The organism is Pseudomonas sp. L5B5, from assembly GCF_020520285.1.
Taxonomy (GTDB): domain Bacteria; phylum Pseudomonadota; class Gammaproteobacteria; order Pseudomonadales; family Pseudomonadaceae; genus Aquipseudomonas.
In genome coordinates this window covers 2,880,608-2,936,444 of record NZ_CP084742.1, presented here as the reverse complement: position 1 = coordinate 2,936,444, position 55,837 = coordinate 2,880,608, and the positions used below count along the sequence as shown (strand labels likewise).

The 55,837-nt window shown below is 64.2% G+C and carries 52 protein-coding genes (1 of these 52 only partly in view); 30 read left to right on the top strand and 22 right to left on the bottom strand.

The window, feature by feature from the left end; all coding sequences use genetic code 11:
• Positions 1-252: 252 nt before the first annotated feature.
• A complete protein-coding gene (locus LGQ10_RS13520) occupies positions 253-1,359 on the top strand; it encodes an NADH:flavin oxidoreductase/NADH oxidase (RefSeq protein ID WP_226525837.1) in 1,107 nt (368 codons plus the stop codon).
• A 224-nt stretch (positions 1,360-1,583) separates the two neighbouring features.
• Here the strand turns inward: LGQ10_RS13520 and LGQ10_RS13515 are convergent, their stop codons facing one another.
• On the bottom strand, positions 1,584-3,209 hold the full coding sequence (locus LGQ10_RS13515) for a glucan biosynthesis protein D (protein ID WP_226525836.1): 1,626 nt from the start codon (positions 3,207-3,209) through the stop codon (positions 1,584-1,586).
• A gap of 200 nt (positions 3,210-3,409) precedes the next feature.
• Here LGQ10_RS13515 and LGQ10_RS13510 point away from each other — a divergent pair, with 200 nt between their 5' ends.
• On the top strand, positions 3,410-3,943 hold the full coding sequence (locus tag LGQ10_RS13510; RefSeq protein ID WP_226525835.1) for a GNAT family N-acetyltransferase: 534 nt from the start codon (positions 3,410-3,412) through the stop codon (positions 3,941-3,943).
• Here the strand turns inward: LGQ10_RS13510 and LGQ10_RS13505 are convergent.
• The 4 genes from LGQ10_RS13505 to LGQ10_RS13490 form a co-directional block, all read right to left on the bottom strand.
• Positions 3,940-5,139, bottom strand: coding sequence for a DUF418 domain-containing protein (locus LGQ10_RS13505; RefSeq protein WP_226525834.1), 1,200 nt, complete (start codon positions 5,137-5,139; stop codon positions 3,940-3,942). The genes LGQ10_RS13510 and LGQ10_RS13505 overlap by 4 nt on opposite strands.
• 2 nt (positions 5,140-5,141) lie before the next feature.
• Positions 5,142-5,738 carry a TetR/AcrR family transcriptional regulator gene (locus tag LGQ10_RS13500; protein ID WP_226525833.1) on the bottom strand — a complete coding sequence of 199 codons (597 nt, stop codon included), beginning with the start codon at positions 5,736-5,738 and terminating at the stop codon, positions 5,142-5,144.
• A gap of 139 nt (positions 5,739-5,877) precedes the next feature.
• Entirely contained in the window at positions 5,878-6,897 is a 1,020-nt protein-coding gene (locus tag LGQ10_RS13495; RefSeq protein WP_226525832.1) for a hypothetical protein, read from the bottom strand.
• Positions 6,887-7,339, bottom strand: coding sequence for a hypothetical protein (locus LGQ10_RS13490; RefSeq protein ID WP_058433203.1), 453 nt, complete (start codon positions 7,337-7,339; stop codon positions 6,887-6,889). Before LGQ10_RS13490 ends, LGQ10_RS13495 begins: the two co-directional genes overlap by 11 nt.
• 343 nt (positions 7,340-7,682) lie before the next feature.
• Between LGQ10_RS13490 and LGQ10_RS13485 the strand changes: the two genes are divergently transcribed.
• The 8 genes from LGQ10_RS13485 (at position 7,683) to LGQ10_RS13450 (ending at position 17,088) form a co-directional block, all read left to right on the top strand.
• Positions 7,683-8,408, top strand: a complete 726-nt coding sequence (locus LGQ10_RS13485) for a tellurite resistance TerB family protein (protein WP_226525831.1) — start codon at positions 7,683-7,685, stop codon at positions 8,406-8,408.
• Between the two features lie 204 nt (positions 8,409-8,612).
• Positions 8,613-10,235, top strand: coding sequence for a methyl-accepting chemotaxis protein (locus LGQ10_RS13480; RefSeq protein ID WP_058433201.1), 1,623 nt, complete (start codon positions 8,613-8,615; stop codon positions 10,233-10,235).
• Positions 10,235-10,771: a chemotaxis protein CheW gene (locus LGQ10_RS13475; protein ID WP_226525830.1), complete on the top strand. Its 537-nt coding sequence runs from the start codon at positions 10,235-10,237 to the stop codon at positions 10,769-10,771. Before LGQ10_RS13480 ends, LGQ10_RS13475 begins: the two co-directional genes overlap by 1 nt.
• Positions 10,768-12,036: a CheR family methyltransferase gene (locus tag LGQ10_RS13470; RefSeq protein ID WP_058433199.1), complete on the top strand. Its 1,269-nt coding sequence runs from the start codon at positions 10,768-10,770 to the stop codon at positions 12,034-12,036. Before LGQ10_RS13475 ends, LGQ10_RS13470 begins: the two co-directional genes overlap by 4 nt.
• The gene (locus LGQ10_RS13465; RefSeq protein ID WP_058433198.1) at positions 12,033-12,719 is read left to right on the top strand and encodes a chemotaxis protein CheW; all 687 of its coding nucleotides are present in this window, start codon (positions 12,033-12,035) and stop codon (positions 12,717-12,719) included. Before LGQ10_RS13470 ends, LGQ10_RS13465 begins: the two co-directional genes overlap by 4 nt.
• Entirely contained in the window at positions 12,716-15,031 is a 2,316-nt protein-coding gene (locus LGQ10_RS13460; RefSeq protein WP_226525829.1) for a hybrid sensor histidine kinase/response regulator, read from the top strand. Before LGQ10_RS13465 ends, LGQ10_RS13460 begins: the two co-directional genes overlap by 4 nt.
• A complete protein-coding gene (locus LGQ10_RS13455) occupies positions 15,028-16,038 on the top strand; it encodes a chemotaxis response regulator protein-glutamate methylesterase (protein WP_058433196.1) in 1,011 nt (336 codons plus the stop codon). Before LGQ10_RS13460 ends, LGQ10_RS13455 begins: the two co-directional genes overlap by 4 nt.
• Before the next feature lie 48 nt (positions 16,039-16,086).
• On the top strand, positions 16,087-17,088 hold the full coding sequence (locus LGQ10_RS13450) for a response regulator (protein ID WP_226525828.1): 1,002 nt from the start codon (positions 16,087-16,089) through the stop codon (positions 17,086-17,088).
• A gap of 5 nt (positions 17,089-17,093) precedes the next feature.
• Here the strand turns inward: LGQ10_RS13450 and LGQ10_RS13445 are convergent, their stop codons facing one another.
• Positions 17,094-17,597, bottom strand: a complete 504-nt coding sequence (locus LGQ10_RS13445; protein WP_226525827.1) for a hypothetical protein — start codon at positions 17,595-17,597, stop codon at positions 17,094-17,096.
• Positions 17,598-17,783: 186 nt separating this feature from the next.
• Here LGQ10_RS13445 and prfB point away from each other — a divergent pair.
• The 7 genes from prfB to LGQ10_RS13410 all read left to right on the top strand — a co-directional run bounded on the left by prfB (position 17,784) and on the right by LGQ10_RS13410 (position 24,596).
• Positions 17,784-18,879, top strand: a protein-coding gene (prfB, locus tag LGQ10_RS13440) for a peptide chain release factor 2 (protein ID WP_226525826.1) whose coding sequence is annotated in 2 segments (ribosomal slippage) — positions 17,784-17,855 and positions 17,857-18,879 — 1,095 coding nt in all. Because the reading frame shifts where the segments join, the coding sequence is not laid out codon by codon here.
• 92 nt (positions 18,880-18,971) lie between these two features.
• Complete coding sequence (lysS, locus tag LGQ10_RS13435) at positions 18,972-20,474, top strand: lysine--tRNA ligase (RefSeq protein WP_058436257.1); 1,503 nt, start codon at positions 18,972-18,974, stop codon at positions 20,472-20,474.
• A 105-nt stretch (positions 20,475-20,579) separates the two neighbouring features.
• Positions 20,580-21,296 carry a TetR/AcrR family transcriptional regulator gene (locus tag LGQ10_RS13430; RefSeq protein ID WP_226525825.1) on the top strand — a complete coding sequence of 239 codons (717 nt, stop codon included), beginning with the start codon at positions 20,580-20,582 and terminating at the stop codon, positions 21,294-21,296.
• Between the two features lie 52 nt (positions 21,297-21,348).
• A complete protein-coding gene (locus tag LGQ10_RS13425) occupies positions 21,349-21,894 on the top strand; it encodes a hypothetical protein (RefSeq protein ID WP_226525824.1) in 546 nt (181 codons plus the stop codon).
• A 33-nt stretch (positions 21,895-21,927) separates the two neighbouring features.
• Entirely contained in the window at positions 21,928-23,205 is a 1,278-nt protein-coding gene (locus LGQ10_RS13420; RefSeq protein WP_413247596.1) for a flavohemoglobin expression-modulating QEGLA motif protein, read from the top strand.
• 138 nt (positions 23,206-23,343) lie between these two features.
• Positions 23,344-24,273, top strand: coding sequence for an alpha/beta hydrolase (locus LGQ10_RS13415; RefSeq protein ID WP_226525823.1), 930 nt, complete (start codon positions 23,344-23,346; stop codon positions 24,271-24,273).
• A complete protein-coding gene (locus LGQ10_RS13410; RefSeq protein WP_058433544.1) occupies positions 24,270-24,596 on the top strand; it encodes a hypothetical protein in 327 nt (108 codons plus the stop codon). The genes LGQ10_RS13415 and LGQ10_RS13410 overlap by 4 nt, the downstream gene beginning before the upstream one ends.
• Before the next feature lie 106 nt (positions 24,597-24,702).
• Here the strand turns inward: LGQ10_RS13410 and LGQ10_RS13405 are convergent, their stop codons facing one another.
• From LGQ10_RS13405 to LGQ10_RS13395, 3 genes are all read right to left on the bottom strand, one after another.
• On the bottom strand, positions 24,703-25,485 hold the full coding sequence (locus tag LGQ10_RS13405) for an OmpA family protein (RefSeq protein ID WP_226525822.1): 783 nt from the start codon (positions 25,483-25,485) through the stop codon (positions 24,703-24,705).
• 49 nt (positions 25,486-25,534) lie between these two features.
• A complete protein-coding gene (locus LGQ10_RS13400; protein WP_058433424.1) occupies positions 25,535-25,948 on the bottom strand; it encodes a DUF4398 domain-containing protein in 414 nt (137 codons plus the stop codon).
• Positions 25,949-26,224: 276 nt separating this feature from the next.
• Entirely contained in the window at positions 26,225-26,569 is a 345-nt protein-coding gene (locus LGQ10_RS13395; RefSeq protein ID WP_226525821.1) for a pilin assembly protein, read from the bottom strand.
• Between the two features lie 205 nt (positions 26,570-26,774).
• On the opposite strand from LGQ10_RS13395, the gene ppc reads away from it, so the two are divergent.
• From ppc to LGQ10_RS13360, 7 genes are all read left to right on the top strand, one after another.
• Positions 26,775-29,405: a phosphoenolpyruvate carboxylase gene (gene ppc, locus LGQ10_RS13390; RefSeq protein ID WP_226525820.1), complete on the top strand. Its 2,631-nt coding sequence runs from the start codon at positions 26,775-26,777 to the stop codon at positions 29,403-29,405.
• Between the two features lie 289 nt (positions 29,406-29,694).
• Complete coding sequence (adk, locus tag LGQ10_RS13385) at positions 29,695-30,342, top strand: adenylate kinase (protein ID WP_058436778.1); 648 nt, start codon at positions 29,695-29,697, stop codon at positions 30,340-30,342.
• An 89-nt stretch (positions 30,343-30,431) separates the two neighbouring features.
• Positions 30,432-31,106: a tRNA (adenosine(37)-N6)-threonylcarbamoyltransferase complex dimerization subunit type 1 TsaB gene (gene tsaB, locus LGQ10_RS13380; RefSeq protein WP_226525819.1), complete on the top strand. Its 675-nt coding sequence runs from the start codon at positions 30,432-30,434 to the stop codon at positions 31,104-31,106.
• Between the two features lie 189 nt (positions 31,107-31,295).
• A complete protein-coding gene (locus LGQ10_RS13375) occupies positions 31,296-31,598 on the top strand; it encodes a hypothetical protein (RefSeq protein ID WP_058436550.1) in 303 nt (100 codons plus the stop codon).
• Positions 31,595-32,455 (top strand): DUF72 domain-containing protein, encoded by an 861-nt coding sequence (locus LGQ10_RS13370; protein WP_226526137.1) that lies wholly within the window; start codon positions 31,595-31,597, stop codon positions 32,453-32,455. The genes LGQ10_RS13375 and LGQ10_RS13370 overlap by 4 nt, the downstream gene beginning before the upstream one ends.
• Before the next feature lie 32 nt (positions 32,456-32,487).
• The gene (locus LGQ10_RS13365) at positions 32,488-33,318 is read left to right on the top strand and encodes an isocitrate lyase/PEP mutase family protein (protein WP_226525818.1); all 831 of its coding nucleotides are present in this window, start codon (positions 32,488-32,490) and stop codon (positions 33,316-33,318) included.
• Positions 33,319-33,384: 66 nt separating this feature from the next.
• The gene (locus LGQ10_RS13360; RefSeq protein WP_413247622.1) at positions 33,385-34,029 is read left to right on the top strand and encodes an extensin family protein; all 645 of its coding nucleotides are present in this window, start codon (positions 33,385-33,387) and stop codon (positions 34,027-34,029) included.
• Between the two features lie 9 nt (positions 34,030-34,038).
• On the opposite strand, the gene LGQ10_RS13355 is transcribed toward LGQ10_RS13360, so the two are convergent.
• Positions 34,039-34,656, bottom strand: coding sequence for an energy transducer TonB (locus LGQ10_RS13355; RefSeq protein ID WP_226525816.1), 618 nt, complete (start codon positions 34,654-34,656; stop codon positions 34,039-34,041).
• Between the two features lie 94 nt (positions 34,657-34,750).
• On the opposite strand from LGQ10_RS13355, the gene LGQ10_RS13350 reads away from it, so the two are divergent.
• On the top strand, positions 34,751-35,533 hold the full coding sequence (locus tag LGQ10_RS13350; RefSeq protein ID WP_058436554.1) for a class I SAM-dependent methyltransferase: 783 nt from the start codon (positions 34,751-34,753) through the stop codon (positions 35,531-35,533).
• Positions 35,534-35,555: 22 nt separating this feature from the next.
• Here the strand turns inward: LGQ10_RS13350 and LGQ10_RS13345 are convergent, their stop codons facing one another.
• Positions 35,556-36,200: a TetR/AcrR family transcriptional regulator gene (locus LGQ10_RS13345; RefSeq protein WP_226525815.1), complete on the bottom strand. Its 645-nt coding sequence runs from the start codon at positions 36,198-36,200 to the stop codon at positions 35,556-35,558.
• A 94-nt stretch (positions 36,201-36,294) separates the two neighbouring features.
• Here LGQ10_RS13345 and LGQ10_RS13340 point away from each other — a divergent pair, with 94 nt between their 5' ends.
• Positions 36,295-37,383 (top strand): efflux RND transporter periplasmic adaptor subunit, encoded by a 1,089-nt coding sequence (locus LGQ10_RS13340; RefSeq protein ID WP_058435294.1) that lies wholly within the window; start codon positions 36,295-36,297, stop codon positions 37,381-37,383.
• 6 nt (positions 37,384-37,389) lie between these two features.
• Positions 37,390-40,446: an efflux RND transporter permease subunit gene (locus LGQ10_RS13335; RefSeq protein WP_226525814.1), complete on the top strand. Its 3,057-nt coding sequence runs from the start codon at positions 37,390-37,392 to the stop codon at positions 40,444-40,446.
• A 56-nt stretch (positions 40,447-40,502) separates the two neighbouring features.
• On the opposite strand, the gene LGQ10_RS13330 is transcribed toward LGQ10_RS13335, so the two are convergent.
• The 3 genes from LGQ10_RS13330 to plsB are packed head-to-tail and all read right to left on the bottom strand — an operon-like array spanning position 40,503 to position 44,171.
• On the bottom strand, positions 40,503-41,192 hold the full coding sequence (locus LGQ10_RS13330; protein ID WP_058435293.1) for a DUF4197 domain-containing protein: 690 nt from the start codon (positions 41,190-41,192) through the stop codon (positions 40,503-40,505).
• A 24-nt stretch (positions 41,193-41,216) separates the two neighbouring features.
• Positions 41,217-41,615 carry a YbaY family lipoprotein gene (locus LGQ10_RS13325; RefSeq protein WP_058435292.1) on the bottom strand — a complete coding sequence of 133 codons (399 nt, stop codon included), beginning with the start codon at positions 41,613-41,615 and terminating at the stop codon, positions 41,217-41,219.
• A 51-nt stretch (positions 41,616-41,666) separates the two neighbouring features.
• Positions 41,667-44,171: a glycerol-3-phosphate 1-O-acyltransferase PlsB gene (gene plsB / locus LGQ10_RS13320; RefSeq protein ID WP_226525813.1), complete on the bottom strand. Its 2,505-nt coding sequence runs from the start codon at positions 44,169-44,171 to the stop codon at positions 41,667-41,669.
• A 387-nt stretch (positions 44,172-44,558) separates the two neighbouring features.
• Here plsB and LGQ10_RS13315 point away from each other — a divergent pair, with 387 nt between their 5' ends.
• A complete protein-coding gene (locus LGQ10_RS13315) occupies positions 44,559-44,768 on the top strand; it encodes a cold-shock protein (protein WP_022642562.1) in 210 nt (69 codons plus the stop codon).
• A gap of 110 nt (positions 44,769-44,878) precedes the next feature.
• On the opposite strand, the gene LGQ10_RS13310 is transcribed toward LGQ10_RS13315, so the two are convergent.
• From LGQ10_RS13310 to LGQ10_RS13295, 4 genes are all read right to left on the bottom strand, one after another.
• Entirely contained in the window at positions 44,879-45,256 is a 378-nt protein-coding gene (locus LGQ10_RS13310; RefSeq protein WP_058436339.1) for a hypothetical protein, read from the bottom strand.
• Between the two features lie 85 nt (positions 45,257-45,341).
• Positions 45,342-46,151 (bottom strand): putative RNA methyltransferase, encoded by an 810-nt coding sequence (locus tag LGQ10_RS13305; protein WP_058436338.1) that lies wholly within the window; start codon positions 46,149-46,151, stop codon positions 45,342-45,344.
• Complete coding sequence (gene dapE, locus LGQ10_RS13300; RefSeq protein WP_226525812.1) at positions 46,151-47,302, bottom strand: succinyl-diaminopimelate desuccinylase; 1,152 nt, start codon at positions 47,300-47,302, stop codon at positions 46,151-46,153. The genes LGQ10_RS13305 and dapE overlap by 1 nt, the downstream gene beginning before the upstream one ends.
• Positions 47,303-47,514: 212 nt before the next feature.
• Complete coding sequence (locus tag LGQ10_RS13295) at positions 47,515-50,106, bottom strand: glycosyltransferase (RefSeq protein ID WP_226525811.1); 2,592 nt, start codon at positions 50,104-50,106, stop codon at positions 47,515-47,517.
• Between the two features lie 211 nt (positions 50,107-50,317).
• Between LGQ10_RS13295 and tcdA the strand changes: the two genes are divergently transcribed.
• On the top strand, positions 50,318-51,133 hold the full coding sequence (tcdA, locus tag LGQ10_RS13290; RefSeq protein ID WP_058436559.1) for a tRNA cyclic N6-threonylcarbamoyladenosine(37) synthase TcdA: 816 nt from the start codon (positions 50,318-50,320) through the stop codon (positions 51,131-51,133).
• A 138-nt stretch (positions 51,134-51,271) separates the two neighbouring features.
• On the opposite strand, the gene LGQ10_RS13285 is transcribed toward tcdA, so the two are convergent.
• From LGQ10_RS13285 to LGQ10_RS13270, 4 genes are all read right to left on the bottom strand, one after another.
• A complete protein-coding gene (locus LGQ10_RS13285; protein ID WP_226525810.1) occupies positions 51,272-51,682 on the bottom strand; it encodes a SufE family protein in 411 nt (136 codons plus the stop codon).
• The gene (locus tag LGQ10_RS13280) at positions 51,679-52,884 is read right to left on the bottom strand and encodes an aminotransferase class V-fold PLP-dependent enzyme (RefSeq protein WP_226525809.1); all 1,206 of its coding nucleotides are present in this window, start codon (positions 52,882-52,884) and stop codon (positions 51,679-51,681) included. Before LGQ10_RS13280 ends, LGQ10_RS13285 begins: the two co-directional genes overlap by 4 nt.
• A gap of 81 nt (positions 52,885-52,965) precedes the next feature.
• On the bottom strand, positions 52,966-54,000 hold the full coding sequence (gene dapD, locus LGQ10_RS13275) for a 2,3,4,5-tetrahydropyridine-2,6-dicarboxylate N-succinyltransferase (RefSeq protein WP_226525808.1): 1,035 nt from the start codon (positions 53,998-54,000) through the stop codon (positions 52,966-52,968).
• A gap of 33 nt (positions 54,001-54,033) precedes the next feature.
• Positions 54,034-54,396, bottom strand: a complete 363-nt coding sequence (locus LGQ10_RS13270; RefSeq protein WP_058433452.1) for an ArsC family reductase — start codon at positions 54,394-54,396, stop codon at positions 54,034-54,036.
• 235 nt (positions 54,397-54,631) lie between these two features.
• On the opposite strand from LGQ10_RS13270, the gene LGQ10_RS13265 reads away from it, so the two are divergent.
• Positions 54,632-55,837, top strand: partial view of a Na+/H+ antiporter gene (locus tag LGQ10_RS13265; RefSeq protein ID WP_226525807.1) — the 5' portion only. 441 nt of this gene lie beyond the right edge of the window; only the first 1,206 of its 1,647 coding nucleotides appear in the window; its start codon is at positions 54,632-54,634; its stop codon lies off the right edge, out of view.

Sequence of the window (55,837 nt, the reverse complement as noted above, 5' to 3'; positions counted from 1 at the left end):
GATAGCCCGCTGCACGGTCATGCATAGCCTGCAGCAGCGGCGACATGGAGTACTGCGTGGGGTTTTTGCTCGGCTAGCGATCAGGAACCCTGCTTCGGCCAATGTTGTCGACTAGTCTGTTAGGACTGTCTGATTGGCCTTGTGACCTTTTGTCCTTTTCTCTTCCCGCGGGGGCGGGCGCTTCATTTCGCAGTCACTCGTCGACCGTTCAAACAGATCCCTGGAGCCTGACCATTGACCGAGAGGTGCCCCATGAGTCTGCTGCTTGAACCCTATACCCTTCGTCAACTGACCCTGATCAACCGCATCGCCGTGTCGCCCATGTGCCAGTACTCGTCGGTGGACGGGCTGGCCAATGACTGGCACCTGGTCCACCTGGGTAGCCGGGCCGTGGGCGGCGCCGGGTTGATCTTCACCGAGGCCACGGCCGTCACGGCCGATGGCCGGATCACCGCCCAGGACCTGGGGCTGTGGAACGATGACCAGATCGAACCCTTGCGCCGCATCACCCGTTTCATCAATGCCCAGGGGGCGGTTGCCGGCATCCAGTTGGCTCACGCCGGGCGCAAGGCCAGTACCCACCGGCCCTGGCTCGGCAAATCCGGTAGCGTCAAGCCCGAGGAGGGCGGTTGGGTCCCCGTAGGCCCATCGCGAATTGCCTTCGATCCGCAGCACACCCCACCCACCCAACTGGACGAGCAGCAGATCGGGGAAGTGATCCAGGCCTTCGTCGCTGCCGCCAAGCGTGCCCTGGAGGCCGGTTTCAAGGTGGTGGAAGTGCATGCGGCCCATGGTTACCTGCTGCACCAGTTCCTTTCACCACTGAGCAACCAGCGCCAGGACCACTACGGTGGTTCGTTCGAGAATCGTATCCGCCTGGTGCTGCAGGTGACCGAGGCGGTGCGGCAGGTTTGGCCCGAGGAGCTGCCTCTGTTCGTGCGGGTCTCGGCCACCGACTGGGTGGAGGACGGCTGGAATCCGGACGAGACCGTGGAGCTGGCCAGGCGCCTCAAGGATCAGGGCGTGGACCTGATCGACGTGTCGTCCGGCGGCACTGCGGCCAACGCCGAGATCCCCACCGGGCCCGGCTATCAGACGCGCTTCGCCGAACGGGTGCGCAAGGAGTCGGGGATCGCCACCGGCACGGTGGGCATGATTACCGAGCCGGCCCAGGCCGAGCACATCCTGCGCACCTGCCAGGCGGACATCATCCTGCTGGCCCGGGAGTTGCTGCGCGATCCCTACTGGCCGCTGCATGCCGATGACGACCTGGGCGGGCGCAAGGCCACCTGGCCAGCGCAGTACCAGCGAGCAACCCACAGGGATCAGCCGATCCACGAGTCTGACCTGCGCGATTAGCGACTGGGGATAAAAAACGCCGCTTTATCTCAAGATAAAGCGGCGTTTTTTTGCATCTTAAGTGGCGAGGGAGCTTGCTCCCGCTCGGTCGCGCAGCGGCCGTAAAACCTGAGTGCGGGGCTTGCGCCTGGAATCTGGTGGTGGCGGCCATTGGGGGCGACTAGTCGCCCCAGCGGGAGCAAGCTCCCTCGCCACGATCAGCGACTGGCTCTCGCAGCGTTGAGTCAAGGGTACTTGCGTTGCTCCGGGGCCGGCGGGAAGTACTGGTACAGCCAGGTCTCGCTCAGGGTGCGGTCGTTGGAGCGGATGAACAACCGCAGCTCTACCGGGTCTACGCTGTCGTTGGTGGGGTACCAGTCGAAGAGAATGCGATAGCCCTTGATCTCGTCCAGCACCAGCACGCTGAAATCCTTGACCTGGCCGTTGGACGCAGTGACCACCGGCTCGATGCCGGTGCCCGCTGGCAGGCGGTCGAGGCCCCCACCGGTGAAGTCCACCGCAAAGCGCCGCGCCCAGACGGGCGGGTAGTGCTCGCCCGGGGCCCAGCCCTCGACGAAACCGCCCATGCCCGAACGGGTGGCATGGACCCGGGCCAGGGGCGTACCCACCGGTGGCAGGGCGCTCCAGTAGAGCTTGTAGCCGTAGTTCAGCGAGTCGCCGGCGGCCACCGGTTTCTTCGGTGTCCAGAAGGCCACGATGTTGTCCATGGTTTCGCCGGTGGTGGGGATCTCCAGCAGGTCGACGCTGCCTTCGCCCCAGGCGGTGGTGGGCTCGACCCACAGGCTCGGGCGACGGCTGTACCAGTCCACGGTGTCCTGGTAGCTGGCGAACTCGTGGTCGGTCTGTACCAGGCCAAAGCCTTTCGGATCCTTGTCGGCGAAGGCGTTGAATTGCAGGGTGGCCGGGTTGTTCAGCGGGCGGCAGATCCACTCGCCGTTGCCGCGCCACATGGCCAGGCGGTCGGAGTCGTGGATCTGCGGGTGGATGGTGTCGCACATGCGTCGCTCGTGGGTGCCGCAACTGAACATGCTGGTCATCGGCGCAATGCCCAGTTGCTCGATGGCGGTCCGGGCGTTGATGTGGGCATCGACTTCCATCACCACGCGCTCGGCCTGGCAGTCGATGTCGAAGCGGTAGGCGCCGGTGGCGCTCGGCGAGTCCAGCAGTGCATAGACCACGAAACGGGTGTTGTCCTTGCCTGGCGTCTCGAACCAGAACTGGGTGAAGTCGGGGAATTCCTCGCGATGCTTGGCGTAGGTATCGATGGCCAGGCCCCGGGCCGAAAGGCCGTACTGGCCGGTGGCGTCCACCGCGCGGAAGTAGCTGGCGCCAAGGAAGGACACCACGTCGTGCTTGTCCAGCTCCGGCGCCTTGAACAGCTTGAAGCCGGCGAAACCCAGGTCACCCTTGAGCTGCGAGGTATCGACGCGGGTGTTCTGGTAGTTGAACAGCGGCGGGCGGAAATGCACCTCCCGCGACAGGCGGGTCTTGGGGTCGACGCTGTGCATGCGCACCGGCTGGCGAAAGCCCATGCCGACATGGAAGAACTGCACATCCAGCTGGCCGTTGAGCTCATTCCACAGCGAGTGCCTGGCGTCGTACTGGATGGCGTTGAAGTCCTGCGGGGTCATCTGCGCCAAGGTCGGCGGCAGCACCTGCTTGGTGTCCACGTACTGCTTGGCGGCCAGTTGCCTGGCCTGGGCCTTGAGGCGCTCGAAGTCGAATGCCTGTGCCTCGCCATCGGCGGCGCCAGTGCCGGCCCAGGCCCGGGTGGCCAGCAGGCCGCTGGCCGACAGGCCGGTATAGGCCGCCAGGGCCATGGACGCTTTGAGGAGATTCCTACGATGCATGGTTAAGCCTTGTACAGGGAAAGATCCGCAGCCGTTCCTGGCTGCTCGGGGGATCGCGTGGATGAGGTCCGGCCATGCCGTTGGCCGAACCCGTCTGACCTTCAACAGATGCCGCGTAGAATAATCGGTTCGCCTGGGGCAGAAAAATGATTAGCTTGTGTCCATAGGTAACCATCCGCCCCGCCTCGGGAACTCGTTCCATGTTGCACCTGCGACCGCTTGCCGAAGACGACATCGCCTTGCTCAAGACCATCGACCGCGCCGAGCTCATCGAAGAGTTCTATCGACTGCAGGATGGGGGGCTGGTGTGTTATCGCGAACATGAAGCGGTGACCGGCTGGCCGGCGGGAGAGGCCGAGCATGACGAGGTGATCTTGCAGCAGTGTTACCAGCGTGGCGGCTGGTTGCAGGGGATCTTCGACGATGCCCGGCTGGTGGCGGCGGCTGTGGTGGACTGCCTGCCGATTGCCAGCGCCGGACTGGACCTGCGCCAGCTCAAGTTCTTGCATGTGAGCCAGGGTTGGCGTGGCCTGGGCCTGGGTCGGCAGCTGTTCGCCCTGGCCCGGGAGCAAGCCCTGGCCATGGGCGCCCAGGGGTTGTACGTCTCGGCCACGCCATCGCGGCATACGGTGGATTTCTACCAGGGGCTGGGCTGCGAGCTGCTGGTCGTTCCCGACCCGGAGCTGTTGCGCCTGGAGCCCGAGGACATCCACCTCTGCCTGCGCCTGGCCTAGGCCTCCTGCGGTTTGCGCCAGTTCGGCCAGGCGCCGAGGGTCAGCGCTCGCAGCAACCATTCGCAGGGGCCGTACTGGTGATGGCGCAGCCACAGGGCACTGAGGTGCACCTGCATCAGGTAGATGGCGATCACCACCAGCGGCAACGCCAGCGGCGGCACATGGTTGATCAGCCCCAGCCCGTAACCGGTGAACAGCAGGCAAAGGATCACCGATTGCAGCAGGTAGTTGCTCAGGGACATCCGCCCCAATGGCGCCAGGTGTCGGCACAGGCGCTGGCCCAGCGGCGAGTCGAAGGTCTTGAGCAACAGCATGGCGTAGCTGGCTGACAGCAATGGCGCGGTCAGTTGGCTGATGCCGTAGCCGACCACCTCCAGCCCTCCGCCAGGGGCGTAGGTGGCCCAGTAGCCGTAGAGCAGGGCGCCTCCCAGGCCGATGGGCAGGGTGAAGGCCAGCAGCGATGGCAGTCGGCGCTCGAAACGGTAGGGCGCCACCAGCAGCCCCTTGCGCCCGGCCGCGTAGCCCAGCAGGAACATCGCCAGGGTGCTCAGGCCCTGCAGCAGCCACAGGGCCGAGGCGGTTTCCAGCAAGTGCGAGGCGTTGTAGGTCAGGGTCTGCAGGGCGCTGCCACCCAGGGCCATGTCCTTGAGTACCGATCCGCCATCGGGCTGGCCGACGGGGAAGCCGGCGTCCAGCAGCTCAGCGCCGTAGAGCAGGAACAGCAGGGCGCTGCCGATGACCAGCAGCACCGCCAGCACCGTCGCCCCCCGTGGCGACAACCCACGCAGCGCCAGCAGGATCAGCCCCAGCAAGGCGTACAGCGAAAGGATCTCGCCATAGAACAGCAGTGCGCCATGTACCAGGCCGATGGCCAGCAACCCCAGCTGCCGACGCAGCATGCGTGGCACGAAACGCTCGCCGGAGCGCTCGGCGGAGGCCATCTGCAAGGTGAAGCTGTAGCCGAACAGGAAGGAGAACAGCAGGTAGAACTTGGCCTCGAAGAAAATCGATACCAGCCAGCGGACCAGGTGGTCGAGGGCGCTGGAGTAGGTCGGGTTGCTGACCGGCGAGGCGTAGTAGGGGTCGGCGAAGGACCAGATGTTCACCGCCAGGATGCCCAGCAGGGCGAACCCACGCAGCGCATCCACATGTTGCAGGCGGGCCGGTTGCCGGGCGCCAGGTCGGGTTGGTTGCATGTTCAGTTTCCTTGCAGCAGGTGCAGTGCCAGTTGCTGCAGCATGGGCGCCTGGGTTTGGGGGGTGAACTGCGGATCGACGGCGATGCGGGTGAACAGACCGTCAATGAGCGCGGCCAGCCAGGTGGCGGCCTGGTCAGCGCACAGTTCGGCACGGGTCAGGCCCAGGTCGCTGGCCTGGCGGACCAGGGCCGCGAGGCCGCTGCGCAGCAACTGGTCGTTGTGGCGCGCCAGCCGGGCGACCTCGGCGTCCCTGTGGCTGAGTGCGGCAATCTCCAGGGCCAGGCCGGTGTAGTTCGGGTCCTCTGCCAGTTGGCAGACGTGCTGGAGAAACCCCTGCAAGGCCAGAAGCGGTGCCTGCTGTTGCAGCAGCTGGTCCATGGCTTGCTGGATTTCCAGGCCTTCGCGGGCGATCAGTGCCAGTAGCACGGCTTGTTTGCTGGGGAAGTAGTGGAACAGATTACCGGCGCTCATATCGGCCAGCAGGCAGATGTCTGCGGTGCGGGTGGCGACAAAGCCGCTCTGGGCAAAGCAGCGGGCGGCGGCATCCAGTAGCGCGTTACACCGGGCTTCTCGTTGGGCAGGGTTGGCAGGGCGCATGCGTTGGGCCTTTCGAATTAATTGATCGGTCACTCAATTAACTCAGGGCCGCGTCGCCCCGGCAATGCAATTCTTGTGAAAAAGAGTCAACAAGGCGGGGCGACGCGCGACGTGTCGCCAGACTGGCGCCGGTGGGCGCTCAGCCTTGCTGTTGCCCCGGGTTTTCCAGGCATTGCACTTGCGTGGCAGGCAGTTGGCCTTTTCGCGTGCGCCAGGTCAGCGAGGAGAGGCTGGGAAGATAGCCGCGCTGCAGCGCTTGCTGGTAACAGGCCACGGCCCGAGCTTCGTCGCGGGTACCCCAGCGGTTGTTGGCCAGGGCATCGCCAAGGGTGTCGTAGAGCATGCCCGAGTCCAGCTTGCGCAACGCCTGCATGATCGTGGCTTCGGCCTGGGCCGGGTTCTGGCAGATTGCACCATCGCCCGCAGGGTCGCAGTAGTACATGGAAAGCATGACGGCTGCATCGGCATCGGTCTGGGCGTAAGGCAGCAGCAGCTCCTCTGCTTCTCCTGGCTTGAGCTCCGGTGCCATGCCCGAGTACCCCAGGCTGACGGCTTGCACGGCAGCCTTGGCCGAGCCATGCCTGGCGGCATCCAGCAGGATGCTCTGGCCCAGTTCGAAGAAGTACCCGGTCAACAGATACTGCTCGCGCCCGCCATAACCCAGGAACAGGTCGGCCTTGCGCTGCTGGCGCTGCATGGCGGTTTCCGCGACGGGAGCCTTCTGGTCGAGCAGGCCGTCCATGGACCATTGTTCGATGCGCACCAGTTGCCAGCAGGCACCCTGTTCGAACACAAAGGCCTGGACCACATCCCCCAGGGCGTCATGGACCACCAGGGTCTGGCCTTCCCAGCGGGTTTGCAGCCCGGCTTGGGCCTGGGCCTTGGGGGAGAGCAGGGCCAGCAGCGAGCGATTGTCGCCCGTCAGCTTGTGCCAGGTAGTGACTTCCCTGCCCTGGTCGTCATAAACCGGGCGTTGTTCGATCAACGGTGACTGGGTGAAGGCCTGTTGCAGTTCGGGGCTGTCGGCAAAGGCCTGGGCGAAGGTCGGCAGGTCTTGGGAGGGGCAAGCCACCGGCCCGGCCTGGGCGGCGCTGCCGAACAACAGGCCCAGGGCAGCCAGGAGCAACCCTGTGTGGGCACGATGGGATTCAATGGGCATGTGCCAACTCCAGGTGATCGAGCCGTTGGCACAGCCGTTGCGTCAGCCAGATAGCCAGCAACGGGGCAACGCCGCTCAGGAAACAGTAGACGTAGCCGCGTATCGGGTTCTCGGGGAACAGGGCCCAGACATTGAACAGTACCAGGGCGGCCACCAGGCCCACCTTGAGCCTCAGGCCCGGCAACAGGGCCAGCAGCGCACTGACCACGATCAGCAGAAAGAACGGCAGCTGCGCCATCGGCTCCAGAACCGCCGGATTGAACAGCTTGCGGTACAACGGGATGCCCCAGGCGTGAGCCAGGTAGAACAGCAGCACCGGCAGCGAGTGGACCGCCAGGCCGATGCCGATGCGCACCATCTGGTCGCGGTTGCTGTTGTCGTGGCTGAGACGTCGCGCTCGCTGGCGATCCAGGGAGGCCTTGATGGGGGTATGACGGGACATGGAGCACGTCCTTGCTGCCGAAGGGGATTCAGGGGCCGGTCAGGGGGAGCCGGCGCTTCATGGCGGCGGATAGTGCCGTAACTCGTGACGCTAATCCAGCCTGGCGAACGCGCGTGCAAACGCACGCTTCGGGTCCGCCGCTGCCAGGGTTCCTTTCGAGCCGGGGCAGTATCGGCCGAGGCTGGATCTTGCCGTGGAATCAGGTGCTGCAAAGGCGGTGGGTGGCGTTGGTCGGAAGTGGCTGAAGCAACATTCAGAAGCACTATCGTTCCCTGGCTCAGGGCACTTGTCTCTAGGCTTGAAGCCTGAATATCTGCGAGCACTTTTTCTTGGGAGGTGGCAAATGAATACCCGTGGCTTGCTCGATCAACTCTTGAAGTCCGGCCAGGAGCTTTTGCAGAACAAGGCGGGTGCTGCCCCGCAGGCCAAACCACAGGGTGATGCCGTTGGCCTGGGTGCCTTGCTCGGCGGCAAGACCGGCAATCTGGGAGGGCTGCTCTCCGGTGCTGGAGGCGGTGCGTTGGCCGCCGGTGCCATGGGCCTGTTGCTGGGCAACAAGAAGGCCCGCCAGTTCGGCGGCAAGGCACTGGCCTATGGTGGCCTGGCAGCCCTCGGGGTGCTGGCCTACAAGGCCTATGGCAACTGGCAGGCGCAGCAGGCTGGTGCACCACGCAACGAGCCGCAGACCCTCGATCGCCTGCCGGCCCAGCAAGCCGAGCAGCATAGCCAGGCCATCCTCAAGGCCCTGGTGGCAGCGGCCAAGGCCGATGGTCATGTGGATGAGCGCGAGCGAGCCCTGATCGAAGGCGAGTTCAGCCGGCTGGACAACGACCCGCAATTGCAGCGCTGGCTGCACGATGAGCTGAACAAGCCCCTGGACCCGGCCGATGTGGCTCGGGCGGCCAGCACCCCGGAAATGGCCGCCGAGATGTACCTGGCCAGCCTGCTGCTGGTGGACGAGCAGCACTTCATGGAAAAGGCCTACCTGGAAGAGCTGGCGCGCCAGTTGCAACTGGCCCCGGGGCTCAAGGCCGAACTGGAACAGCAGGTACGCCAGGGCGAGGGGTGAGATGGCCGCCTGCCAGGGATGGCGGTTATGCCTCGGGTAATTGCCGAAATGCCTGGCTGAAGCGGCTGGCTGCGCGCAATACCGCTATCCAGAGCGGTTGCACAAATTGATTGAAAGTCCTCCCCGTGTCGTTAAACCGCCCATAAAACCAGGATCGTCCTCGGCTATACTCCCCCCATTTTTGAATGGGTTCGAGGGCTGACTGTGAAGAATTGGACATTGCGCCAACGCATTTTGGCGAGCTTTGCGGTGATCATCGCCATCATGCTGCTGATGGTCGTCGTCTCGTACTCGCGACTGCTCAAGATCGATGCCGGCGAGCAGCGGGTCCGCGACGATGCGGTGCCCGGGGTCTATTTCAGTTCGATGATCCGCAGCGCCTGGGTCGATACCTATATCCAGACCCAGGAAATCATCGGGCTCAAGCAGAATCAGGACATCAGTGCCGAGGACGCGGCCGACTTCAAGGCCTTCGAGCAGCGCCTGGTCACGCAGATGGACAACTACAGGAAGACCATCAACAGCCGGGAGGACCAGAGTGAATTCGACGCCTTCGAAAAGGATCACCAGGAATTCAACCGCATCCAGGTAGCGGTACTCGACCTATATGAGCGCAAGCAGGGCGCCGAGGCCATCCGCCTGTTCAACGAGCAACTGACCCCGGCCTGGATCACAGGCCGCACGAAGCTCAACGACATCATCAGCGAAAACAAGGCCGTGGCCGATGCCGCCACCGCCGCGATAGACGACGCCGTGGCGACGGCCAAGGTCAGCATGGGCGTGTCGTTGCTGCTGGCAGTGCTGGCGGCTGGCCTGTGCGGCCTGCTGCTGATGCGCGCGATCATGTCGCCGATGAACCGCATCGTCGACCTCCTGGATATCATGCGCACCGGTGACCTGAGCGGGCGCCTGAACCTGGAGCGCAAGGACGAATTCGGCGCCGTGGAAACCGGCTTCAACGACATGATGAGCGAGCTGGCGACCCTGGTATCCCAGGCCCAGCGTTCCTCGGTACAGGTCACGACCTCGGTCACCGAGATCGCCGCCACGTCCAAGCAGCAACAGGCCACGGCGACCGAGACGGCCGCCACCACCACGGAGATCGGCGCCACTTCGCGGGAAATCGCCGCGACCTCGCGGGACCTGGTGCGCACCATGACCGAAGTGTCCAGCGCTGCCGACCAGGCCTCTGTGCTTGCCGGCTCCGGCCAGCAGGGCCTGGCGCGAATGGAAGACACCATGCACTCGGTCATGGGCGCGGCGGACCTGGTGAACGCCAAGCTGGGGATCCTCAACGAGAAGGCCGGCAACATCAACCAGGTGGTGGTGACCATCGTCAAGGTTGCCGACCAGACCAACCTGCTGTCGCTCAATGCCGCCATCGAGGCGGAGAAGGCTGGCGAATACGGACGCGGGTTTGCCGTGGTGGCCACCGAAGTGCGGCGCCTGGCGGACCAGACGGCAGTGGCGACCTACGACATCGAACAGATGGTTCGCGAGATCCAGTCGGCGGTGTCGGCGGGGGTCATGGGTATGGACAAGTTCTCCGAGGAGGTGCGCCGCGGCATGGCCGAAGTGCAGCAGGTGGGCGAACAGCTGTCGCAGATCATCCACCAGGTCCAGGCCCTGGCGCCCAGGGTGCTGATGGTCAACGAAGGCATGCAGGCGCAAGCTACCGGCGCCGAGCAGATCAACCACGCGCTGGTGCAACTGGGCGATGCCAGCAGCCAGACCGTCGAGTCCCTGCGCCAGGCCAGCTTCGCCATCGATGAGCTGAGCCAGGTGGCCGTAGGGCTGCGCAGTGGCGTTTCGCGTTTCAAAGTCTGATGGATGAGCTCGCGCACAAGCGCAATGGCGCTACCGGGGCCAAAAGCGTCCTGTTCCTGGTGTTCCGCATCGGCGGCGAGCGGTATGCGCTGCGCGCCGTGGATGTAGTGGAGGTATTGCCGCGCCTGCAGCTCAAGCCCATCGCCCAGGCCCCGGCCTGGGTTGCCGGGGTGTTTGCCTACCGCGGAGTGGTGGTGCCGGTCGTCGACCTGTGCCAGCTGACCTTCGGCCACCCGGCGCAGTTGCGCACCAGCACCCGGTTGGTGCTGGTGCACTACTGCAGCGATGCGCAGCAGCCCGCCCGGGTGCTGGGGCTGTTGCTGGAACAGGCCAACGACACCCTGCGCTGCGATCCGGCGCGCTTCCAGTCCTATGGCCTGGATAACCCGCTGGCACCCTACCTGGGGCCGGTGCTGGAGGATGCCGAGGGCCTGCTGCAGTGGGTGCGGGTCGACGATCTGCTGGGGCCGCCGGTGCGCGAGCTGTTGTTTCCCAGCCCGCCGCTGGATCCGGCTGAGCTTGGGGAGCCTCGATGAGCGCCGAGCAACGGTTTTTCGACTTCCTCAAGGAGCGCATTGGCCTGGACGTCGCCTCCGTGGGGCCGGCGATCATCGAGCGGGCGGTGCGCCAGCGCTGCAATGCCTTGCATATCCAGGGCAGCGACGAATATTGGCAGCGGCTGCTGGGTTCGCGGGACGAGCAGCAGGCGCTGATCGAGGCGGTGATCGTTCCCGAGACCTGGTTCTTCCGCTACCCGGAATCCTTCGCCACCCTGGTCAAGCTGGCCACTGCACGCCTGGCCCAGATCAAGGGCATGCGCGCCTTGCGGTTGCTGAGCCTGCCCTGTTCCACCGGCGAGGAGCCCTATTCGATCGCAATGGCCCTGCTCGACGGTGGCCTGGCACCCCATCAGTTCAAGGTCGATGGCCTGGACGTCAGCCCATTGTCGGTGGAACGCGCCAAGCGCGCGGTCTACGGCAAGAACTCCTTTCGCGGACAGGACACCGGGTTTCGTGAGCGCCACTTCGTCGCCGATGGCGACCGCTACAGCCTGAGCGAACGGGTCCGTGAGCAGGTGCGCTTGCAGGTCGGCAACGTGTTGGAGCCGGGGTTGCTGGCCTCCGAGCCGGTCTTCGACTTCGTGTTCTGCCGCAACCTGCTGATCTACTTCGACCAGCCGACCCAGCGCCAGGTGTTCGAAGTGCTCAAGCGCCTGACCCATGAAGAGGGCGTGCTGTTCATCGGCCCGGCCGAGGGCAGCTTGCTGGGGCGCCTGGGCATGCGTTCGATCGGCATTCCCCAGTCTTTCGCCTTCAGCCGGTACAGCGAGCCCGAGCCCACGCCGGCCCCGGTGCTGCCCTTGCCGCTGCCGTTGCCGATCCCGCCGCGCAGTGTGGTGGTGCCGCCGCGCCCGCGTCCTTTTACCGCACGGGCCGCGCAACCGGTGGCCGCGCCCGCAGAGCCGGCCAGCGAGGCCGCCAGCCTGCTGGCCAGCATCGCCACGCTGGCCAACGAGGGCAAGAGCGCCGAAGCCCGCGCCGCCTGTGAGCGCTACCTGCAGCAGCATGAGCCGGTGGCCCAGGTGTTCTACTGGCTGGGCCTGCTCAGCGACGTGGCCGGCAACGCCATGGAGGCCCAGGGTTTCTATCGCAAGGCCCTGTACCTGGCGCCGCAGCACCCCGAGGCCCTGGCGCACCTGGCTGCGCTGCTGGCCTCCCAGGGTGATGTGGCCGGCGCCCAACGTTTGCAGGAGCGTGCCGCCCGCAGCTCTCGCACCGCCGACAGTGAGTTGAAACGATGAGCCATCCCTACTCATTGGATGTGACCCGTGAAGATGCGCAGGCCATCGATGATTGCTGGAACCGCATCGGCATCCATGGCGACAAGTCCTGTCCGCTGCTGGCCGAGCATATCCATTGCCGCAACTGCTCGGTGTATTCCGCCGCTGCCACGCGCCTGCTGGACCGCTATTCGTTGCGCCAGGAGGACCTTGAGCACTCGGTGGCCCATGAGGTCGACAGCGCGGTAGCGACCCGTTCGCTGGTGATGTTCCGCCTTGGCGAGGAGTGGCTGGGCCTGCCGACCCGCTGCTTGCTGGAGGTGGCACCACAGCAGGCGATTCACTCCCTGCCGCATCAGCGCTCGCGGGCGCTGCTGGGGGTGGCCAATGTCCGAGGCGCGCTGGTGGCCTGCCTGTCGCTGACCGAATTGCTGGGGCTCGACAGCACGCCCGCGGTGGCTGCCGCGGGACGGGTGATGCCGCGGATGCTGATCATTGGGGCCGACGGTGGCCCGGTAGTGGTGCCGGTGGACGAGGTGCTTGGCATCCACGCCATCGAGGAACGCATTCTCGACCACGCTTCGACTTCCGGCGAACAGGCCAGTGCCAAGTACACCCGTGGCGTGCTGCAATGGCAGGGACGCAGCCTGCGCTTGCTGGATGAAGAGCAACTGCTCTCGGCCGTGACCCGGAGCCTCACATGACCCCCGATCAAATGCGCGATGCCTCGCTGCTGGAGCTTTTCAGCCTGGAAGCCGAAGCCCAGACCCAGGTGCTCAGCGCCGGCCTGCTGGCCCTGGAGCGCAACCCGACCCAGGCCGACCAGCTGGAAGCCTGCATGCGCGCGGCCCATTCCCTCAAGGGGGCGGCACGGATCGTCGGGGTCGATGCGGGCGTCAGCGTGGCCCATGTCATGGAGGATTGCCTGGTCAGTGCCCAGGAAGGACGGCTGTACTTGCAGCCCGAGCACATCGACGCCCTGCTCCAGGGCACCGACCTGCTGATGCGCATCGCCACCCCGGGCGGTGCCGAACTGGTGGCGCTGGACATTCCGGCCTACGTGGCACTGATGGAGCGCCTGCTGACCCAGGGACCGGACGCCACGAGTGGATCGCCCTCCATGCCGGCGACCGTTTCCGGGGGCGTACTCGGCTCATCGGTGGACGCTGTACTGGAAGCTGCGGCACACGCGCTGGCGGAGCCCGAGCCAGCGCCATCCGACGAGCCCGCCCTGGCCCCGCACCGCGGGCGGCGTGTCAGTGATGGCGGCGAGCGGGTGCTGCGGGTCACCGCCGAGCGGCTCAACAGCCTGCTGGACCTGTCCAGCAAGTCCCTGGTGGAGACCCAGCGGCTCAAGCCCTACCTGGCCACCTTGCAGCGTCTCAAGCGGATCCAGAACAACAGCCTGGCAGCACTGGAAAACCTCAACCTGCATCTCAAGGAGCATGCCCTTGGCCTGGAGGCCCAGGAAGCCCTGGAGGATGCACGCCGGCTGCTGGCCGAATCCCAGCAGCTGCTGGCGGAAAAGACCGCCGAGCTCGATGAGTTTGGCTGGCAGGCCAGCCAGCGGGCGCAGGTGCTCTATGACACGGCCCTGGCTTGCCGGATGCGGCCTTTCGCCGACGTGCTGGGTGGCCAGGTGCGCATGGTCCGCGACCTGGGTCGCAGCCTGGGCAAACAGGTGCGCCTGGAAATCGAAGGGGAAAAGACCCAGGTCGATCGTGATGTGCTGGAAAAACTCGAGGCCCCGCTGACCCATCTGCTGCGCAACGCCGTCGACCATGGCATCGAGCTGCCCGAGCAGCGGCTGCTGGCGGGCAAGCCGGCCGAAGGGCTGATTCGCTTGCGGGCCTCCCACCAGGCTGGGTTGCTGGTGCTGGAGTTGAGCGACGACGGGCATGGGGTGGACTTGGAGCGCCTGCGGCTGAGTATTGTCGAACGCCATTTGTCACCAGCCGAGACCGCAGCGCAACTCAGCGAGGAAGAACTGCTGACCTTCCTGTTCCTGCCGGGCTTCAGCCTGCGGGACAAGGTCACCGAGGTCTCCGGGCGGGGCGTCGGCCTGGATGCGGTGCAGCACATGGTGCGCCAACTGCGCGGAGCGGTGGTGCTGGAGCAGGTCTCCGGCCAGGGCAGCCGATTCCACCTGGAGGTGCCATTGACCCTGTCGGTGGTGCGCAGTCTGGTGGTGGAGGTGGGCGGCGAAGCCTATGCCTTCCCGCTGGCCCACATCGAGCGCATGTGCGACCTGGAGCCGGAGCAGATCGTCCAGGTGGAAGGGCGCCAGCATTTCTGGCACGAAGGCCGGCATGTCGGCCTGGTGGCGGCCAGCCAGCTGTTGCAGCGGCCGGCGTCCCAGGACGGTGCCGCGACCTTGAAGGTGGTGGTGATCCGCGAGCGTGAAGCGATCTACGGGATCGCCGTGGAGCGTTTCATCGGCGAGCGCACCCTGGTGGTGCTGCCGCTGGACGAGCGCCTGGGCAAGATCCAGGACATTTCCGCCGGCGCCTTGCTGGATGACGGCCGAGTGGCACTGATCGTCGATGTCGAGGACATGCTGCGTTCGGTCGACAAGCTGCTCGATACCGGTCGCCTGGAGCGCATTGCCCGACATCACCAGCAGCATGCGCAGGCCGCGCGCAAGCGTATCCTGGTGGTCGACGACTCGCTGACAGTGCGTGAATTGCAGCGCAAGCTGCTGATCAACCGTGGTTACGACGTGGCCGTGGCCGTGGACGGCATGGACGGCTGGAATGCCCTGCGTTCGGAGAGCTTCGACCTGCTGATCACCGACATCGACATGCCTCGGATGGATGGAATCGAATTGGTCACACTCCTGCGCCGTGACAATCGCCTGCAGTCGCTGCCGGTGATGGTGGTGTCCTACAAGGATCGTGAGGAAGACCGGCGCCGTGGACTGGATGCCGGTGCCGACTATTATCTAGCCAAAGCCAGTTTCCATGACGACGCCCTGCTGGATGCGGTGGTGGAGCTGATTGGAGGAGCGCGGGCATGAAGATAGCGATAGTCAACGACATGCCCATGGCGGTCGAGGCCCTGCGCCGGGCGCTGGCCTTCGATCCCAGCCACGAGGTGGTGTGGGTCGCGACCAATGGCGCAGACGCGGTGAAGTATTGCGCGGAGCTGACGCCGGACCTGATCCTCATGGATCTGATCATGCCGGTGATGGACGGGGTCGAGGCCACGCGGCGGATCATGGCCGAGTCGCCGTGCGCCATCGTGATCGTCACCGTCGATCGTCACCAGAATGTGCACCGGGTGTTCGAGGCCATGGGCCACGGCGCCCTGGATGTGGTGGACACCCCGGCGCTGGGGGCGGGCAACGCCCAGGAGGCGGCAGCTCCGCTGCTGCGCAAGATCCTCAATATCGGCTGGCTGATCGGCCAGCGCGGCAGTCGCGTGCGTTCCGCACCGATTCCCCTGCGCAGCGGTGCGCCTCGCCAGAGCCTGGTGGCCATTGGTTCTTCCGCTGGCGGGCCCGCGGCCCTGGAAGTGCTGCTCAAGGGCTTGCCAAAGGACTTTCCCGCAGCCATCGTGCTGGTCCAGCATGTCGATCAGGTGTTTGCCGCGGGCATGGCCGAATGGCTCAGCAGCGCATCGGGACTGTCGGTGCGCCTGGCCCGGGAAGGCGAGCCGCCGCAAAGCGGCACGGTGCTGCTGGCGGGCACCAATCATCACATCCGCCTGTTGAAGAACGGCACGCTGGCCTATACCGCCGAGCCGGTTAACGAGATCTACCGACCTTCCATCGATGTGTTTTTCGAAAGTGTCGCCAGCTACTGGAACGGTGATGCGGTGGGCGTACTGCTGACGGGCATGGGGCGAGACGGTGCCCAGGGCTTGAAGCTGATGCGCGATCAGGGTTATCTGACCATCGCCCAGGACCAGAACAGTAGCGCGGTGTATGGCATGCCCAAGGCGGCCGCTGCCATCGGTGCCGCCGCAGAGATTCGCCCGCTGGACAAGATCGCTCCACGTTTGCTGGAGATATTTGCCAAATGACTGATAAACGCAGCTGTCCTGGTCAGGTAGCAATTCAGGTGACAACCCATGAATGATTTACAGCTCGACGAATTCAAGACCGACGAAAACGCCGCCATGGTGTTGCTGGTAGACGACCAGGCCATGATCGGCGAGGCGGTTCGGCGTGGGTTGGCGAATGAGGAAAACATCGACTTCCACTTCTGCGCCGATCCCCACCAGGCCATTGCCCAGGCGATCCGCATCAAGCCCACGGTGATTCTCCAGGACCTGGTGATGCCGGGCCTGGATGGCCTGACCCTGGTGCGCGAGTACCGCAACCATCCGGCGACCCAGAATATCCCGATCATCGTCCTGTCCACCAAGGAAGACCCGCTGATCAAGAGTGCGGCCTTCGCCGCCGGGGCCAACGACTACCTGGTCAAGCTGCCGGACAACATCGAGCTGGTAGCGCGGATTCGCTACCACTCGCGCTCCTACATGACCCTGCTGCAGCGGGATGCGGCCTACCGGGCGTTGCGTGTCAGCCAGCAGCAGCTGCTGGACACCAACCTGGTGCTGCAGCGCCTGATGAACTCCGATGGCTTGACCGGACTGTCCAATCGCCGGCACTTCGACGAGTACCTGGAACTCGAGTGGCGCCGGGCGATGCGCGAGCAGACCCAGCTGTCGCTGCTGATGATCGATGTCGATTACTTCAAGACCTACAACGATACCTTCGGCCACCTGGAAGGCGATGAAGCCTTGCGCAAGGTGGCCACGGCCATCCGTGAGGCCAGCAGCCGGCCCTCCGACCTGCCGGCGCGCTATGGTGGCGAGGAGTTCGTGCTGGTGTTGCCCAACACCTCGCCGGGCGGGGCGCGGCTGGTGGCCGAGAAGCTGCGCCAGACCGTGGAGGCACTGAAGATCCCCCATATCGCACCGGTGGAAGGTGCCAGCCTGACCATCAGCATTGGCCTGTCGACCGTGACGCCACAACCCAACAGCCACTGTCGGCAGTTGATCTCTGCGGCGGACAAAGGGCTTTACCTGGCCAAGAACAACGGGCGCAACCAGGTCGGGATCGAGTAACCGCCTCAGCCCTGAGGCAGGTTGCCCCCGGATACTTCGATAAAGGTATCGGGAAGCAGGTAATAGCTATGGCTCGAGGTTTGCGGACAGGTCAGCAGCACCGCCTCGACCCTGTACCGGGTATGGGTTTTGAGTGTTCCATCGGCGAACAGATTGCCGATCAGGTTGCTGGCGGCGATGGGGTAGTCACCGAAGGTGTAGCGCCAGTGGCCATTTCTGGGGACGTTGACCCAGGTGGCGCTGAACTGCGCCTGCAACCATAGGGTTCGCGTGCCCACCGTGCTTTCCATGGCGCGGGTGCGGTAGTAGACCCACCACCAGAGGACCACCGCCCACAGCACCGCCAGCGCCCAGGCCAGCTGCGGGCTGGTGAGCAGGCCGATACCCAGCACTGGCAGGGCGGCGAACAGGCTCAGGATGAAGTACACGACAGCCCGCGAGCCCCTCTGGTTGCGCCGCTCCCGGGCGCTGATGTGGCGGATTTCTGCCTCGCTGAGGGTTCTCTCCATGTAGGACGGCTTCCTGATTCTGCTGGCGTGGCGTGAAGGGAATGAAGTGCGTACCCGGATTGTATAGGCCCCGGTACCCGGGTGATGGGGCTATTCGCGGTTAAAGCCGCCAAGCGGGCTGCCGTGATTCGGCGTTTCCGTTATAATCGTCGGCTTTCAAAAGTTCGCCAGCGAGTGCCGCCATCCATGGAAATCAACCCGATCCTGAACACCATCAAGGACCTGACCGAGCGTTCCCAGTCCATTCGGGGGTATCTTTGACTACGATCAAAAGCATGACCGCCTGATCGAAGTCAACCGCGAGCTGGAAGACCCCAACGTCTGGAACAAGCCCGAGTACGCCCAGGCGCTGGGCCGCGAGCGCGCCATGCTGGTCCAGGTCGTCGAGACCCTGGACACGCTGTCCGGTGGCCTGGCCGACTGCAAGGACCTGCTCGACATGGCCGTCGAGGAAGATGACGAAGGTGCCGTAGGCGACGTCGAGACCGAGCTGCAGAACCTGGATGAACTCCTGGCGAAGCTTGAGTTCCGTCGCATGTTCAGCGGCGAGATGGACATGAACAACGCCTACCTGGATATCCAGGCGGGTTCCGGCGGCACCGAGGCGCAGGACTGGGCCAACATCCTGCTGCGCATGTACCTGCGCTGGGCCGACAAGCGCGGCTTCGACGCCACTATCATGGAGCTGTCCGAGGGTGAAGTCGCCGGCATCAAGGGTGCCACCGTGCACATCAAGGGCGAGTACGCCTTTGGCTGGCTGCGTACCGAGATCGGTGTGCATCGCCTGGTTCGCAAGAGCCCGTTCGACTCCGGCGCACGTCGCCACACGTCGTTCTCTGCGGTGTTCGTATCGCCCGAGATCGACGACAAGGTCGAGATCGAGATCAACCCGGCCGACCTGCGCATCGACACCTATCGCTCATCGGGCGCCGGCGGCCAGCACGTGAACACCACCGACTCGGCGGTGCGTATCACCCACGTACCGACCAACACCGTGGTCAGTTGCCAGAACGAACGCTCCCAGCACGCCAACAAGGACACCGCCATGAAAATGCTGCGGGCCAAGTTGTACGAGCAGGAAATGCAAAAGCGCAACGCCGCCTCGCAAGCGCTGGAAGACACCAAGTCGGACATCGGCTGGGGCCACCAGATCCGCTCCTACGTACTGGATGACTCTCGCATCAAGGACCTGCGCACCGGCGTCGAGCGCAGCGACTGCCAGAAGGTCCTCGACGGCGACCTCGACCAATACCTGGAAGCGAGCCTCAAGCAGGGGCTGTAAACCGCACACCACCGCCGCGATACCGGCTGCTCGCCGGTATCGCGTGCCCTGCCCGAAAAGGGCAACGAACACCTGATGGAAAAAATGACGACATGAGCGACCTCAAGACCGAATCGCAAGACCTGCAACAGGAAGAGAACACCCTGATCGCCCTGCGCAAGGAAAAACTTGCCGCCGAGCGTGCCAAGGGTAACGCCTTCCCCAACGACTTCCGTCGCGACAGCTACTGCAACGACCTGCAGAAACAGTACGCGGACAAGACCAAGGAAGAGCTGGAAGCAGCCGCGATCCCGGTCAAGGTTGCCGGCCGCATCATGCTCAACCGTGGCTCGTTCATGGTGATCCAGGACATGACCGGTCGTATCCAGGTCTATGTCAACCGCAAGACCCTGCCGGAAGAAACCCTGGCCGCGGTCAAGACCTGGGACCTGGGCGACATCATCAGCGCCGAAGGCACCCTGGCCCGTTCGGGCAAGGGCGACCTGTACGTCGAGATGACCAACGTGCGCCTGCTGACCAAGTCGCTGCGTCCGCTGCCCGACAAGCACCACGGCCTGACCGACACCGAGCAGCGCTATCGCCAGCGTTACGTCGACCTGATGGTCAACGAGGAAACCCGCCACACCTTCCGTGTGCGTTCCCAGGTGATCTCGCACATCCGCAAGTTCCTGATCGAGCGCGACTTCCTCGAAGTCGAGACGCCGATGCTGCAGACCATTCCTGGCGGTGCGGCGGCCAAGCCGTTCGAAACCCACCACAACGCCCTGGACATGGCCATGTTCCTGCGCATCGCGCCGGAGCTGTACCTCAAGCGCCTGGTGGTAGGTGGCTTTGAAAAGGTGTTCGAGATCAACCGCAACTTCCGTAACGAAGGCGTTTCGACTCGTCACAACCCAGAATTCACCATGCTCGAGTTCTACCAGGCCTACGCCGACTACAACGACAACATGGACCTCACCGAAGAGCTGTTCCGCGAGCTGGCGCAGCTGGTACTGGGCACCACCGACGTGCCGTACGGCGACAAGGTGTTCCACTTCGGCGAGCCGTTCGTGCGCCTGTCGGTGTTCGACTCGATCCTCAAGTACAACCCCGAGCTGACCGCTGCCGACCTGCAGGACGTCGACCGCGCTCGTGACATCGCCAAGAAGGCCGGTGCCAAGGTGCTGGGCCATGAAGGCCTGGGCAAGCTGCAGGTGATGATTTTCGAAGAACTGGTCGAGCACAAGCTGGAACAGCCGCACTTCATCACCGAGTACCCGTTCGAAGTGTCGCCGCTGGCGCGCCGCAACGACGACAATCCGGCTGTTACCGATCGCTTCGAGCTGTTCATCGGTGGCCGCGAAATCGCCAATGCCTACTCCGAGCTCAACGATGCCGAAGACCAGGCCGAGCGCTTCCTGGCCCAGGTGGCCGAGAAGGACGCCGGTGACGACGAGGCGATGCACTACGACGCCGACTTCGTGCGTGCCCTGGAATACGGCATGCCGCCAACCGCCGGTGAAGGCATCGGCATCGACCGCCTGGTGATGCTGCTGACCAACTCGCCGTCGATTCGCGATGTGATCCTGTTCCCGCACATGCGGCCACAGGCCTAAGATGTAGCGAATGAGAAGCCGCCTTCAACAGGCGGCTTTTTATTGTCTGGTTGGCACTGACGTACCGCTTTTGATTCTGTGTGATTGATAAGAGGAATACCTGTCGTGAACCGCGCAATTGCTCAAGAAGGTGCAGCTGGCATCGCCACCGCGGTGGCTGAAAGTGTTCAGTATCAGGGCCGCAAGGCCAGTCGCCAGGGCAGTGAACAGCGCAGGCAGGAGATCCTCGATGCGGCCATGCGCATCGTCGTGCGTGATGGCGTGCGGGCCGTGCGTCACCGCGCGGTAGCCGCCGAAGCCGGTGTGCCGTTGTCGGCCACCACCTATTACTTCAAGGATATCGATGACCTGCTCACCGATACCTTCGCCCAGTACGTCGAGCGCAGCGCGGCGTTCATGGCCAAGCTGTGGACCAGCAACGAAGGCCTGCTGCGGGAGATGGTGGCCTATGGCGACGGCAGCCCGGACTCTCGTTCGCAGCTGGCCGACGACATCGCCCGCATGACTGCCGATTATGTGCAGCGCCAGCTCAGCACCCGCCGCGAGCACCTGATGGCCGAGCAGGCGTTCCGCCAGGAGGCGCTGCTCAACCCGCGCCTGGCCCAGCTCGTGCGCTCGCACCAGCAGATCCTGCTCCAGGGCACTTGCCAGTTCTTCCAGGTCCTGGGTTCGCGGGAGCCGCAGCAGGACGCCAAGGTGTTGACGTCTATAATCGGCCGGATGGAGTATCAGGGCCTGCTCAATGGTGCCGAACCGATGGCGGAAGAAGAAATGCTCGGCATCCTGACTCGCTACATGCACCTGGTGCTGGCTTCCATGTGAGGCCGTGGCACCCTCGACGTTCTGCTCATCGTGCTGTTCTTGGGAGTGTGGGATGAAAACCTGGCGCTTGCTGCTGGCCCTGTCGTTTCTCCTGCTGGGTGGTTGCCTGGTGTCTTTCACGCAGCCTTTGCCGGCCGGGCAGGCTGCCCCCGCCGCGATTCTGGGCAAGTGGACTGGCAAGAATGCCTGGGGTGAACCCATGGACCTGCAACTCAGTCGCCTGGACGGCAATCGCTACCAGGCTGTGAGCCGTTCCAACGGTAAGGTGCGGGCGCCGGATGTCCATGAGTTCACGGTGGCTCGCCATGGCAGCCGCTGGTACTTGTCGGCTGCCGTGCCAGAGCGCTTCGGTGGGCATTTCGTCCTTGCCGGTTTCGAACTCGACGACCAGCATGAGCTGGTGCTCTTCAGCCTCGACATGGAACAGATCAACCAGGCCCTGGGTCAAAAATCCCTGAGCGGCCGCTCCTTCAGCACCGAGGCCGGCGACGGCGTACTGGTCGACAGCACGCTGGCCAACGTCTTCGCCTACCTGGATGATCCGGCCAATTCCGACGTGTTCGTCGAGGCGGCGCGCTTTCAACGGGCCGGCCAATAACCGGTTCGAACGATTCAACAGAGGGAATTTCGGGTGGACGACTACCAGCAGACGATACGCACTTTGTCCGATCGCATAGTGCTGGCACAGACACCGATCCGCGTGCTGGATGCGGTGAAGTGGGACGAGAGCATCCGCAAAGGTTTTCTCAAGGCCAAGGGCAAGGAAATGCCGGCAGTGGACCGGTCCTACTACGAAGGGCGCCCGCTGTCCTTCGACTCCGCTGCGGTGAAGCTGGAGTTCCAGAACATCGAGCGCGATATCACCCGCCAGCTGGGCCAGTTCAACCCGGTGGGACAGATCATGCGTCGCATGTGCAAGGAGTACCGGATGGTGGTGCGCATGCTCGAGGCCCGTGGCACCGCTGACTTCGGCCTGATTTCCCAGGAGCTGTATGGCGCGGCCTCGGACGCCTTCCATGCCGGCGATCCGACCCTGGCGGACCTCGGGTTGATGATGTCCGACTACCTGAACAACATCGATGGCCGTGGCGATCTCAAGGACGAGCCCAAGACCCTCAATGCCAAGGACGCGGTGAGCCTGCTGCAGAGCCGACTGAACAAGGTGTTCGGCGAGGCCGAGGAAACCATCCGGGTGTTCGAGTCCGACGGCATCGTCGCCGATGCGGCGGCAGGCGCGGACTACATCAAGATCCGCAGCGATGCGATGTTCAACGACCGTGACGTACGGGCGCTGGAAGTCCACGAGGGGCTGGTGCACGTGGGCACGACCTTGAATGGCCTGAACCAGCCGATCTGCACCTTCCTGGCCAAGGGCCCGCCCTCGTCGACGGTGACGCAGGAGGGCCTCGCGATCCTCATGGAGATCATCACCTTCGCCTCTTACCCCAGCCGCCTGCGCAAGCTGACCAACCGTACCCGGGCCATCCACATGGTCGAGGAGGGGGCGGACTTCCTGCAGGTGTTCGAGTTCTTTCGGGAGCAGGGGTTCGAGATGGCCGAGAGCTATGGCAACGCTAGCCGGGTATTTCGCGGTTCGGTGCCCACGGGACTGCCTTTTACCAAGGACTTGTCCTATCTCAAGGGCTTCATCATGGTTTACAACTACATTCAGCTGGCTGTGCGCAAAGGCAAGCTGGAGCAGGTGCCGTTGCTGTTCTGCGGCAAGACCACCCTGGAAGACATGCGCACCTTGCGCCAGCTGGTGGACGAAGGGCTGGTGGTGGCGCCCAAGTACCTGCCCGATCAGTTCCGCGACATGAACGCCCTGTCGGCATGGATGTGTTTCTCCAACTTCCTCAATCATCTGAGCCTGGACCGGATCGAGGCCGACTATTCCAACATCCTTTGACTGCTGCCGGGGGGCGCACATGGACGTATCCACAGACACCTGCAGCTGCTCGCACAGGTTGCCAAAAATACCGCAGGGGCTTCAGCGACGCTGGCAATCGCATCCGGGGTGCGGCTTCTCGCTGGCGGGGAGCTGTGGATGAACAGGTCACTCAGAGGTTGCGTGGCCCTCGCCCTGCTGCTGGGCCTGCTGCAGGGCTGCAGCTCATTGCTGTTCTACCCGGAGCCCGGCCTGCCATTCACTCCGCAGCGGGCCAAGCTCGAATACCGTGACATCACCCTGAACACCGCCGATGGCCTGAAGCTCCGTGCCTGGTGGCTGCCGGCCAAGGCCGGAGTGCCGGTCAAGGGCACGGTGCTGCATTTGCATGGCAATGGCGGCAACCTGGCGTGGCACCTGGGAGGCAGCTGGTGGTTGCCGGAGCAGGGTTACCAGGTGCTGATGCTGGACTATCGCGGTTTTGGCGTGTCCGAAGGTGAGCCCTCCCTGCCGGCGATCTACCAGGACCTCGATGCGGCCTTCAAATGGCTCGACCAGGCCCCCGAGGTGCAGGGCAAGCCGCGCGTGCTGCTCGGCCAGAGCCTGGGTGGCGCGCTGGCGATCCACTACCTGGTGGAGCATCCCGAGCGCCAGGCCCAGTTCAAGGCCATCGTCCTCGACGGTGTACCGGCCAGTTATCGCGATGTCGGGCGTTATGCCCTCAGCACCTCGTGGTTGACGTGGCCATTGCAGGTGCCGCTGTCCTGGCTGGTGCCGGATGGCGACAGCGCGATCCATTCCATGCCGCGCCTGACCGGGGTGCCCAAGCTGATCTACCACAGCCTCGACGATCAACTCGTGCCTCTTTCCAATGGCATCCGTCTGTATCAAGCTGCGCCCCCCCCCCGGGTCCTGCAGCTGACCCGCGGTGACCATGTACAAACCTTTGCCGATCCGACCTGGCGCAGCGTGATGCTGCGCTACCTCGACGATCCGCAGCATTTCGACGGGTTGCGCCGCCTGGGGGAAATCCCCAACTACCCGGCGACGCCGAATTCAGCAGTTGAACCTCCAGAGAGTCCGCAATGAGTGAAGAACGCAACGTCCTCCCAATGATCATCACCGGTATCTGCAGCATCATCGGTACCGTGGCCTGCCTGTGGTACTACGGCTACCTGCATTTCGCCAAGCCGGAGGATGCGTTGCTGCTCAACGACTTCACCATGCTCAAGACCATTCCCGGCGAAGACTACAAGGTGTCCCTGCAGCCGGCGGCGCAGGTGGCCCAATGCGTCGATGGCGTGCTGGTGCTGTTTGATACCGATCAGAAAGGCCTGACCGGTGTGCTGATCAACAACAAGAAGCAGGCGGTGCGCTGCCTGGGCCAGGAAACGCCACAACTGGTGCAGTGAGCGTCCGGCGGGCGCTGGCCGGCCTTTTCCAGATGCACAAAAAAACGCCGCGGGCCTCAAGCCCGCGGCGTTTTGTCTTACCGGCCAGTCAAGGCCGGTGCCAGCATCAGCGGACCGAAGAGCGCGGTGCCACTGGCTGGTTGTCGTTGGAAATGGTCACTTCCACGCGACGGTTCATGGCGCGGCCGGAGACGCTGCCGTTGTCGGCAACCGGGTATTCCTTGCCATAGCCCTGGGAAACGATGCGCGCAGGGTCGATACCCATGCGGATCAGGGCCATCTGTACCGAGCCGGCACGGCGCTCGGACAGCGACTGGTTGTAGGAGTCGCGACCGGTGCTGTCGGTGTAGCCTTCGACGATCACCTTGCGGTCCGGATTCTGCTGGAGGAATTGCGCCAGCTTGTTGATGTTGGCCAGGCCGCTGGACTTCAGGTCCGACTTGTTGGTGGCGAACAGCACGTCACCGAAGGTCACCAGGGTGCCGCGGTCGGTCTGCTTGGCGTTGAGGCTGGACTGCAGCTGCTTGATCTGTGCATCACGGGCATCGAGGATGGCCCGGGCGCGCTGGTCGCCAGCGTCCTTGAGCTTGATCTCGGCGGTGCGCAGGGCAATGGTTTCCTTGGCCACTTCAACGCGCTGGTTGGTCAGGTAGGCCAGCTGGTCGACCTTCTTCTCGTTTTCCTTGTCCAGGTAGGCCTGGTCGGCCTTGTTCATCCAGTCGGCGGCGTCCTTGGTTTCCAGGGCGGCGAGCTTGCTGGCCTGCGGGTTGGACTGCAGGCCCGAGAAGTTGGTCCGGGCATTTTCCAGGTTGGCATTCGGCGGGGTGGAGCAGGCCGCCAGGGCTACGCTCATGGCCAGCAGGGCAGGGATCATCAGTTGTTTGCGCATAGTGTTCGTCCTTTCAATCGATTACGAGTACGTGGGAATCGGCGGCGGCTTACTGCACGCTGCGCATACCTTCCTGACGCAGTTCCTGAACGCCTTTCTGGGAGTCCTTCAGCGCCTGCTCGGCCTTGGCGGCCTGTGCCTTGCGCTCGGCAACCCGGGCATCCCACTCGGCCTGTTCAGCCAGGCGACGAGCCTCGTCGTAGTTCTTGTCGTGCATGGCGATTTCGGCTTGCTTGAACTTGTCCTGCGCCGCCTTCATTTCCACTGCGGCGAACTCGGTGCCGCCCGCGGTTACTGCGCTATTGACCGCAGATTGGGTGACCGCGTACTGCTCGGAGGGCGGGTTCCCGGCACAACCGGCCAGTACCATGCTGCTACCGAGGGCCAGCGCGGCCAGTTTCAGTCCGCGCAGAGAGGTGAACGAGGATTTGGCAGTGCTGATCTTCATGGTCTTCAACTCCATTGGGTAACTCCTGGGAAACATCAAAATCCACCCCGGTCCAGGCGCCGTGACGCTGAGTGACGACAAGCGCTGATGGCAAAATTTGAAACGGCCGTTCCAGTGATGGCTAATGGGTGTGACCCGAGGCGTTTTTGAATAGTTCAGCGAAAGATGGCGATTGGCCAAAAAAAATCGGACATCGCGCAAAGCCCCTGAAACCGGGAACTTTTGCCGTGCGCAGGGGTATTCCCGGCTTCTCGCGAAACCGGGAATGATGAGCAGGAGCGGGCGAGCGGTTCAGTGCCTGGGCTTGTCGGACTGGCTCGACATCAGGTGCAGGTGCTGGCGTGACAAGGCCAGGAAACGAGGGGTGGGACCGACATCTTCGTACAGCGGATCGCCTTCTTCATCGACCGCCACCACGTGCTGGCCCTGGATGTAGGGGAAGCTCGCTTCGAGCTCTTCCAGGGCGGCGCCGATCAGTTCGCCCAGAAGTTCTTCGGTCTGGCGCTTGGGGTACATCTCGGAAAGGGCGGCCAGGCGTGCGGCAGCCTCCATGTCCAGATGGATCCGGTAGCCGGTTCTGGTCAGGCGACCTTTGGCGTTCTCTTCCCAGTGTTGCGCGAGTTCACGGATTTTCATGCTGACCTCGATGGATACCTGTTCGTGGCAGGTTGGCGTGGGGTGACCGGCCGGTGCCGGTGCGTGGCCCTTGTACGGCCTATTCTTGAGACTAGCCCTATTGTCGAAGGTGGGTGCCCGGTTCCGCCTGTGCTTGCTAAGGGTCCATGCAGGCGGCACTCTTGAGCCTTCCGTGCCGCCTTCTAGCCTGCTGGAGAACACCTCGATGACCGATATTGATGCGCGCTTGCGCGAAGACGTCCACCTCCTGGGTGAACTGTTGGGCAATACCATCCGGGATCAGTATGGGGAGGGGTTCCTCGACAAGATCGAGCAGATTCGCAAGGCGGCCAAGGCCGATCGCCGCAGTACGACAGGTGCCGAGCTGAGCGCCAGCCTCGATCCCCTGGGCGAGGAAGAACTGCTGCCGGTGGCACGGGCCTTCAACCAGTTCCTCAATCTGGCCAACATCGCCGAGCAGTATCAACTGATCCACCGTCGCGAGGAGTCGCAGCCGGCTCCGTTCGAGGCCCGGGTACTGCCGCAACTGCTCGGCCGCCTGCTGGCCGAAGGGCACTCGGCCGATGCCCTGGCTCGTCAGTTGGGGCGCCTGGATATCGAGCTGGTACTGACGGCGCACCCCACGGAAGTGGCGCGCCGCACCCTGATCCAGAAGTACGACGCCATTGCCGGGCAATTGGCGGCCCAGGACCATCGCGACCTGACCAGCGCCGAACGTGCCCAGATCCGCGAGCGCTTGCAGCGCCTGATTGCCGAGGCGTGGCACACCGAGGAAATCCGCCGTACCCGGCCGACCCCCGTGGACGAAGCCAAGTGGGGATTCGCGGTCATCGAGCATTCGCTGTGGCAAGCCATCCCCAACTACCTGCGCAAGGCCGACAAGGCCCTGTTCGAGGCCACCGGGCTGCACCTGCCGCTGGAAGCCGCACCGATCCGTTTTGCTTCGTGGATGGGCGGCGACCGTGATGGCAACCCGAATGTCACGGCTGCGGTCACCCGTGAAGTGCTGTTGCTGGCGCGCTGGATGGCGGCCGACCTGTACCTGCGGGATGTCGACCACCTGGCCGCGGAGCTGTCCATGCAACAGGCCAGCGCCGCGTTGCTGGCCAAGGCGGGGGACAGCGCCGAGCCTTATCGGGCGCTGCTCAAGCAACTGCGCGAACGCCTGCGGGCTACCCGCAACTGGGCCCATGCCGCGCTTGGCGCGACAGTGACTGCCGGCCCCGAGGTGCTGCAGCACAACCGCGAGCTGCTGGAACCGCTGCAACTGTGCTACCAGTCGCTGCATGAGTGCGGCATGGGGGTGATCGCCGATGGCCCGTTGCTCGATTGCCTGCGTCGGGCGGTGACCTTCGGCCTGTTCCTGGTGCGGCTGGACGTGCGCCAGGATTCCGCCCGGCATACCGCAGCCATGACCGAGATCACCGACTACCTGGGACTGGGGCGCTACGAGGACTGGAGCGAAGAGGATCGCATCACCTTCCTGATGCGCGAACTGAGCAGCCGGCGTCCGCTGCTGCCAGGCTACTTCAAGCCTTCGGCCGATACCGCCGAGGTGCTCGCCACTTGCCGCGAGATCGCCGTGGCCCCGGCGGCGTCCCTGGGGTCCTATGTGATCTCCATGGCTGGCGCCGCTTCCGATGTACTGGCCGTGCAGCTGTTGCTCAAGGAGTCCGGGGTGTTGCGGCCGATGCGCGTGGTGCCGCTGTTCGAAACCCTGGCGGACCTGGACAACGCCGGCCCGGCAATGGAGAAGCTGCTGCACCTGCCAGGTTATCGCTCGCGTCTGCAGGGGCCGCAGGAAGTGATGATCGGTTACTCCGACTCGGCCAAGGACGCTGGCACCACTGCCGCGGCCTGGGCCCAGTACCGGGCCCAGGAGCGACTGGTGGAGATCTGTCGTGAACAGCAGGTCGAGCTGCTGCTGTTCCACGGTCGCGGCGGCACCGTTGGGCGTGGCGGCGGCCCGGCCCACGCGGCCATCCTGTCGCAGCCGCCGGGTTCGGTGGCAGGGCGTTTCCGCACCACCGAGCAGGGCGAGATGATCCGCTTCAAGTTTGGCCTGCCGGACATCGCTGAACAGAACCTCAATCTCTACCTGGCGGCGGTGCTGGAAGCCACCTTGCTGCCGCCGCCACCACCCGAGCCGGCCTGGCGTCACCTGATGGACGAACTGGCCAGTGACGGCGTCCAGGCCTATCGCGCGGTGGTGCGGGACAATCCGCAGTTCGTCGAGTATTTCCGCCAGTCCACGCCGGAGCAGGAGCTGGGTCGGCTGCCCCTGGGCAGCCGACCGGCCAAGCGCCGGGCCGGGGGGATCGAAAGCCTGCGGGCGATTCCGTGGATCTTCGGCTGGACCCAGACCCGTCTGATGCTGCCGGCCTGGCTGGGATGGGAAGCGGCGCTGAGCAAGGCGCTGGCCCGGGGCGAGGGGGAACTGCTGGCGCAGATGCGTGAGCAATGGCCGTTCTTCCGTACCCGCATCGACATGTTGGAGATGGTCCTGGCCAAGGCCGATGCGGACATCGCCAGGTCCTATGACGAGCGTCTGGTGGAGGCGGAACTGCTACCGTTGGGTGCGCATTTACGCGACCTATTGTCGCAGGCTTGCGCCGTGGTCCTGGGGCTGACCGGGCAGTCGCAACTGCTGGCCCACAGTCCCGAGACCCTGGAGTTCATCCGTTTGCGCAACACCTACCTCGACCCGCTGCACCTGTTGCAGGCCGAACTGCTGGCGCGCTCGCGCAAACAGGAGGCGCCGCAAGGAAGTCCCGTGGAACAGGCGCTGCTGGTCTCCGTGGCGGGTATCGCCGCTGGTCTGCGCAACACCGGCTGAGGTCGAGCGTGGTTGCCGGACGGCATTGGCACCGCCACGGGCGGGACAAACCCGGGGTGTCGTCCGGCTCCGCCTGGCGACACTTTGTTATGGGGTTGCGACTTGTTCTACCTCGTCAACAGGGCACAAAAGGGCCGGGTTCCTCCGACTTTCGACTGCTTGTGTGCGCTGTGTCTGCTGTGTATCTTGATCAGCCTTTGGCCGTTTGGGCGGCTTTAACCCGATTTTTGAGATTGGCCCGACGAGGCGAATCCGAGCGGTTCTAAATAAAAAATTGAGGAGCACATCGATGCGCGTAATTCTGCTGGGAGCTCCCGGGGCCGGTAAAGGTACTCAGGCAAAGTTCATCACCGAGAAGTTCGGCATTCCCCAGATCTCCACCGGCGACATGCTGCGTGCTGCGGTCAAGGCTGGCACCGAGCTGGGCCTGAAGGCCAAGAGCGTGATGGACAGCGGCGGCCTGGTTTCCGATGACCTGATCATCAATCTGGTCAAGGAACGCATCAGCCAGTCCGACTGCGCCCAGGGTTTCCTGTTCGATGGTTTCCCACGGACCATTCCCCAGGCCGAAGCACTGGTGAAGGCCGGTATCGAACTGGACCACGTGGTGGAGATCGCCGTCGACGACGAAGAGATCGTCCAGCGTATCGCCGGCCGCCGTGTGCATGAAGCTTCGGGCCGGGTGTACCACACCGTCTACAACCCGCCGAAGATTGCCGGCAAGGACGATATCACCGGTGAAGACCTGGTGCAGCGCAAGGACGACACCGAGGAAACCGTGCGTCATCGCCTGTCGGTCTACCACTCCCAGACCAAGCCGCTGGTGGAGTTCTACCAGCAGCTGGCCGCCTCCCAGGGCAAGCCGCAATACAGCCACATCCCAGGCGTGGGTTCGGTGGAAGTGATCACCGCCAAGGTGCTCGAGGCCCTGAGCTGAATAACCTGATCGTTTGATCGTTCAACGGCCCGCTTGCGGGCCGTTGCTGTTTATAATGCGCCACTTTTTCAATGCCTATGGAACCCCCGATGAGCACCTTGCTGGCCCTGGACACCGCGACTGAAGCTTGCTCCGTTGCCTTGCTGCATGACGGCAAGATCACGAGCCATTACGAGGTGATCCCACGCCTGCATGCCCAGAAGCTGTTGCCGATGATCAAGGAACTGCTGGCCAATGCTGGCACCACTTTGCAGGCCGTGGATGCCATTGCTTTCGGTCGTGGTCCGGGTGCCTTCACCGGGGTGCGGATCGCCATTGGCGTGGTGCAGGGCCTGGCTTTTGCCCTGGAGCGCCCCGTCGTGCCGGTTTCCAACCTGGCGGTGCTGGCCCAGCGCGCATTGCGCGAACACGGCGCGACCCAGGTCGCGGCGGCCATCGATGCCCGGATGGACGAAGTCTATTGGGGCTGCTACCAGGAAGTGGCTGGCGAAATGCGCCTGGTGGGCGATGAGGCGGTCCTGCCTCCCGAAGTTGCCGCCTTGCCCGACGGTAGCAGCGGCGACTGGTTCGGGGCCGGTACCGGCTGGGGTTATGCCGAACGCATCGCGGTCGCTCTCAAGGGCCAGGACGCGGGCATGCTGCCTCATGCCGAGGACCTGCTGACCCTGGCCCGCTTTGCCTGGGAGCGTGGCGAGGCGATCCTTGCCGATGATGCCCAGCCGGTCTACCTGCGGGACAAGGTCGCCACCCCCAAGGCCCGTTGAGCAATGCCGGCACCCAGTGGTCTGCGGCAGGGATAACCGCTGGCCACCATCGCCAATCGTCCGTTTTTTGCCGAGGATCTCGTCCGGATTCAAACCTTTTGGCTTTTCTGTGTTCTAGTTATCACTCGGGCATTTGCTAAGTCGAAGCAGTGCCGCTAAATTGCCATCATCAACCCCGGGCTTTTCAGCATGCGTATAGACGGCATCTCATCGCACTCCTACCCCATCAAGCGCAAGCCTCGCAAAGGCCGGGTGCAGGTAGACGAGTCCCTGGATGATGCCGATGCCATCGATGTCCAGCCCGAACCTTCTCCCCAGGACCGTTCCCAGTCCGCCGCCGCCCGCACCAGCAATCTTCCCGCCCGTCCCCAGGACATGATCTTCCAGCGTGCGATGAAAAGAAGCGTGGCCAATGCCCTGGCCAGCTACCTGACCACCGCCGGTTTCGTCGATTGGGACATGGAAGTGGTAGGGCTCGACCTGCACATCTGATGCTGCCCTATTTTCTCGGTTGTCCTTCCTGGAGCGAAAACGCCTGGCGCGAGTACCTGTACCCGGAAGACGCGCGGCCCAACGACTTCCTCGGCCTGTACTCCCAGGTATTCAATGCCGTCGAAGGCAATACCACCTTCTATGCCCGGCCCGCGCCAGCCACGGTGGAACGCTGGGCGCAGATCATGCCCGGGCATTTTCGCTTCACTGCCAAGTTCCCGGGTGATATCAGCCACGGTGGCGATCTGCGCGAGCAACTGACGAGTGCCGAAAGCTTCGTCCAGTTGCTCAGCCCGCTGGGCGAGCGGATATCGCCGCTGTGGTTGCAACTGCCGGCCACCTTCGCGCCGCAGCGCCTGGCCGAACTGGCAGGCTTCATCGATGGCTTGCAGCGGCCGCTGGCGGTGGAGGTGCGGCATGCGGAGTTCTTCGCCAGGGGAGACGCCGAGCGCAGGCTCAATCGGTTGTTGCTCGACCGTGGCGTCGAGCGCATCTGCCTCGACCCACGGGCCTTGTTCAGCTGCACCTCGACGACCCCGGCGGTGCTGCATGCCCAGTCGAAAAAGCCCAGGGTGCCGCCCCGTCCGGCCGCCTTCACCCAGTTTCCCCAAGTGCGTTTCATCGGTCATCCAGAGCTTGAAGCCAATGACCCGTTCCTGGTGCCCTGGCTCGACAAGGTCGCCGGATGGATCGAGGAGGGGCGTACTCCCTATGTGTTCCTGCACACGTCCGACAACCGCATGGCTGCCGAACTGGCGCGGCGTTTTCATGCGCGCCTGATGCAACGTTTGCCTGGCCTGCCCGCTTTGCCTGAGTTATACAGAGAGCCCGCCGCGGAGCAGCTCGGTCTGCTCTGAGGCGCTCCGACAGTCTCCCCAGGAACCCGCAGATGGACGCGCAAACCCTTCGAGCCAATGCTTTCAAGGCCCTGCATGAGCGTGCCGGGGCCTTCGTCATTCCCAACCCCTGGGACGCCGGGTCCGCCAGGATGCTGGCCGGCCTGGGCTTCGAAGCCCTGGCCACCACCAGTGCCGGCTATGCCTTTTCCCTGGGACGCCCGGATGCCGAGGGCGCCCTGAACCTGGCGGACACCCTGGCCAATGTGCGCGGCATCGTCGGCGCCAGCGAGCTGCCGGTGGCCGTCGACCTGGAGAACGGTTTTGCCGACAGTCCCGGGGAGTGTGCCCAGGCCCTGTTGCAGGCAGCAGCCCATGGCGCAGTGGGCGGTTCGATCGAGGACGCGACGGGCCGCAGCGATGATCCCATCTACGAATTCCACCTGGCAGTGGAGCGCATCGAGGCCTGCGTCGCGGCGGTCCGCAGCTTGCCATTCTCCTTTACCCTGACTGCCCGGGCGGAGAACCAGTTGCACGGCTGCAACGACCTGGCAGACACCATTCGCCGCCTGCAGGCCTTTGCCGAAGCCGGTGCCGACGTGCTCTATGCTCCGGCGCTGCGCAGTGCGCAGGAGATCCGCCAAGTGGTACGGGCGGTGGCGCCCAAGCCGGTGAACGTGCTGATGTCCGGTGGCCTGGACCTGAACCTGGCGCAACTGGCAGAGCTGGGCGTCAAGCGCATCAGCGTCGGTTCGGCCTTGGCCCGTGCGGCCTATGGCGCGTTCTACCAGGCGGCGCAGGAGATCCGTGACCAGGGTCGCTTCGACTTCGCCGAGCGCGCGATGCCCTTCGGGCAGATCAATCAATTGTTCAAGCAGTCGTAAAAGGGAATTGGCGTGCGGGCAAGGAACGTTGTGGGCGCTCTGGTGTTGCTGGGGGCTCTGTTGTTGATGGGGGTGCGGTTGGGCTGGCTGCCGCTGGCAGATGCCTGGAATCCCTGGGCGCCGTTGGATGTCAGGGCCAAGCCCAACCTGTTGACCCGCTTCAAGTTGTCGCGACTGCAGGATGACCCGCAGCTGTGTGACCAGGCCCTCGCGACCTCGGGGTTGCGCACCGTTCGCCAGCCCGACAGTCGCGCCGATGTGGACTGTCCCTTGAGCAATACCTTGCGGGTGCAGGGCGGCGATATCGCCCTGAGCAGCAGCTTCCTCGCCAGCTGCCCGCTGGCGGTGGCCTTTGCGCTGTATGAGCGGCATGGCTTGCAGCCGGCGGCGCAGCAGGTGTTTGGCCAGCGGGTGGCGCGTGTCGATCACCTGGGCAGTTTTGCCTGCCGCAACATGTATCACCGCAAGATTGGCTGGCGCAGCGAGCATGCCAGCGCCAACGCCCTGGATATTGCCGGTTTCCGCCTGAGTGACGGGCGCAGCATCAATGTGCTCAAGGATTGGCCGAAGGACAGTGCCGAGGGACGGTTTTTGCGCCTGGCTCGGGACGGTGCCTGCGATGCTTTCAACGTGGTGCTCGGGCCGGATTTCAACAACGCCCATCGCAACCATTTCCACCTGGACCTGGGGCCGCTCTGGCGCTGTCGCTGAGGGGCCGGATCAGGCAGCGATGCGCAGGTTCTGCAGGATCAGTGGGCGAGCCCAGCCCATGTCGAAGTCCATCTGCCGTTGCTGTTCGATAAGCTCTTGCGGTGGGAATGGCTCGGCTGGCTTGTCCAACAGGTCCATCTCGAATTCGGCGATCGGCAGGTGCAGCGGACGCGGTTCCGGGGCCGAGCCCGGCTCTGGCAGCGGCTGGCCGGCATTGAGCACGATCGGGCGCACCCAGCCGCTCTCGAAGTTCTGCTGGCGTTGCTGGGCGATGATTTCATCCGGCGGGAAGGGCGGAGCCGGCTTGTCCAGCAATTCCATTTCGAACTCGGCGATCGGCAGGAACAGCGGCTCGGGGGGGCGGACTTCGGTGTCCTGCACCTCGCAACCACGCTGGTTGACGATCTGGGCCAGCATCTGGCTGCCGCCAGCAGGTTCCACGGGGCCGTCGACGGCCACCTTGGGCAGGGTTTCAACGCTGGCGCCATCCCCTCGTTGCTCGGCCAGAGCCTGGGCAAAGAAGTCCTGCCACAGGTGACTGACGCCACTGAGTGCCTGGGAATTGCGCAGGCCATAGTCGCCGTGGGGCGAGATATAACCTATCGATGTGCGTTGAATGTCTGACATTGCTCTCGGTCGACGCTGAGCTCTGGCAAAATGGCCGATAGTTCTGTTATCGGCAGTTTTTGCCGATCATTAATTTTTTGAGTGTGTTTTCAAGATGAGTGAGCAACCTGCGGCCTGCCGCATCAAAGTCGAGGCCCTGGGCGCCGAGTTCGCACCCCGGGCCCAGCAATGGGCCGAGCGACTGAACTTGCCGTTGCAGATCGAGGATGCCGAGTTCGCCCTGCAGGTGGGTGAGCAAGGGCTGCAATTGCAACAGCTGGGCCCCGACGCGCCCGGGCCGGTACGGGTGGACTTCATCGAAGGTGGCGCGGCCCATCGGCGTTTGTACGGCGGCGGCAGTGGCCAGATGATTGCCAAGGCCGTGGGCGTGGCCCAAGGGGTGCGCCCACGGGTGCTGGATGCTACGGCGGGCCTGGGCAAGGACGGCTTCGTGCTGGCGACCCTGGGTTGCCAGATGAGCCTGATCGAGCGCCAGCCCCTGATCGGTGCACTCCTGGAGGATGGCCTGGCCCGCGCGGCGCAGGACGCCGAGGTGGCACCGATCATCGCCCGCATGGAGTTGCTCAAGGGCAACTCCATCGAGTTGATGCGCAACTGGCAGGGTGAGCCGCCCCAGGTGATCTACCTTGATCCGATGTTTCCCCACCGTGAGAAAAGCGCCCTGGTGAAAAAGGAAATGCGCCTGTTCCGCCCCCTGGTGGGCGACGACAACGATGCGCCGGCATTGCTCGAGGCTGCCCTGGCCCTGGCCAGCCACCGGGTGGTGGTCAAGCGTCCGCGCAAGGCGCCGTGCATCGAAGGGCCCAAGCCGAGTCATGGCCTGGAAGGCAAGTCCAGCCGCTACGACATCTACCCCAAGAAGGCCCTCAAGGCCTGAGCCCTGGACGGCAGGCGCGCTGTCAGTCCGGTTCCGGGCGGTAGGCGCGCATGAACAATCCCACCACTTCCTTCACGTGTGCTTCGGCCGCGGCGCCCGCCAGGGGTTTGCCGCAGCCGTAGAGCAGGCGGAAGTTGGCCCCGCCCTTGAGCATGCAGAAGAAGTGCTCGGCGGCATTGCGCGGCTTGTCGATGCGCAGGGTGCCCATCTGGTCGATCTTGCCCAGCAAGCGTTCCATGCCTTGCAGGACGCGTTCGGGACCGGCTTCGAAGAACACCTGCGAGAGCTTGGGGTCCTGGCTGCCCAGGGCCATGATCAGGCGATGCAGGTTGACCGATTCGTCGCTGTTGACCAATTGGTGAAAGCCCCGGCCGATGGCCAGCAGCAGGCTTTCCACCGAGGTGCCGGGCGTCAGTTCATAGATCAGCGTGGGCAGCTGTTCTTCGCACTTGGCTACCACGGCGGCGGAGAACAGCGTCTCCTTGTCATTGAAATGGCTGTACACCGTGAGTTTCGACACCCCGGCTTCGGCGGCGACCGCATCCATGCTGGTACTGGCGTAGCCATTGCTCAGGAACAGGCTTTTCGCTGCGTCGAGAATGGCTTGGCGTTTTGCCAGATCCTTGGGCCTGCCTGGCCCAACGTTTGCGGCGTTATTGTCGGACATTTTTTCGCTTTTAATACTGGACTGGTGAGTTTGCTATTAATAACATACTGGCCAGTATAATTATTCCAAGCACCATTAGCGAAAGGTCGCCGCCATGTTGCGCTATGCCCTGCCAGTCAGCCTGGCTTTTTTTCTGTCTGCTTGTGGGCACGAAGAGCCCGTTCAAACTGGCGTTCGGCCGGCCATGGTGGTCCAGCCAGAGCCTTCGGCAAGGGCTTCGGACAGCTATCCCGGCGAGGTGCGGGCGCGCTATGAACCGGACCTGGCGTTCCGCATCGGCGGCAAGGTCAGTCGACGACTGGTAGAAGAGGGCGAGCGGGTCAAGGCCAACCAGCCCCTGGCCGAACTCGACCCGCAGGATGTGCGCCTGCAACTGGAGGCCACCCGGGCCCAGGTCACTGCCGCCAGCGCCAACCTCAACCTGGTCCGCGCCGAGCGTGATCGCTACAAGGCCCTGCTGGATCGGCAGATGGTCAGCCACTCCCAATACGACAACGCCGAGAACCTCTATCGTTCCGGTGAGGCGCGCCTGAAACAGATCAAGGCCGAGTTCGATGTCGCCAGTAACCAGGCCGGTTACGCCGTGCTGCGTGCCCCCCAGGATGGCGTGGTGGCCAAGCGGGCAGTGGAGGTCGGGCAAGTGGTCGCGGCCGGGCAGACGGTCTTCACCCTCGCCACCGATGGCGAGCGCGAAGTGCTGATCAGTTTCCCCGAGCAGAACTTCGGTCGCTTCAAGGTCGGCCAGCCGGTATCGGTGGAACTCTGGACCCAGCCGGGACAGCGTCTTGAAGGACACATCCGCGAGTTGTCCCCGGCTGCCGATCCCCGCTCGCGCACCTTCGCCGCGCGCATCGCCTTCAACTCCGGCAAGGTGCCGGCGGAACTGGGCCAGAGCGCTCGCGTATTCGTGCAGAACGACCAGCAAGTGTCGCTGTCTGTGCCATTGTCCGCCTTGTCTGCCGAAGGCGGCGCCACCTACGTCTGGCGCGTCGATGCCAACAACACCCTGCACAAGACCCCTGTCCGTGTCGGCCCCTTCACTGAAAAGACCGTGCCGGTGCTCGAGGGCCTGAGCCCGGGAGACTGGGTGGTGGCCGCGGGTGTGCATGTGCTCCACGAGGGCCTGCAAGTGCGCCCGGTGGATCGCTCCAACCGTGTGGTCAACCTGGCCGCCAAGGAGTAATCCCCGATGGGTTTCAACCTTTCCGCCTGGGCGTTGCGCAATCGCCAGATCGTCCTGTTCCTGATGTTGCTGCTGGCCATCGTCGGTGCGCTGTCCTACACCAAGTTGGGCCAGAGCGAAGACCCGCCCTTCACCTTCAAGGCCATGGTGATCCGTACCAGCTGGCCGGGAGCCACGGCCCAGGAGGTATCGCGCCAGGTCACCGAGCGTATCGAGAAGAAGCTGATGGAGACGGGCGAGTACGATCGCATCGTGTCCTTCTCGCGGCCTGGTGAATCCCAGGTGACCTTCATCGCCCGGGATTCGATGCACTCCAACGAAATCCCCGAGCTCTGGTACCAGGTCCGCAAGAAGATCAGCGACATCCGCTACACCCTGCCGCCAGGGGTCCAGGGGCCGTTCTTCAACGATGAGTTCGGCACTACCTTTGGCAACATCTACGCGCTGACCGGGCAGGGCTTCGACTACGCGGTGCTCAAGGACTACGCCGACCGTATCCAGATCCAGCTGCAACGGGTCAAGGATGTGGGCAAGGTCGAGCTGCTGGGCCTGCAGGACGAGAAGATCTGGATCGAGTTGTCCAACGTCAAGCTGGCGACCCTGGGGCTGCCCTTGGCAGCAGTGCAGCAGGCGCTGGAAGAACAGAACGCGGTCTCCACTGCCGGGTTCTTCGAGACCCCCAGCGAGCGGGTGCAATTGCGGGTGTCCGGCAACTTCCAGACCGTGGAGCAGATTCGCAACTTCCCGATCCGGGTGGCCGGACGCACGTTCCGCATCGGCGATGTCGCCGAGGTCCGTCGTGGTTTCAACGATCCGCCCGCGCCGCGCATGCGCTTCATGGGTGAAGATGCCATCGGCCTGGCAGTGGCGATGAAGTCGGGGGGCGACATCCTGGTGCTGGGCAAGGCCCTGGAAGGCGAATTCGCGCGCCTGCAGAAAACCCTGCCGGCGGGCATGGAGTTGCGCAAGGTGTCAGACCAGCCGGCCGCCGTTAAGACCGGAGTCGGCGAGTTCGTGCGGGTGCTGGCCGAGGCGCTGATCATCGTCCTGCTGGTGAGCTTCTTCTCCCTGGGCGTGCGCACCGGGATGGTGGTGGCCCTGGCGATTCCCCTGGTGCTGGCGATGACCTTCGCCACCATGTACTACCTGGGCATCGGCCTGCACAAGATTTCCCTCGGGGCGCTGGTCCTGGCCCTCGGCCTGCTGGTGGATGACGCGATCATCGCGGTGGAAATGATGGCGATCAAGATGGAGCAGGGGTTCGATCGGATCAAGGCCGCCAGCTTCGCCTGGACCAGCACCGCCTTCCCCATGCTTACCGGCACCCTGATCACGGCCGCAGGATTCCTGCCCATCGCCACGGCCCAGTCGGGCACCGGCGAATACACCCGTTCGATCTTCCAGGTGGTGACCATCGCCCTGGTGGCCTCGTGGATCGCCGCCGTGGTGTTCGTACCCTACCTGGGCGAGAAGCTGCTGCCGGACCTGGCGAAGATCCATGCCGCCAAGCATGGCGCCGAATCCAACCCCCACGGCACGCCGTTCTACCAGCGGGTACGCCGGGTGGTGGGCTGGTGCGTGGAGCGACGCAAGACCGTGATCGTCCTGACCATCCTGGCGTTCGTCGGCTCGGTGCTGCTGTTCCGTTTTGTTCCCCAGCAGTTTTTCCCGGCCTCCGGGCGCCTGGAACTGATGGTTGACCTGAAGCTGGCCGAAGGCGCTTCCCTGAGCAATACCGCCGATGAGGTCAAGCGCCTCGAAGCGATGCTCAAGGAGCACCCGGGCATCGACAACTATGTGGCTTACGTGGGCACTGGCTCGCCGCGTTTCTACTTGCCGCTGGACCAGCAGTTGCCGGCCACCAGCTTTGCCCAGTTCGTGGTCCTGGCCAAGACCATCGAGGATCGCGAGAGCCTGCGCAACTGGTTGCTCGATACCCTCAACCAGCAGTTCCCGGCCCTGCGCTCGCGCGTCACGCGGCTGGAGAACGGTCCGCCGGTCGGTTATCCGGTGCAGTTCAGGGTCACTGGCGAGCACATCGAGGAGGTGCGTGCCCTGGCACGCAAGGTGGCGGCCAAGGTGCGTGACAACCCCCATGTGGCCAACGTGCACCTGGATTGGGAAGAGCCGAGCAAGGCGGTCTACCTGAACATCGACCAGGACCGTGCCCGGGCCCTGGGCGTGAGCACCGCCAACCTGTCGAAGTTTCTACAGAGCTCGCTGATCGGTTCCACCGTCAGCCAGTATCGGGAGGACAACGAGCTGATCGAGATCCTGCTGCGCGGCACCCGCGAGGAACGTACCGAGCTGTCGCTGTTGCCGAGCCTGGCTGTGCCGACCGACAACGGCCAGAGCGTGTCGCTGTCCCAAGTGGCGACACTGGAATACGGCTTTGAGGAAGGGGTGATCTGGCATCGCAACCGCCTGCCTACGGTGACGGTGCGGGGCGACATCTACGGCAAGGAACAGCCGGCGACCCTGGTCCAGCAGATCCTGCCGACCCTTGAGCCGGTCCGCGCCGAACTGCCGGACGGTTATCTGCTGGAAGTCGGCGGTACTGTCGAAGACTCCGCCCGTGGCCAGAACTCGGTGAAGGCCGGCGTGCCGCTGTTCATCGTGGTGGTGCTGACCTTGCTGATGGTCCAGCTGCGCAGTTTCTCGCGTACCGCCATGGTGTTCCTGACGGCGCCCCTGGGGTTGATCGGCGTGACCCTGTTCCTCCTGGTGTTCCGCCAGCCGTTCGGGTTCGTGGCGATGCTGGGCACCATCGCCCTGTCGGGGATGATCATGCGCAACTCGGTGATCCTGGTGGACCAGATCGAACAGGACATCAGGGCCGGGCAGACGCCGTGGGATGCGATCATCGAGGCCACGGTACGACGTTTCCGGCCCATCGTGCTGACCGCGCTGGCGGCGGTACTGGCGATGATCCCGCTGTCGCGCAGCGTGTTCTTCGGGCCGATGGCGGTGGCGATCATGGGGGGATTGATTGTCGCCACGGCGTTGACCCTGCTGTTCCTGCCGGCGTTGTATGCGGCATGGTTCAAGGTCAAGAAGGACTGAGGCGATTCACCACCCACAGGAGCCGGGCGACCGGCTCCTGTGGGTGGTGGCAGGACTTACAGGCTACCGAAGACTTTCTTGGCCAGGCTAGTGGCCGCGGCAGCAGGGTTCTGGCGAATCGTTTCTTCCTGCTTGCCGATCATCTCGAACAGGCCGTTGAGTGCCTGCTCGGTCACGTAACCTTCGATGTTGGCGCTCTTGGCATCCAGTACGCCGAGGGTCGCGGCCTGTCCGGCGAACGAGTTGTACTGCTTGGCCAGGCCGACCTGGTCGGTGGCCTGCTTGACGATCGGCAGGAACTTGGCGCGGATCTGCTCGCGGCTGCTCTTGTCCAGGTACTGGGTGGCCGAATCCTTGCCACCGGCCAGGATGCCCTTGGCGTCGGCCACGCTCATCTTCTTCACGGCATCCACCAGCAGCGCCTGGGCCTGCGGCACCGCAGCCTCGGCGGCCTTGTTCATGCTGGTTTCCAGCTGATCGACCTGGTCGCCCATGCCGAACTGCTTCATCTTCTTGGCGACCTTGCCCAGGTTGCCGGGCAGTTCGATGCGTACATCGGGGTTGTTGCTGAAGCCGCCGGGAGTCCCCAGTTGCTTGACGGCGATCTGTGCGCCCTGGGTCAGGGCATCCTTGAGGCCGCCGTTGGCGTCCCCCTGGGACAGGTCGCTCAGGGACAGGGCCAGGGCGCTGGCAGAGATCATCAGGCCAGCGCACAGGCTGGTGAAACGGAGCGAGGTACGGAGCATGGCGGCTTCCTTGTGCAGTGAGGATTAACGAACAGCGTCGACCCGGAGCTTGAACGGCTGCGGGTCGCTGCCGTCGAGTTTGACCCCGGTGTGTTCGGTGGTGATGAAGATCAGCTGGCCATCGACCTCGATGCGCGCGCTGAGCGAATAGGTGTGGCCGGGCTTGACCTGTGCCGGGTCGTAGTCGAGGCGGAAGGGCAATGGCACCTGCCCCTTGACCGGGCCGCGTTGCTCGGCCAGGACCACTGCCGGTGCGTCGGCCAGGGACACGTCTTGCAGGCTCACGCTCAGGGTGGCGGTCGGGGGCAGGGCGCTGCGTTGCAGATAGAAGACTTCACCGTCGAGGCTGGCCTTGGCTGCAGGCGAGGTGGATTGGCAAGCCCCGAGCAACGCGGCGGCGGCCAGCAGGATGAGTTTTTTCATGACGGATCTCCGTATCGAAGGCGCTGCGCAGTCCGCGGCGCCCGTAAGAATCTACTCGCTTTGTACCGCAGCCGCGACCTGGTCGGCGGCGTCTTCGCTGCGGTGCAGGGCGACCTGGCGGATCGACAGGCGGATTTCCGCCGGCAGCACGCGCTTGGCGGCGCCTTCGGCCAGCTCCCCGAGCAGTTCGTGGTAGCTCAGCTTGCCGGCATCGTCGCGACGCAGCACGCCTTGGTCCAGCAGGGTCTGGATAAAGTGGCGGAACAGGCTCTTGTCGAAGAACTCCGGGGCATTGAGGCCGTGCAGGATCGACAGGCGCTGGGCCATGACGGTGCACAGGTCTTCCAGCTCTTCGGCGCTGATGCTGTTCTGGCCGCTGTTGAGCAACAGTGAAATGGCCATGTAGAAGCGCTGCAGAGTCTGGGCGATGCTCCTGGACAGCAGGGTCAGCAGCACGAAGTGCCGCGAGCTCGGTGCCGGACGCTGGTACATCTCTTTCTCGAAGCGCAGCAGTCCCTGTTCGATGAAGGCTTGCAGCCACTGGTCCACCACCGCATCCAGCTCTTCCAGAGACCAGCGGATGAACAGCTCGGCCTGCAGGTAGGGGTACAGGGCCCGGGTGTAGCGCAGGATCTGCTCGCGGCTCATGCGCGAGGAGCTCTGGAAGAAGCTCGCCAGCAGCGCTGGCAGGGCGAAGATATGCAGCACGTTGTTGCGGTAGTAGGTCATCAGGACGGCGTTCTGCTCGTCCAGGTAGAGGATCTTGCCCAGGGCATCGCTCTGCTCGGCCAGCAGTTGCATGTCCTTCACGTGCTGGATCAGCGCCTGGCCGTTGCCTTCGGGCAAGGTGGTATGAGGCGAATAGGGCACGCTGCGCAGCAGCGCCAGGTACAGGTCCAGGACCCGGGCCATGGCCCGATCGTCCAGGGCCAGGCGAGTGGTGGAGAGCAGGGCCAGGGCCACCAGGTTCACCGGGTTGATCGCCGCGGCTTCATTGAGGTGCTGGGCCACACGCTCGCCCAGGCGATTGGTGGTTTCATTGAGCCAGGCCGGCCGGTACTGCGGGCCCAGCTCCTGGGTACGCCAATCCGGTTGCTCCTGGTCGAGGAACTCCGCCAGCTTGATCGGTTCGCCGAAGTTCACCGCCACCTGGCCGAAACGCTGCTTGAGGGCGCCGACAACCTTGAAGATGTCGAAGATCGACTCCTTCTTCTTGCTGGCACCGCGCAGTTCGCCCAGGTAGGTACGACCTTCCAGCACGCGCTCATAGCCGATGTACACCGGCACGAAGACGATGGGCATGCGCGAGGAGCGCAGGAAGCTGCGCAGGGTAATGGCCAGCATCCCGGTCTTGGGCTGCAGCATGCGCCCGGTCCGCGAGCGGCCGCCCTCGACGAAGTACTCCACCGGGAAACCCTTGGTGAACAGGGTATGCAGGTACTCGTTGAAGACCGAGGTGTACAGCGGGTTGCCCTTGAAGGTACGGCGCATGAAGAAGGCCCCGCCGCGCCGCAGCAAGCTGCCGATCACCGGCATGTTGAGGTTGATCCCGGCCGCGATGTGCGGCGGGGTCAGGCCGTTGCGGAACAACAGGTAGGACAGCAGCAGATAGTCGATATGGCTGCGGTGGCAGGGCACGTAGATCACTTCGTGGCCCTGGGCGATCTTCTGCACGCCCTCCAGGTGGTTGACCTTGATCCCGTCGTAGATCTTGTTCCAGAACCAGCTCAGTACCACTTCCAGGAAGCGGATCGCGGTGTAGGTGTAGTCCGAGGCGATCTCGTTGCCGTAGCGCAGGGCCTGGGCCTTGGCTTTTTCCGGGGAGATTTTCTCGCGCTCGGCCTCCTCGAGGATCGCCTGTTTCACCAGCGGCTCGTTGAGCAGGCCCTTGACCAGGTTGCGCCGGTGGGAAATGTCCGGGCCGATGACCGCGGCCTTGAGGTTGCGAAAGTGCACCCGCAGGATGCGCTGGGCCATGCGTACCGTACGCTCATGGCCCTTGTTGTGCTCGATCAGCTCGCGCAGGTGGATCGGTGCCGAGAACTGCACCCGGGTCTTGCGGCCCAGGATCATGATGCTCAGCAAGCGACGCAGGCGCCCGGTCACGGCCCAGCTGTCGGCGAACAGCAGTTTCCAGGGGCTGGATTCGCTGTCTGGGGACTGGCCCCAGAACACGCTGACCGGAATGATCTGCGCATCTTCGGCGGCATTCTGGGTCAGGGCGCTGACCAGCCGGGTCAGGGTCGGTGGCGCGCCACGCTTGTCCTGGCGGCCGAGCCAGTCGGGCTCCGGGGTCAGGTAGAAGAAGGCGGCGGGCTCCAGCAGGTTGCCCACCGACACCGGCAGCACCGGGCGTGGGAGGCCGGCCTTGGTGCATTCGGTGTCCACCACCGCCAGGTCGCTCAGGGATGGATTCTGCAGGACGTAGAACACCGGCCGGCTGCGGTCCAGATCAAGGGTAAAGGATGACTGGTTGATGGTTTCCGAGCGCACCCAGAGATACAGCAGGCGGCGCAAGGTGCCAAACACGAGACGGCGGAACGGGGAGCGGGTCATACGGTTTCTACGTGAGTGAATAAGAACCCAGGCAAGCACCTGGAGAGTAGCCGTTTCCGTGGGGTGACCGGTCGCGAAGGCGGTTCACTTGTGGCGGGAAATGGCACGGGAATGCGGTTTTGTCGCTCCGGGCAAACATCGAGCGGCGTCGCTCGGTGACGCCTCTCTGCACCCGGCAGAAACGGGCCCTAGTGTGCCGGATTCGTCGAAAATCGGCAAAAACGCCGGCAAACAAGATTGAGTTGAGAGTTTTTCCACCTGTCATATACTCGGCCAACTCTCCCGTGGTCGCATCACTTGCATTCATAGAGAAGCAGGTCCAGGGAAAGTTCTCCAGGTTTGTTGGCAGAGCGCCAATCCAATAATAAAAAATTGAGGGATGGATTCATGACTACTCGTGAGACTGGCAGCGTGAAGTGGTTCAACGACGCCAAGGGCTACGGCTTTATCCAGCGTGAAGGCGGGGCGGACGTGTTCGTCCACTATCGAGCGATCCGTGGCGAAGGCCATCGCTCGCTGACCGAAGGCCAGCAGGTGGAGTACGCCGTGGTGGAAGGTCAGAAAGGCTTGCAGGCCGAAGACGTCGTCGGCCTGTAAGGGCCGTACCCGGTAGGAGCGAGGCTTGCTCGCGACAGCGTTTTGCCAAGTAACAGGCTATCGCGGGCAAGCCTCGCTCCTTCCGTAACTGGAATCAGGCGTAATCGAAATCAGGCGGTGCGCCAGGTAATCTCTTCTTCGCCGTCGGTGCTGATACGAATCCAGCGATCGGCGGTCTCTTCGCCCTCTTCCTCGACCCAACTGCCTGGTGCGCAGCGTACTTCCACCTCGAGTGCGGCAAACGCGGCGCGGGCGCAGGCAATGTCGTCGTCCCACGGGGTCTGGTCGCTTTCCAGGTACAGGCTGTTCCATTTGCCCACGGCCTTGGGCAGCCAGGTCACGGGCACGGTGCCTGCGGTGCATTTGTAGGTCTGGCCTTTCTGGACCCAGTCGCTGCAGGGGCCCAGCACGGCGCCGAGCCAGGCGGCGATGGCCTTGTGGTCGACGTCGGCGTCTTTCAGGTAAATCTCTATATCGGGCTGGCGCATGGATGTCCTCATTGCCGGTCTGAAAAATCCATTCGCGGATTTATTCGACCCCGGGTCCAGGCCCGGGGTCGTGGTTGAAGTGGGGTCACTGCAATACGAAATAATCGTAGCGCATCGATACGCTGACCTCGAAAGGCTCTGCCTGCTCGATCACCGCATTGCGACGCTCGGCGCTGGCTCGCCAGCCATGGGGTGTCATGGCCAGCAGGTTGGCGCGATCCACTGGCCGTTCCAGGCACAGCTTGAACTCGAGTGTCTCGCTATGGGCCAGGGCCATGCCCTGGGGGACCAGCGCCAGGTGCTTGTCGTCGGTGTATTCGCGGACCTCGTCGTACAGGCGTTCGCGCAGTTCCATCAGGTGGCCGCTGGTCGGTCCGACTTTCATCAAGCCGCCACCTGGACTCAGCAGGCGCTTGGCCTCCTGCCAGTCGAGGGGGCTGAAGACGCTGGCCAGGAATTGGCAACTGGCGTCGGCCAGCGGGATACGCGCCATGCTGGCGACCATCCAGGTCAGTTGCGGAGCCCGGCGGCAGGCGCGCTTGACCGCCTCCCGGGAAATGTCCAGGGCGTAGCCATCGGCACCGGGCAGGGCCTCGGCCAGTTGCGCAGTGTAGTAACCCTCGCCGCAACCGATGTCCACCCAGCGCTGCGGTGCGCGCTCGGCGGCCAGCTCGGCCAGGCGCCTGGCCACTGGGGCGTAGTGCCCGGCGTTGAGGAAGTCGCGGCGGGCCTCGACCATGGCCTGGTTGTCGCCCGGGTCGCGGCTGTTCTTGTGCTGCACTGGCAGCAGGTTCAGGTAACCCTGGCGGGCACGGTCGAAACGATGCCCGGCCGGGCACACCACGCCGTTGTCCACGGCACCCAGCGGGGCATTGCAAAGAGGACAGGCAAGCATCAGGCGAGCAACCGGACCAGGGTCTGGTAGTAGATTTCGGTCAGCACGTCCAGGTCGCTGGCCAGGATCCGCTCGTTGACCTGGTGGATGGTGGCGTTGACCGGTCCCAGCTCCACGACCTGGGTGCCCAGGGTGGCGATGAAGCGGCCATCGGAAGTACCACCGCTGGTGGAAGCCTTGGTCTCGCGGCCGGTGACCTGCTTGATGCTGGCCGATACCGCGTCCAGCAGGGCGCCGGGTTCGGTGAGGAACGGCAGGCCGGACAGGGCCCATTCCACGTGCCAGTCCAGTTCGTGCTTGTCGAGGATCGCTGCGACCCGCTGTTGCAGGCCTTCGACGGTGGACTCGGTGGAGAACCGGAAGTTGAACAGCGCCGTCAGCTCGCCGGGAATCACGTTGGTCGCGCCGGTGCCGGAATTGAGGTTGGAGATCTGGAAGCTGGTGGGCGGGAAGAAGGCGTTGCCGTCATCCCAGTGCTCGGCCGCCAGCTCCGCCAGGGCCGCGGCCGCCAGGTGGATCGGATTCTTGGCCAGGTGCGGATAGGCCACGTGGCCCTGGACCCCGCGGACCGTGAGCTTGGCGCCGAGGGAGCCGCGCCGGCCGTTCTTCACCACATCGCCCACCAGGCTGGTGCTCGAGGGTTCGCCAACGATGCACCAGTCCAGGCGCTCCTTGCGGGCTGCCAGGCGCTCGATCACGGCCTTGGTACCGTGGTGCGCCGGACCTTCTTCATCACTGGTGATCAGGAAGGCCACCGAGCCCTTGTGGTCCGGGTAGTCGCCGACGAAGCGCTCGGCGGCCACCAGCATCGCCGCCAGGCTGCCTTTCATGTCCGCTGCGCCACGACCACAGAGCATGCCGTGCTCGTCGATCAGGGCATCGAACGGATCGTTCTGCCAGGCCTGGACCGGGCCCGTAGGCACCACGTCGGTGTGGCCGGCGAAGCACAACACCGGGCCCTCATGCTTGCCATGGGTGGCCCAGAAGTTGTCCACCTCCTCGATGCGCATCGGCTCCAGCTGAAACCCGGCATCGCCCAGGCGCTGCATCATCAGCTTCTGGCAGTCGGCGTCGACCGGGGTCACCGAGGGGCGACGGATCAGGTCACAGGCAAGTTGCAGGGTCGGCGAAAGCTCGGCGTGGGCCGTCATGGGAAACTCCGGTGCAAGGCGTTATGTGTAGGAGCGAGCGGGCGGCGATCCGACTTGCCCGCGATGGTCGCGACGCGGCTTGCCCGAGGCACCGCAGAGCTTTCATCGCAGGCAAGCCTTGCTCCTACTGTAATGGGACAAGGCGCGCAAAATGGCGGATATCTTAAAGCAAAACGGCGGCCTGAGGCCGCCGTTTAGTGCTTTGCGTCGATTCAGGTCGCAGGGGCCGGTTCAGCCTCTGGTACCGGCTTGGGCAGCGACGACAGGAACGCCATCACCAGCGCCGCCACGTAGGGCAGCGACTGCACCAGCAGCATGGTCACCCAGAAGCGCATGTCGTTGCTCGGCAGGCCCTGGACCAGGAAGATCCCCAGCGCCGCGCCCCACAACAGCAGCATGATGAACAGCTCTTCCCGGGCCTCGGAAATCGCTACCCAGAAACCATGGCTGTTGGCGTTCTTCGGAGTACGGAAGAACGGAATGCTGCTGGTGAAGAAGCCGTACAGCACTGCCTTGGCGATGGTATGGGACAAGGCCAGGCCCGCCAGGGCCGCGCAGAAGGCATCCTTGAGGTTCACGCCCACCGCCCGGCGGTAGAGGAAGATGATCTTGCCGACCTTGAACACGAACAGCGCCAGCGGCGGAATAGCGAAGATCAACAGCGGAGGGTCCACCTGCCTGGGCACGATGATCATCGCCGCCGACCACAACAGCGCGCCGACGGTGAAGAAGATGTTCATGCCGTCGGCCACCCACGGCAGCCAGCCCGCCAGGAAGTGGTAGCGCTGGCCACGGGTCAGCTCGGTATCCTTGCCCCGCAGCAGGCTGGCGGTATGGCGCTTGATGATCTGGATCGCGCCGTAGGCCCAGCGGAAACGCTGCTTCTTGAAGTCGATGAAGGTGTCGGGCATCAGGCCCTTGCCATAGCTTTCGTGGTGGTAGGCGGCCGACAGGCCCTTCTCGAACACCCGCAGGCCCAGTTCGGCATCCTCGCAGATGCACCAGTCGGCCCAGCCCAGCTCCTGGAGTACCGAACGGCGGGTCATGGTCATGGTGCCGTGCTGGATGATCGCGTCGCGGTCATTGCGGGTGACCATGCCGATATGGAAGAACCCCTTGTATTCCGCGTAGCAGAGCTTCTTGAAGGTGCTTTCGTTCTGGTCGCGATAATCCTGGGGCGACTGCACGATGGCGATCTTCGGATCGGCGAAGTGCGGGACCATGTGCTTGAGCCAGTTGCGGTCGACACAGTAGTCGGAGTCGATCACCGCGATCACTTCGGCATCCTTGGCCGTGTGCGGCAGCAGGTAGTTCAGTGCGCCACCCTTGAAGCCGGCCAGGGGGGCGACGTGGAAGAACTTGAAGCGCGGGCCGAGGGTCTCGCAGTAGGCCTGCACCGGCTCCCAGACAGCCGGGTCCTTGGTGTTGTTGTCGATGATCAGGACTTCGAAGTCCGGGTAATCCAGGTTGGCCAGGGCATTGAGGGTCTGTTTGACCATCTCCGGTGGCTCGTTGTAGCAAGGCACATGGATCGAGACTTTCGGCCGATAGCTGGAGTCGCCTTCCACCGGCAGGAATTCGCGCCGGCGCTTGTGGATCCACACCGCCTCGGCCAGTTCATGGGCCTCGGTGAGCAGCACGATGAACACCCCCAGCGCCCCGAGCGCCAGCAGGAAGCCCACCGTCAAGCTGAACCAGGTGCTGTACTGCTGGCTGTAGTCGTAGCCGATCCACACCAGCACCGAACCGCAGAGAAACGCGATGAAGGTCAGGAAGGTCCGGCCGCGCTGGCGCAGGGCCGAGCCGTCGATCATCAAGAGGGTCAGCGACAGCAGTGCCAGGACCACCGAACCGATGGCCAGCACCCGCCATTGCGGGATGGCTACCACCGGTCCTTCGAAATTGAACTTCTGCTGGCGGGCGGCGTTGAACACGCCCCAGTAGGCGCCCACTGACCCCTCGTCGCTGGCCTTCCACGGCTGGTCGAAGGCTTCGATGACAAAGTAGTTGTAGCCCTGGCGATTGAGCTCATTCACCAGGGTCCGCAGGTAGATCGCCTGGTCAGCCGGGCTGGCATCGGCCCCACCGCGCATGCGGCCGTTGCTTGGCCAGCCCACCTCGGACAGCAGCAGCGGTTTTTTCGGAAACATCTTCTTCAGGTCGCGAGCACGGTCGAGGACGAACTGCTCGGCCTGGCCCACCGGGATGAACTCCCAGTAGGGCAGGATGTGGGCGGCGATCAGGTCTACGTGCTGGGCCAGTTCCGGGTGTTCCTCCCAGACGTGCCACTGCTCGGAAGTGGTCACTGGCACCTTCACTGCCGCACGCACGCGGTCGAGGACCACCGACAACTGGTCGGCGGTGATCTCCTTGCGGAAGATCGCTTCGTTGCCGACCACCACCCGCACCACGCTACGGGACGTATTGGCCAGATCGATGGCGCGCATGATCTCGCGCTCGTTGCGCTCCAGGTCCGGGCTGATCCAGATCCCCAGGGTCACCCGCAGGCCGAATTCTTCGGCCAACTGGGGAATGTCTCCCAGGCTGCCGTCCACTGAATAGGTACGAATGTTGTCGGTCAGCTTGCTCATGATCTCCAGGTCGCGACGCATTTCATCGTCGGACGGATACTGGTCCTTCTGCGGGAACTGACCCAGCTGGAAGGGCGAGTAGGAGAAGCCGGAGATCTGTTCCGGCCAGTCGGGGGCCGAGACTGGGCGATTGATCAGCGCCCAGAAACCGGTGAACAGTGCGGCGATGGCCAGCACGATCACCAGGTTGAGTCCAAATTTACGCGATGACATGGCTATTTCGGGTTCCAAGTGGTGTGGAACGAGGGAAGGGGTGGCAGGCGCCAAACGGCGCGCATCCTACACTGGCCCTCAACTGAGCGTACAGCGCACAGGGGATGGCGGGACCTTGGGCACTGCAATTGCGTTTAAGTTCTTTACTTGTAGCTTGCGGCTTAAAACTTGTCGCTGCGAAGTCCTATAATGCGCGCCGGTTTTTTAGGTGATGGTCATGAGTACAGAAGATCCACGGTTTGCCGGCGTCGCCCGTTTGTATGGCATTGAAGGCCTGGAGCGGCTACGGGCGGCCCATGTGGCGATCGTCGGCGTCGGCGGTGTTGGTTCCTGGGCGGCTGAAGCCATTGCCCGTTGCGGGGTGGGGGAAATCTCGCTGTTCGACCTGGACGATGTCTGCGTCAGCAACAGCAACCGGCAACTGCATGCCCTGGACAGCACCGTGGGACGACCCAAGGTCGAGGTCATGGCCGAGCGCCTGCGGGGCATCAACCCAGGGTGCACGGTGCATGCGGTCACGGACTTCGTCACCCGTGACACCATGGCCGAATACATCACCCCGAACATCGATTGCGTGATCGACTGCATCGACAGCGTGAACGCCAAGGCAGCGCTGATCGCCTGGTGCAAGCGGCGCAAGATCCAGATCATCACCACGGGCGGGGCCGGCGGGCAGATCGACCCCACCCTGATCCAGGTCTGCGACCTGAACCGCACCTTCAACGATCCGTTGGCTTCCAAGGTGCGCTCCACGTTGCGGCGCGACTATGGTTTTTCGCGAACCGTGACCCGGCACTACAGCGTGCCGTGCGTGTTTTCCACCGAGCAGCTGCGCTATCCCAAGCCGGACGGCAGCATCTGCCTGCAGAAGAGCTTCGTCGGTGATGGGGTCAAGCTCGACTGCGCCGGTGGCTTTGGTGCGGTGATGATGGTGACCGCGACCTTCGGCATGGTGGCGGCGACCAAGGCCGTGGACAAGCTGGTGGCCGGCGTGCGCCGTCCGTCCGAGCGCAGCAAGGCGGTGTAGCCTTGCGGCCATAGGCATTCACGGACTGGCCCGTGTAGCCGCTGCCGCAGGCTGCGCACGGGCGCGTAGCGGCCGCTGGGTCTTGAATCCGCTGAAGGTCCTTCGGCCCTTGTCGCAGCCTCGCGGGCTTGGTAGCGGCTACAGGGCGCTGGCCAGTTCGCTCATCCGTTGCAGCACTGCATTCAGGCCGTTGGCGCGTGAGGGCGAGAGTTGGCGTGACAGGCCCAATTGGTTGAACCAGTCCGCCAGGTCCACCTCGCGCAGCGCGGGCGCCGACAGGCCGTTGACGCGTGCCAGCAGCAGCGCCACCAGGCCTCGGATCAGCCGCGCATCGGTGGCGGCGGCAAAGTGCCAATGGTCCTCATGCAGGGTCGCCACCAGCCAGACCTGGCTTTCGCAACCCTGTACCCGATTGGCCTCGGTCCTGGCGCTTTCGTCCAGGGCCGGCAGGCGTTCGCCCCACTGCATCAGCAGGCGTGCCCGTTGCTCCCAGCCGGCCGCGTCCTGGAATACCCGCAATGCCGTGCTGGCGTCTTCCGGCAGGCTCATCGCAGCAGCTCCAGGGCCTGGTCCAGGGCCTCGAAGAGGCGTTCCAGATCCTCCGAGTCGTTGTACAGCGCCAGCGATACACGGATCGCCCCGTGCAGCCCGAGGCTCTTGAGCAGGGGCATGGCGCAGTGATGTCCGGCGCGCACTGCGACGCCCTGCTCGGTCAGCAGGTGCGCCAGGTCGGCGTTATGCACGCCATCGACCACGAAGCTGACCAGTGCCAGTTGCGGCGTACCCAGCAGGCGAATGCCGTTGCGGGCCTGCAGCCCGTGCAGCAGGTAGGCATGCAGTTTTTCTTCATGTTCGGCGACGGCTTGCTGGTCGAGGCCGCCAAGGTAGTCCAGGGTGGCGCCCAGGCCGATGACACCGGCGATGGGCGGAGTGCCGGCCTCGAAGCCCAGGGGCGCCGGACGGAAGCTGGCGTGCTGGTAATCGGCGTCCTGCACCATTTCTCCGCCGAACTGCCAGTGGCGCAGCTCCTTGAGCGCCGAGTGGCGGCCGAAGAGCACGCCGACTCCATCGGGGCCGTACAGCTTGTGGCTGGAGAACACGTAGAAGTCACAACCCAGGGCCTGCACGTCATGCCGGCCATGGACCACGCCCTGGGCGCCGTCGATCACGGTCAAGGCACCCTGCGCCCTGGCCATGGCCAGCAGCGGGGTCAGCGGCTGCCAGGCACCGAGGACGTTGGACAGCTGGCTGACCGCCAGCAAGCGGGTACGTGGGCCGATCAGGCGGCTGGCCGCCTCGATGTCGATCAGTCCGTCGGCGTCCAGTGGCAGGATCACCAGGCCCAGTCCGCGGCGTTGGGCCAGTTGCTGCCAGGGCAACAGGTTGGCGTGGTGTTCCAGGGCGCTGACGACGATTTCATCGCCCGCCTGGAATTGATGTTCGAGGCCATAGGCCAGGAGGTTCAGCGCAGAAGTCGCGCCATGGGTAAAGACGATCTGTCCGCAATCGCCGACATTGAGCCATTGGCCGACCTTGCTGCGGCTGTCTTCGAAAGCCTGGGTGGCATGGGCGCCGGGCAGGTGCTGGGCACGGTGCACGTTGGCCGCGCCATTGGCGTAGTAGTGCGCCAGGGCATCCAGCAGGGCCTGGGGCTTCTGGGTGGTGGCGGCGTTGTCCAGGTAGGTCTGGTCCTGACGTTGCAGGGCGGCGATGGCCGGGAAGTCGGCGCGCCACGGGGAGGGAACAAGCATGATGGCGAAACTCGTTTGAACCGGCCGGGCGCTGATGATAAGCGCCCGGCGGGTTCCGGTGGAACCGAGTGCTGGGCTCGCTTAGTTGTGAGCGTGCAGCGCTTCGTTCAGCTCGATGGCCGACTTGTGGGTCTTGCACTCCACCGCGCCGGTTTCCGAGTTGCGGCGGAACAGCAGGTCAGGCTGGCCGGCCAGTTCTCGGGCCTTGAGCACCTTGACCAGCTGGTTGTTCTCGTCCAGCAGCGCCACCTTGGTTCCGGCGGTCACGTACAGGCCCGATTCCACGGTATTGCGATCGCCCAGGGGGATGCCGATGCCGGCGTTGGCACCGATCAGGCAGCCTTCGCCAACCTTGATCACGATATTGCCGCCGCCCGACAGGGTGCCCATGGTGGAGCAACCGCCACCCAGGTCCGAACCCTTGCCAACGAACACACCGGCCGATACACGGCCTTCGATCATGCCCGGGCCTTCGGTGCCGGCGTTGAAGTTGACGAAACCTTCGTGCATCACCGTGGTGCCTTCACCGATGTAGGCGCCCAGGCGGATCCGCGCGCTGTCAGCGATGCGCACGCCGCTCGGCACGACGTAGTCGGTCATTTTCGGGAACTTGTCCACCGAGAACACTTCCAGCAGCTCGCCGCGCAGGCGTGCTTCCAGCTGGCGCTCGGCCAGTTCGCCGAGGTCGATGGCGCCCTGGCTGGTCCAGGCGACGTTCGGCAGCAGCGGGAACACGCCGGCCAGGCTCAGGCCATGGGGCTTGACCAGGCGATGGGACAGCAGGTGCAGCTTCAGGTAAGCCTCTGGGGTGGAGGTCAGCTCGGTGTCTTCGGCCAGCAGGGTGGCGACCAGCGGCTTGTGGCTTTCGGCCAGGCGGGTCAGCAGGGCGACCTGGGTCGCGTCGATGCCCTTCAGCGCGTCGGCCATCTGGGCGGCCTGGGCGGTGGTGAACGTGATGGCCTGGTTGCCTTCGCTGTAGCCCAGGATCGGTGCGACCGCAGCGATGATTTCGGCGGATGGCTTGAGCAGTGGCGCGGCGTAGAACACCTCCAGCCACGCGCCTTGACGATTCTGGGTGCCGACACCGAAGGCCAGGCTGAACAGGGTAGTGGACATGCGGTTACCTCTTGCGAAATTGACTGGGCAGGCTTACTTGAGCGCTGCCGCGTAAAGGTCTGGCTTGAAGCCAATCAGGGTCTTGTCACCGAGATCGAGCACCGGGCGCTTGATCATCGAGGGTTGCGCGAGCATCAGTTCAACGGCCTTTGCCTGGTCGAGATCGGCTTTGCTTTCGTCATCGAGTTTGCGAAAGGTCGTGCCCGCGCGGTTCAACACCACCTGCCAGCCGTGTTCGTCGCACCATTGGTTCAGGTGCTCGCGGTCGATGCCGCAGGTTTTGTAGTCATGGAAGTCGTAGCTGACAGCGTGTTCATCGAGCCAGGTGCGCGCCTTTTTCATGGTGTCGCAGGCCTTGATGCCGAAAAGGTGCAACGTTTTGCTTGAAACGGTCAAGGAATTGCCCCCTTTGGAGATGCTGGAGATGAAAGGTCCGGGATTATGCCACGACCGCAGCGCTTAGGCGTCGGTGGCCGCGGGGCTTTGTCGCATCGTGTTGCGCCATCCCGGGCGTTGCGACTTAGGTGCAGCGGCGTCAGCGCAGTCTAAGCGGCTAATATGGCACTTGCGCGGCGAATTGTTGCCGCGTTTGTGTGTCTGCTTTGAACGTCCGGATCAGGAACTGCGCTTTATGCAAACCGCCTACACCGTCCTCATCCTGCTGATGCTGGTGAGCCTTTCGCGTCTTGTCGGGCGGGTGATCCCGTTGCCGCTGCCCCTGGTGCAGATCACGGCCGGAGCCTTGCTGGCCTGGCCGACCCTGGGCCTGCATGTGGCCCTGGACCCGGAGCTGTTTCTTTTCCTGTTCCTGCCGCCCCTGCTGTTTTCCGATGGCTGGCGCATGCCCAAGCGCGAGTTCTGGCGCCTGCGTGGCCCGATCCTGACCCTGGCCGTGGGGCTGGTGTTGTTCACCGTGGTCGGTGCCGGTTATTTCATCCACTGGCTGCTGCCCACCATTCCCCTGCCGGTGGCCTTCGCCCTGGCAGCGGTGCTGTCGCCCACCGACGCCGTGGCGGTGTCGGCGATTTCCCAGAATCGCCTGCCGACCCCGCTGATGCACATGCTCCAGGGCGAGGCGCTGATGAACGATGCTTCGGGCCTGGTGACCTTCAAGTTCGCCCTGGCAGCGGCGGTCACCGGGGTATTTTCCCTGGCCAACGCCAGCCTGACCTTCGTCCTGGTGGCGGTGGGCGGCCTTGCGGTAGGCGTGGCCCTGAGCTGGCTGGTGGGGCGCCTGCGGGCCTGGATGATCGCCCGCGGCTGGGATGATCCGGCGACCCATGTGGTGTTCATGTTGCTGCTGCCGTTCGCTGCCTATGTCCTGGCCGAGCGCCTGGGCGCCTCGGGGATTCTGTCGGCGGTGGCGGCGGGGATGATGCAGAGCTGGCTCGACTTGCTGCCCCGTCAGACCAGTACCCGGCTGCTCAATCGCAGCGTCTGGTCGTTGCTGGAATTTGCCTTCAATGGCCTGATCTTCCTGCTCTTGGGCCTGCAACTGCCGGACATCATCAAGGCGGTGGTCAGCCATGAGACTTCGCTCTGGCCGACCCTGGCCTATCGCTGCCTGGATGTGGTGGCGATCTTCCTGGTGCTGCTGGTGCTGCGTTTCATCTGGGTGCAGAGCATCTGGCGCTTGTCTGGCCTGCTGCGGCGCTGGCGTGGCAAGGGCGAGTTGACCCTGGTGCCCACAGCGCGCTCCTGCTGGCTGCTGACCCTGGGTGGGGTGCGTGGGGCGGTGACCCTGGCCGGCGTGATGTCGGTGCCGCTGTTCCTCGGTGCCGGCGAGGCCTTTCCTGAGCGCGACCTGCTGATCTTCATTGCCGCCGGGGTGATCCTG

Excerpts from the sequence above, each read along its gene's own strand:
- LGQ10_RS13450 (WP_226525828.1), top strand. The coding sequence starts at position 16,087 with ATGAATGATTTACAGCTCGACGAATTCAAGACCGACGAAAACGCCGCC.
- LGQ10_RS13425 (WP_226525824.1), top strand. The coding sequence starts at position 21,349 with ATGAAAACCTGGCGCTTGCTGCTGGCCCTGTCGTTTCTCCTGCTGGGT.
- tcdA (WP_058436559.1), top strand. The coding sequence starts at position 50,318 with ATGGTCATGAGTACAGAAGATCCACGGTTTGCCGGCGTCGCCCGTTTG.
- LGQ10_RS13415 (WP_226525823.1), top strand. The coding sequence starts at position 23,344 with ATGAACAGGTCACTCAGAGGTTGCGTGGCCCTCGCCCTGCTGCTGGGC.
- LGQ10_RS13490 (WP_058433203.1), bottom strand. The coding sequence starts at position 7,339 with ATGTCCCGTCATACCCCCATCAAGGCCTCCCTGGATCGCCAGCGAGCG.
- LGQ10_RS13495 (WP_226525832.1), bottom strand. The coding sequence starts at position 6,897 with ATGCCCATTGAATCCCATCGTGCCCACACAGGGTTGCTCCTGGCTGCC.
- LGQ10_RS13500 (WP_226525833.1), bottom strand. The coding sequence starts at position 5,738 with ATGCGCCCTGCCAACCCTGCCCAACGAGAAGCCCGGTGTAACGCGCTA.
- ppc (WP_226525820.1), top strand. The coding sequence starts at position 26,775 with ATGACCGATATTGATGCGCGCTTGCGCGAAGACGTCCACCTCCTGGGT.
- LGQ10_RS13340 (WP_058435294.1), top strand. The coding sequence starts at position 36,295 with ATGTTGCGCTATGCCCTGCCAGTCAGCCTGGCTTTTTTTCTGTCTGCT.
- LGQ10_RS13470 (WP_058433199.1), top strand. The coding sequence starts at position 10,768 with ATGAGCGCCGAGCAACGGTTTTTCGACTTCCTCAAGGAGCGCATTGGC.
- LGQ10_RS13515 (WP_226525836.1), bottom strand. The coding sequence starts at position 3,209 with ATGCATCGTAGGAATCTCCTCAAAGCGTCCATGGCCCTGGCGGCCTAT.
- adk (WP_058436778.1), top strand. The coding sequence starts at position 29,695 with ATGCGCGTAATTCTGCTGGGAGCTCCCGGGGCCGGTAAAGGTACTCAG.
- LGQ10_RS13295 (WP_226525811.1), bottom strand. The coding sequence starts at position 50,106 with ATGTCATCGCGTAAATTTGGACTCAACCTGGTGATCGTGCTGGCCATC.
- LGQ10_RS13475 (WP_226525830.1), top strand. The coding sequence starts at position 10,235 with ATGGATGAGCTCGCGCACAAGCGCAATGGCGCTACCGGGGCCAAAAGC.
- LGQ10_RS13375 (WP_058436550.1), top strand. The coding sequence starts at position 31,296 with ATGCGTATAGACGGCATCTCATCGCACTCCTACCCCATCAAGCGCAAG.
- LGQ10_RS13350 (WP_058436554.1), top strand. The coding sequence starts at position 34,751 with ATGAGTGAGCAACCTGCGGCCTGCCGCATCAAAGTCGAGGCCCTGGGC.
- LGQ10_RS13485 (WP_226525831.1), top strand. The coding sequence starts at position 7,683 with ATGAATACCCGTGGCTTGCTCGATCAACTCTTGAAGTCCGGCCAGGAG.
- LGQ10_RS13365 (WP_226525818.1), top strand. The coding sequence starts at position 32,488 with ATGGACGCGCAAACCCTTCGAGCCAATGCTTTCAAGGCCCTGCATGAG.
- LGQ10_RS13520 (WP_226525837.1), top strand. The coding sequence starts at position 253 with ATGAGTCTGCTGCTTGAACCCTATACCCTTCGTCAACTGACCCTGATC.
- LGQ10_RS13505 (WP_226525834.1), bottom strand. The coding sequence starts at position 5,139 with ATGCAACCAACCCGACCTGGCGCCCGGCAACCGGCCCGCCTGCAACAT.
- LGQ10_RS13305 (WP_058436338.1), bottom strand. The coding sequence starts at position 46,151 with ATGCTTGCCTGTCCTCTTTGCAATGCCCCGCTGGGTGCCGTGGACAAC.
- LGQ10_RS13345 (WP_226525815.1), bottom strand. The coding sequence starts at position 36,200 with ATGTCCGACAATAACGCCGCAAACGTTGGGCCAGGCAGGCCCAAGGAT.
- LGQ10_RS13325 (WP_058435292.1), bottom strand. The coding sequence starts at position 41,615 with ATGAAAAAACTCATCCTGCTGGCCGCCGCCGCGTTGCTCGGGGCTTGC.
- LGQ10_RS13280 (WP_226525809.1), bottom strand. The coding sequence starts at position 52,884 with ATGCTTGTTCCCTCCCCGTGGCGCGCCGACTTCCCGGCCATCGCCGCC.
- plsB (WP_226525813.1), bottom strand. The coding sequence starts at position 44,171 with ATGACCCGCTCCCCGTTCCGCCGTCTCGTGTTTGGCACCTTGCGCCGC.
- LGQ10_RS13330 (WP_058435293.1), bottom strand. The coding sequence starts at position 41,192 with ATGCTCCGTACCTCGCTCCGTTTCACCAGCCTGTGCGCTGGCCTGATG.
- LGQ10_RS13465 (WP_058433198.1), top strand. The coding sequence starts at position 12,033 with ATGAGCCATCCCTACTCATTGGATGTGACCCGTGAAGATGCGCAGGCC.
- LGQ10_RS13445 (WP_226525827.1), bottom strand. The coding sequence starts at position 17,597 with ATGGAGAGAACCCTCAGCGAGGCAGAAATCCGCCACATCAGCGCCCGG.
- LGQ10_RS13460 (WP_226525829.1), top strand. The coding sequence starts at position 12,716 with ATGACCCCCGATCAAATGCGCGATGCCTCGCTGCTGGAGCTTTTCAGC.
- LGQ10_RS13315 (WP_022642562.1), top strand. The coding sequence starts at position 44,559 with ATGACTACTCGTGAGACTGGCAGCGTGAAGTGGTTCAACGACGCCAAG.
- LGQ10_RS13405 (WP_226525822.1), bottom strand. The coding sequence starts at position 25,485 with ATGCGCAAACAACTGATGATCCCTGCCCTGCTGGCCATGAGCGTAGCC.
- LGQ10_RS13455 (WP_058433196.1), top strand. The coding sequence starts at position 15,028 with ATGAAGATAGCGATAGTCAACGACATGCCCATGGCGGTCGAGGCCCTG.
- LGQ10_RS13310 (WP_058436339.1), bottom strand. The coding sequence starts at position 45,256 with ATGCGCCAGCCCGATATAGAGATTTACCTGAAAGACGCCGACGTCGAC.
- LGQ10_RS13355 (WP_226525816.1), bottom strand. The coding sequence starts at position 34,656 with ATGTCAGACATTCAACGCACATCGATAGGTTATATCTCGCCCCACGGC.
- dapD (WP_226525808.1), bottom strand. The coding sequence starts at position 54,000 with ATGTCCACTACCCTGTTCAGCCTGGCCTTCGGTGTCGGCACCCAGAAT.
- dapE (WP_226525812.1), bottom strand. The coding sequence starts at position 47,302 with ATGACGGCCCACGCCGAGCTTTCGCCGACCCTGCAACTTGCCTGTGAC.
- LGQ10_RS13400 (WP_058433424.1), bottom strand. The coding sequence starts at position 25,948 with ATGGAGTTGAAGACCATGAAGATCAGCACTGCCAAATCCTCGTTCACC.
- LGQ10_RS13360 (WP_413247622.1), top strand. The coding sequence starts at position 33,385 with ATGGGGGTGCGGTTGGGCTGGCTGCCGCTGGCAGATGCCTGGAATCCC.
- LGQ10_RS13335 (WP_226525814.1), top strand. The coding sequence starts at position 37,390 with ATGGGTTTCAACCTTTCCGCCTGGGCGTTGCGCAATCGCCAGATCGTC.
- lysS (WP_058436257.1), top strand. The coding sequence starts at position 18,972 with ATGAGCGACCTCAAGACCGAATCGCAAGACCTGCAACAGGAAGAGAAC.
- tsaB (WP_226525819.1), top strand. The coding sequence starts at position 30,432 with ATGAGCACCTTGCTGGCCCTGGACACCGCGACTGAAGCTTGCTCCGTT.
- LGQ10_RS13410 (WP_058433544.1), top strand. The coding sequence starts at position 24,270 with ATGAGTGAAGAACGCAACGTCCTCCCAATGATCATCACCGGTATCTGC.
- LGQ10_RS13395 (WP_226525821.1), bottom strand. The coding sequence starts at position 26,569 with ATGAAAATCCGTGAACTCGCGCAACACTGGGAAGAGAACGCCAAAGGT.
- LGQ10_RS13285 (WP_226525810.1), bottom strand. The coding sequence starts at position 51,682 with ATGAGCCTGCCGGAAGACGCCAGCACGGCATTGCGGGTATTCCAGGAC.
- LGQ10_RS13510 (WP_226525835.1), top strand. The coding sequence starts at position 3,410 with ATGTTGCACCTGCGACCGCTTGCCGAAGACGACATCGCCTTGCTCAAG.